Origin of the sequence: Gracilibacillus alcaliphilus, assembly GCF_016909015.1 — a bacterium.
Taxonomy (GTDB): Bacteria; Bacillota; Bacilli; order Bacillales; family Amphibacillaceae; genus Gracilibacillus; species Gracilibacillus alcaliphilus.
In genome coordinates, this window is sequence record NZ_JAFBFA010000040.1 from 1 (window position 1) to 48,968 (window position 48,968).

General features: G+C 39.9%; 45 protein-coding genes. 34 read left to right on the plus strand and 11 right to left on the minus strand.

Going from position 1 to position 48,968, the window contains the following annotated elements:
* The first annotated feature begins 189 nt into the window (after window positions 1–189).
* From JOD18_RS20715 to larC, 12 genes are all read left to right on the plus strand, one after another.
* Window positions 190–1,254 (plus strand): helix-turn-helix domain-containing protein, encoded by a 1,065-nt coding sequence (locus JOD18_RS20715; protein ID WP_204671047.1) that lies wholly within the window; start codon window positions 190–192, stop codon window positions 1,252–1,254.
* Between the two features lie 88 nt (window positions 1,255–1,342).
* Window positions 1,343–2,842 (plus strand): alpha-L-arabinofuranosidase C-terminal domain-containing protein, encoded by a 1,500-nt coding sequence (locus tag JOD18_RS20720; protein ID WP_204671048.1) that lies wholly within the window; start codon window positions 1,343–1,345, stop codon window positions 2,840–2,842.
* Between the two features lie 664 nt (window positions 2,843–3,506).
* Window positions 3,507–4,994: an arabinosylfuranosidase ArfA gene (gene arfA, locus JOD18_RS20725; protein WP_204671106.1), complete on the plus strand. Its 1,488-nt coding sequence runs from the start codon at window positions 3,507–3,509 to the stop codon at window positions 4,992–4,994.
* Window positions 4,995–5,115: 121 nt separating this feature from the next.
* Window positions 5,116–6,045, plus strand: a complete 930-nt coding sequence (locus JOD18_RS20730) for a carbohydrate ABC transporter permease (RefSeq protein WP_204671049.1) — start codon at window positions 5,116–5,118, stop codon at window positions 6,043–6,045.
* Window positions 6,045–6,884, plus strand: a complete 840-nt coding sequence (locus tag JOD18_RS20735; RefSeq protein WP_338029586.1) for a carbohydrate ABC transporter permease — start codon at window positions 6,045–6,047, stop codon at window positions 6,882–6,884. Before JOD18_RS20730 ends, JOD18_RS20735 begins: the two co-directional genes overlap by 1 nt.
* 26 nt (window positions 6,885–6,910) lie before the next feature.
* Complete coding sequence (locus JOD18_RS20740) at window positions 6,911–7,540, plus strand: YesL family protein (protein WP_204671050.1); 630 nt, start codon at window positions 6,911–6,913, stop codon at window positions 7,538–7,540.
* 65 nt (window positions 7,541–7,605) lie between these two features.
* Window positions 7,606–8,940: an ABC transporter substrate-binding protein gene (locus tag JOD18_RS20745; RefSeq protein WP_204671051.1), complete on the plus strand. Its 1,335-nt coding sequence runs from the start codon at window positions 7,606–7,608 to the stop codon at window positions 8,938–8,940.
* A 141-nt stretch (window positions 8,941–9,081) separates the two neighbouring features.
* Complete coding sequence (locus tag JOD18_RS20750; protein ID WP_204671052.1) at window positions 9,082–10,344, plus strand: FAD-binding protein; 1,263 nt, start codon at window positions 9,082–9,084, stop codon at window positions 10,342–10,344.
* Window positions 10,345–10,369: 25 nt separating this feature from the next.
* A complete protein-coding gene (locus tag JOD18_RS20755; protein WP_204671053.1) occupies window positions 10,370–11,848 on the plus strand; it encodes an alpha-N-arabinofuranosidase in 1,479 nt (492 codons plus the stop codon).
* Window positions 11,849–12,223: 375 nt separating this feature from the next.
* Window positions 12,224–13,000 carry an RpnC/YadD family protein gene (locus JOD18_RS20760; RefSeq protein WP_338029587.1) on the plus strand — a complete coding sequence of 259 codons (777 nt, stop codon included), beginning with the start codon at window positions 12,224–12,226 and terminating at the stop codon, window positions 12,998–13,000.
* 153 nt (window positions 13,001–13,153) lie between these two features.
* Window positions 13,154–14,002, plus strand: coding sequence for a sugar phosphate isomerase/epimerase family protein (locus JOD18_RS20765; RefSeq protein WP_204671055.1), 849 nt, complete (start codon window positions 13,154–13,156; stop codon window positions 14,000–14,002).
* Between the two features lie 226 nt (window positions 14,003–14,228).
* Window positions 14,229–15,170, plus strand: a complete 942-nt coding sequence (larC, locus tag JOD18_RS20770) for a nickel pincer cofactor biosynthesis protein LarC (protein ID WP_204671057.1) — start codon at window positions 14,229–14,231, stop codon at window positions 15,168–15,170.
* A 36-nt stretch (window positions 15,171–15,206) separates the two neighbouring features.
* On the opposite strand, the gene JOD18_RS20775 is transcribed toward larC, so the two are convergent.
* Window positions 15,207–17,510, minus strand: coding sequence for an AraC family transcriptional regulator (locus JOD18_RS20775; protein WP_204671059.1), 2,304 nt, complete (start codon window positions 17,508–17,510; stop codon window positions 15,207–15,209).
* A gap of 209 nt (window positions 17,511–17,719) precedes the next feature.
* Window positions 17,720–18,373 (minus strand): YesL family protein, encoded by a 654-nt coding sequence (locus JOD18_RS20780; protein WP_204671061.1) that lies wholly within the window; start codon window positions 18,371–18,373, stop codon window positions 17,720–17,722.
* Between the two features lie 422 nt (window positions 18,374–18,795).
* Between JOD18_RS20780 and JOD18_RS20785 the strand changes: the two genes are divergently transcribed.
* From JOD18_RS20785 to larC2, 16 genes are all read left to right on the plus strand, one after another.
* Window positions 18,796–20,283 carry an extracellular solute-binding protein gene (locus tag JOD18_RS20785; protein ID WP_204671108.1) on the plus strand — a complete coding sequence of 496 codons (1,488 nt, stop codon included), beginning with the start codon at window positions 18,796–18,798 and terminating at the stop codon, window positions 20,281–20,283.
* A 391-nt stretch (window positions 20,284–20,674) separates the two neighbouring features.
* Window positions 20,675–21,634, plus strand: coding sequence for an ABC transporter permease (locus JOD18_RS20790; RefSeq protein WP_204671063.1), 960 nt, complete (start codon window positions 20,675–20,677; stop codon window positions 21,632–21,634).
* A gap of 247 nt (window positions 21,635–21,881) precedes the next feature.
* Complete coding sequence (locus JOD18_RS20795) at window positions 21,882–22,760, plus strand: carbohydrate ABC transporter permease (RefSeq protein WP_204671065.1); 879 nt, start codon at window positions 21,882–21,884, stop codon at window positions 22,758–22,760.
* A 36-nt stretch (window positions 22,761–22,796) separates the two neighbouring features.
* Complete coding sequence (locus JOD18_RS20800; RefSeq protein WP_239588276.1) at window positions 22,797–23,843, plus strand: prenyltransferase/squalene oxidase repeat-containing protein; 1,047 nt, start codon at window positions 22,797–22,799, stop codon at window positions 23,841–23,843.
* Between the two features lie 38 nt (window positions 23,844–23,881).
* The gene (locus tag JOD18_RS20805) at window positions 23,882–25,102 is read left to right on the plus strand and encodes an MFS transporter (protein WP_338029588.1); all 1,221 of its coding nucleotides are present in this window, start codon (window positions 23,882–23,884) and stop codon (window positions 25,100–25,102) included.
* Window positions 25,102–25,419, plus strand: coding sequence for a cupin domain-containing protein (locus tag JOD18_RS20810; RefSeq protein ID WP_204671067.1), 318 nt, complete (start codon window positions 25,102–25,104; stop codon window positions 25,417–25,419). The genes JOD18_RS20805 and JOD18_RS20810 overlap by 1 nt, the downstream gene beginning before the upstream one ends.
* A 5-nt stretch (window positions 25,420–25,424) precedes the next feature.
* A complete protein-coding gene (locus tag JOD18_RS20815; RefSeq protein ID WP_204671069.1) occupies window positions 25,425–26,894 on the plus strand; it encodes a glycoside hydrolase family 28 protein in 1,470 nt (489 codons plus the stop codon).
* The gene (locus tag JOD18_RS20820; RefSeq protein ID WP_204671071.1) at window positions 26,894–28,459 is read left to right on the plus strand and encodes a glycoside hydrolase family 43 protein; all 1,566 of its coding nucleotides are present in this window, start codon (window positions 26,894–26,896) and stop codon (window positions 28,457–28,459) included. Before JOD18_RS20815 ends, JOD18_RS20820 begins: the two co-directional genes overlap by 1 nt.
* A gap of 6 nt (window positions 28,460–28,465) precedes the next feature.
* A complete protein-coding gene (locus tag JOD18_RS20825; protein WP_204671073.1) occupies window positions 28,466–29,560 on the plus strand; it encodes a glycoside hydrolase family 88/105 protein in 1,095 nt (364 codons plus the stop codon).
* Window positions 29,560–30,246, plus strand: coding sequence for a rhamnogalacturonan acetylesterase (locus JOD18_RS20830; protein ID WP_204671075.1), 687 nt, complete (start codon window positions 29,560–29,562; stop codon window positions 30,244–30,246). The genes JOD18_RS20825 and JOD18_RS20830 overlap by 1 nt, the downstream gene beginning before the upstream one ends.
* Before the next feature lie 27 nt (window positions 30,247–30,273).
* Window positions 30,274–31,104 carry a 5-dehydro-4-deoxy-D-glucuronate isomerase gene (gene kduI, locus JOD18_RS20835; protein WP_204671077.1) on the plus strand — a complete coding sequence of 277 codons (831 nt, stop codon included), beginning with the start codon at window positions 30,274–30,276 and terminating at the stop codon, window positions 31,102–31,104.
* 11 nt (window positions 31,105–31,115) lie between these two features.
* Window positions 31,116–31,898, plus strand: a complete 783-nt coding sequence (gene kduD / locus JOD18_RS20840) for a 2-dehydro-3-deoxy-D-gluconate 5-dehydrogenase KduD (RefSeq protein ID WP_204671079.1) — start codon at window positions 31,116–31,118, stop codon at window positions 31,896–31,898.
* A gap of 19 nt (window positions 31,899–31,917) precedes the next feature.
* A complete protein-coding gene (locus tag JOD18_RS20845; protein ID WP_204671081.1) occupies window positions 31,918–32,754 on the plus strand; it encodes a sugar phosphate isomerase/epimerase family protein in 837 nt (278 codons plus the stop codon).
* A gap of 343 nt (window positions 32,755–33,097) precedes the next feature.
* Window positions 33,098–33,499 carry a hypothetical protein gene (locus JOD18_RS24885; protein ID WP_338029589.1) on the plus strand — a complete coding sequence of 134 codons (402 nt, stop codon included), beginning with the start codon at window positions 33,098–33,100 and terminating at the stop codon, window positions 33,497–33,499.
* A gap of 65 nt (window positions 33,500–33,564) precedes the next feature.
* Window positions 33,565–34,605 (plus strand): extracellular solute-binding protein, encoded by a 1,041-nt coding sequence (locus JOD18_RS20850; protein WP_338029590.1) that lies wholly within the window; start codon window positions 33,565–33,567, stop codon window positions 34,603–34,605.
* A gap of 175 nt (window positions 34,606–34,780) precedes the next feature.
* On the plus strand, window positions 34,781–35,203 hold the full coding sequence (gene larC2 / locus JOD18_RS20855; RefSeq protein WP_204671111.1) for a nickel pincer cofactor biosynthesis protein LarC2: 423 nt from the start codon (window positions 34,781–34,783) through the stop codon (window positions 35,201–35,203).
* An 80-nt stretch (window positions 35,204–35,283) separates the two neighbouring features.
* Here larC2 and JOD18_RS20860 read toward each other — a convergent pair whose 3' ends face one another.
* Window positions 35,284–36,255, minus strand: a complete 972-nt coding sequence (locus JOD18_RS20860; protein ID WP_204671083.1) for a LacI family DNA-binding transcriptional regulator — start codon at window positions 36,253–36,255, stop codon at window positions 35,284–35,286.
* Between the two features lie 137 nt (window positions 36,256–36,392).
* On the opposite strand from JOD18_RS20860, the gene JOD18_RS20865 reads away from it, so the two are divergent.
* Both JOD18_RS20865 and uxaC read left to right on the plus strand, forming a co-directional pair.
* Complete coding sequence (locus JOD18_RS20865; protein WP_204671085.1) at window positions 36,393–37,883, plus strand: tagaturonate epimerase family protein; 1,491 nt, start codon at window positions 36,393–36,395, stop codon at window positions 37,881–37,883.
* A gap of 146 nt (window positions 37,884–38,029) precedes the next feature.
* Window positions 38,030–39,430 carry a glucuronate isomerase gene (gene uxaC, locus JOD18_RS20870; RefSeq protein WP_204671087.1) on the plus strand — a complete coding sequence of 467 codons (1,401 nt, stop codon included), beginning with the start codon at window positions 38,030–38,032 and terminating at the stop codon, window positions 39,428–39,430.
* A gap of 66 nt (window positions 39,431–39,496) precedes the next feature.
* Here uxaC and JOD18_RS20875 read toward each other — a convergent pair whose 3' ends face one another.
* The gene (locus JOD18_RS20875) at window positions 39,497–39,898 is read right to left on the minus strand and encodes a secondary thiamine-phosphate synthase enzyme YjbQ (RefSeq protein ID WP_204671089.1); all 402 of its coding nucleotides are present in this window, start codon (window positions 39,896–39,898) and stop codon (window positions 39,497–39,499) included.
* 106 nt (window positions 39,899–40,004) lie between these two features.
* On the opposite strand from JOD18_RS20875, the gene JOD18_RS20880 reads away from it, so the two are divergent.
* The 4 genes from JOD18_RS20880 to JOD18_RS20890 all read left to right on the plus strand — a co-directional run bounded on the left by JOD18_RS20880 (window position 40,005) and on the right by JOD18_RS20890 (window position 42,122).
* A complete protein-coding gene (locus tag JOD18_RS20880; protein WP_204671090.1) occupies window positions 40,005–40,382 on the plus strand; it encodes a RidA family protein in 378 nt (125 codons plus the stop codon).
* A gap of 142 nt (window positions 40,383–40,524) precedes the next feature.
* Complete coding sequence (locus JOD18_RS24705) at window positions 40,525–40,902, plus strand: Uma2 family endonuclease (RefSeq protein WP_275583071.1); 378 nt, start codon at window positions 40,525–40,527, stop codon at window positions 40,900–40,902.
* 20 nt (window positions 40,903–40,922) lie between these two features.
* Window positions 40,923–41,087: a hypothetical protein gene (locus JOD18_RS24710; protein ID WP_338029592.1), complete on the plus strand. Its 165-nt coding sequence runs from the start codon at window positions 40,923–40,925 to the stop codon at window positions 41,085–41,087.
* 126 nt (window positions 41,088–41,213) lie between these two features.
* Window positions 41,214–42,122 carry a DUF1002 domain-containing protein gene (locus JOD18_RS20890; protein WP_204671092.1) on the plus strand — a complete coding sequence of 303 codons (909 nt, stop codon included), beginning with the start codon at window positions 41,214–41,216 and terminating at the stop codon, window positions 42,120–42,122.
* A 385-nt stretch (window positions 42,123–42,507) separates the two neighbouring features.
* On the opposite strand, the gene JOD18_RS20895 is transcribed toward JOD18_RS20890, so the two are convergent.
* From JOD18_RS20895 to JOD18_RS20925, 7 genes are read right to left on the minus strand one after another with little or no spacing between them, the layout of a single operon-like run.
* Window positions 42,508–42,945, minus strand: coding sequence for a Na+/H+ antiporter subunit G (locus JOD18_RS20895; protein WP_204671094.1), 438 nt, complete (start codon window positions 42,943–42,945; stop codon window positions 42,508–42,510).
* Window positions 42,923–43,207, minus strand: a complete 285-nt coding sequence (locus tag JOD18_RS20900) for a Na(+)/H(+) antiporter subunit F1 (RefSeq protein ID WP_204671096.1) — start codon at window positions 43,205–43,207, stop codon at window positions 42,923–42,925. The genes JOD18_RS20895 and JOD18_RS20900 overlap by 23 nt, the downstream gene beginning before the upstream one ends.
* Complete coding sequence (locus JOD18_RS20905; protein ID WP_204671098.1) at window positions 43,207–43,689, minus strand: Na+/H+ antiporter subunit E; 483 nt, start codon at window positions 43,687–43,689, stop codon at window positions 43,207–43,209. The genes JOD18_RS20900 and JOD18_RS20905 overlap by 1 nt, the downstream gene beginning before the upstream one ends.
* A 33-nt stretch (window positions 43,690–43,722) precedes the next feature.
* Window positions 43,723–45,204: a Na+/H+ antiporter subunit D gene (locus JOD18_RS20910; protein WP_204671101.1), complete on the minus strand. Its 1,482-nt coding sequence runs from the start codon at window positions 45,202–45,204 to the stop codon at window positions 43,723–43,725.
* Entirely contained in the window at window positions 45,197–45,535 is a 339-nt protein-coding gene (locus tag JOD18_RS20915; protein ID WP_204671103.1) for a Na(+)/H(+) antiporter subunit C, read from the minus strand. The genes JOD18_RS20910 and JOD18_RS20915 overlap by 8 nt, the downstream gene beginning before the upstream one ends.
* 2 nt (window positions 45,536–45,537) lie before the next feature.
* Window positions 45,538–45,975 carry a Na(+)/H(+) antiporter subunit B gene (locus JOD18_RS20920; protein WP_338029593.1) on the minus strand — a complete coding sequence of 146 codons (438 nt, stop codon included), beginning with the start codon at window positions 45,973–45,975 and terminating at the stop codon, window positions 45,538–45,540.
* Complete coding sequence (locus JOD18_RS20925) at window positions 45,968–48,376, minus strand: Na+/H+ antiporter subunit A (protein ID WP_204671105.1); 2,409 nt, start codon at window positions 48,374–48,376, stop codon at window positions 45,968–45,970. Before JOD18_RS20925 ends, JOD18_RS20920 begins: the two co-directional genes overlap by 8 nt.
* Window positions 48,377–48,968: the final 592 nt, after the last annotated feature.

The window sequence follows — 48,968 nt, forward strand, 5'->3', positions numbered from 1 at the left end:
AAATTAATAAAAAATCAAGTACAGCAATGGGTGGCAGGTTTACCTAACTATATCAAGGGTTACTTGTCTATTTCAGTGTGCGAAAGTTGAGTTATTAATTTAACTCACGCGGAAATTAGAAGAATCAATCTTTTTGGTGAAATAGTAAATAATTATGGTAATTTATCTGCTGATCATGACCCCTTTCAAATGGATCAAGTATTTCTACAAACAACATTAAACAGAAAGACAAAAGCCTTCCCAGATATATTTTGTGAGAATGATTATATTTATTATGGTCTAATTACATTGGAAAATAAAGAAAAAATATTAATCGGTCCTGTACAGATTGTTAATAAACAACATAATGATTTGGCTGAATTTATGATTTGTACTCATCAACTTCGGGATGGGCAAGCTTATAAATTACCTTATTGCGACCTTCATATATTCTTGCAAGGTATTATACTATTAAATCATCTTCTAACTGGACGGGAAGTCTATCTTTATGAATTATATGCTTGCAACGGCATCACAGAAGAAGAAATATATTCAACAAAAAATGAAATTAGTAATATTGTTTTCTATCATCGTGAAGTAGAGATTCCACACAATCCGTATGATCATGAAGCAAGAAAGTTAGAAAGTATTCAAAATGGAAATCTAGATCTACTGATAAAATGCCAAAAGGAAATCTGGATCGGACAACTTGGGAAGGTTGCTTATCATCCAGTAAGACAGGCGAAAAACATAGCAATTATTGTTATTGTTCTCGCATCAAGGGCAGCTATACAAGGTGGTTTATCTCCTGAACTGTCCTTTTCTATGGCAGATGGCTATATTTTAACTATTGAGAAGATGACAAGTGTGCTGCAGATTCAAGCAACCATGAATCAATCAGAAATAGAGTTCACCCATGCTGTCAGGAAGTTAAATAAAACGAGGAAAAAGCATATATTAGTTGAAAAGACGAGAGACTATATATTTAAACATTTACATCATGCTATTCGAGTGCATGAAATTGGGGAAGCCTTATCTGTAAATAAAGATTATCTCTCTACTGTATTCAGTAGAGAAGAAGGAATCACAATTCAGCAATATATTCTTCGAGAAAAGGTAAAGTATAGTGAAGAATTGTTGAAATACTCCGATTATAAGATTTATGAAATTTCTAACTATCTATCTTTTAGCTCCCAAAGTCATTTTAGTTTATCCTTTAAGAAAATAGCAGGTATGACACCGAAACAATATCGAAATAACTATGCAAAAATATAAGATTGGTGATAAAAAAACAATAAATATGATATATTTATTGTTTTTTGCTTGCTATGATTTCTTTATTAGACTAGATGGAGGAGATAGTATGCAAGTTCATATCCAAGTAAATGATAAAAGAAGCTATGGCCAAAGAAATCCAATGATTTACGGGCATTTTATTGAACATTTTCATCGGCAAATCTATGATGGTATCTATGATCCAGACTCAATTTTTGCGGATGAAGATGGATTTCGTACCGATATTATGGAAGCGATGAAAAAGATCAAAATTCCTATACTCAGGTGGCCGGGAGGGTGTTTCGTATCTTCCTATCATTGGAAAGAGGCTGTAGGAAAGGCAAGAACACCTTTTTTTGATAAAGCATGGCGTGTCGAAGATCCAAATACATTTGGTACAGATGAATATCTTGCGTTGTGTAAGAAGTTAGACTGTGAACCTTACATTTGTACAAATGCAGGAACAGGTACACTAGAAGAAATGAGTGATTGGGTGGAATACTGCAATTTGGATTATGAGGGACAGTATGCCAAATGGAGAATAGAAAACGGTCATCGTGAACCATATAATGTGAAATATTGGAGTGTTGGAAATGAAAATTATGGTGCCTGGGAAATAGGAGCAAAATCAGCAGAAGAATGGGGACGTTTAACCCGTGAGGCTGCAAAAATGATAAAACACGTGGATCCGCAGACAGAACTTTCGGCCGCAGCCCTGGCAGATGTAGATTGGAATGTTAACTTACTGCAAGATTGTGGAGAGTTTCTTGACTGGATTTCTATTCATGAATATTGGGACATGGTTCCAGAGAAGAATGATCTAGCAACATATGAGCAATGTATGGCATACACTATTGATATTGATCACACAGTAGATGAAATAAGAGGGCTTTTACAAGCAATGAAACTAGACAAGAAAATAAAGATAGCGTTTGATGAATGGAACCTTAGAAGCTGGTATCATCCTAATGTTCATACCATTAGACAAGGGGTAGACAAGAAAGATTATTTGGACCCTCGAAATGCAAACGATGACAATAGTCAATACACGATGGCAGACGCTGTTTTTACCGCAAGTTTTTTAAGTGCTATGAATAGAAATTGCGATATTGTCGGTATGGCTAACTTTGCTCCTGTTGTAAATACGAGAGGTTGTATATATAGTTATCCAGAAGGAATTGTCTTGCGAAGCACCTACCATGTATTTGACCTATATGTGAATTATCTTGGTGATACGATTATTGATGTATGGGCAGAGGAGCTACCTGTTATGCAGGTGACACATAAGAATGGCGAAGATCTGGAAATGGAGACGATCGATATTCTTGCTACTAAATGGTCAGATAAACCTGGCATTGCATTAGCACTCATCAATAAACATCCGATGGAATCTCAGAAAATAAAGCTTTCGTTTTCAGCCAGCGGTAACAATGTGAAATGGTATGGGATTTGTGGTGAAACACCCAATTCCTATAATGATGTGGATAAAAATGAAGTAACTATTTTTGAAGAAGATCTTGGTGATTTTACAAGTAATATGGAAGTCGAATTACATCCTCATTCTGTGAATATCATTCAGATCGTTTGAATGAGACGGAGCAGTTATCAAAATAGTATAAAAAAAGAAGTCAACTCTTCTTATACAAATCCGCTACTTAAAAATGTACAACATTTAAGTAGCGGATTTTTTCAATGAAAGTATATCCAATGCCAGTTAACTATTGCAGAAATATCCTCCGTAGAAGGTATGGAGAGCAAAGCAGCCGCTGTGGCTTCTCGTAGCGGATATCTATCTTGGTAAAAGATAAAGGACTAAATGATGGCAGTTCGTTTTTAGATATACTAGTAGCTTTAGCTATATTTATTAGTAAATCTCTTTTTAGAAAACAGTTATTAAATTAATTAAATTAAGAATCTTTGGATTGTTTGAAGTTTATATTTGTTAACTTAATTATGTTTAAATTTTAAAGATTAACATCCATATTCAAAAAGGTATTGAAAAAGTAAGTATATTTATATATAATTAATCCATCGAAAGTTATACGTACAATTAGAGGGGTGATAATTAACGTATATGCATATTTGCGTTCGGACAAATAACATGAACCTAATATATTTGCATGCTTGATAAATACAATGATTCACTATATTTTTAGGTCTGTCGAAATTGTAAGCGTTATTTCTGAGCGTATTCTAATTCATTTACTGGAAGGTAGGGGTTATTAGTGGTAAAAGAAACAGTCAAGGCAAGAATGGTAGTAGACAAAGATTTTCAAATTTCAGCAATCGATAAACGTATTTATGGATCCTTTATTGAACATTTAGGCAGGGCAGTTTATGGAGGAATTTATGAACCTGATCATCCAACTGCTGATCAGCTTGGCTTCCGCCAGGATGTACTTGATTTGGTAAAGGAATTGCAAGTGCCAATTGTCAGATACCCAGGTGGGAATATGGTATCGGCGTATAACTGGGAAGATGGAGTAGGACCGAAAGAGGAACGCCCTAAACGTTTAGAGCTTGCTTGGCGAGTGACCGAAACCAATCAAATGGGAACGAATGAGTTTATGGATTGGGCCAAAGCAGCGAATACAGACGTTATGATGGCTGTGAACTTAGGAACAAGAGGAATTGACGCTGCCCGTAATTTACTAGAGTACTGTAACCATCCGGGTGGTACTTATTGGAGCGACCTGCGAAAATCACATGGTTATGCAGAGCCGCATAAGATTAAGACTTGGTGTCTTGGAAATGAAATGGATGGTCCATGGCAAATCGGCCAGAAGACGGCTCAAGAATATGGCCGCCTGGCATATGAAACAGCTAAGGCAATGCGGGCAGTAGATCCAGATATCGAATTGGTCAGCTGTGGCAGCTCTAATTCCAATATGCCGACATTCCCAAGCTGGGAAGCAGAAACATTGGAGCATACGTATGAAGTGGCTGACTATATTTCACTGCACCAGTATTACGGTAACCGCAGTGGCGATACAGCGAACTATTTAGCCAAATCACTGGATATGGAGAATTTTATTGAGACCGTAGTGGCGACATGTGATTATATTAAGGCGAAAAAACGCAGCAAAAAGAATATGTACTTAAGTTTTGATGAATGGAATGTATGGTTCCACTCTAATGAACAAGATAAGGAAATTGAGCCATGGACAGTAGCTCCTCCTCAATTAGAAGATGTCTATACGTTTGAAGATGCATTATTAGTAGGCAGTATGTTAAATACGATGCTGCGCCACTCTGACCGAGTGAAGGTTGCTTGTATGGCGCAGTTAGTAAACGTTATTGCACCAATTATGACAGAGAATGGCGGTGCTGCTTGGAAGCAAACGATCTTCTATCCGTATTACTATACCTCTGTCTATGGACGTGGAGTAGCATTACAGCCGATTGTCAGCTCGCCGAAATATGATAGTAAAGACTTTACAGATGTTCCTTACTTAGATACAGCTGTTGTGCATAATGAGGAAAAAGAAGAGGTTGTTGTATTTGCAACCAATCGTCACTTAAAGCAGCCATTAGAAGTAGATATAGATGTACGTTCATTTGAGGGTTATGAAGTGGTAGAACATGTTGTCTTAGAAAATGAAGATGTCAAAGCGGTGAATCTAGCAGGACAGGAAAATGTCAAGCCACATAGCAACGGTGAGTCAAATGTGGACAATGGAAAGTTAGTTTCTATTTTCCCTAAATGTTCTTGGAATATGGTGCGTTTAAAGAAAAAATAAACCGCCTGTATCTGAAAAAACAAAGTCCGTCACTCTCTCAGCTCTAAATAAGAGGTGAGAGATAACGGACATTAACGCCTCAATGAATATGTACAACTTGTTCCGCAAAGGAGTGATGAAAATGGAGGCAAATCGAGCAATCGGTACAAAAAAGGAATCCAGCTCATTTATGAAATTTCTGAATTCTAAGAAAGTTGTCCCCTATATCTTTGTATCACCATTTATTCTTTCGTTTGTCATATTAACGCTTTATCCAGCTATACGCGGGGTAATAATGAGTTTTCAAAGTATATTGCCTGGACAAGTCAATTTTGTAGGTTTACAAAATTATGAGCGTGTATTTAATCCAGTATTTTATAAAGCGTTATCAAATACTACTATTTATGTGGTGCTTACGGTAACTATTCTGACAATCTTACCAATTATCTTAGCTATTATGTTGGATTCAAAGTTTGTTAGATTAAAAACTTTATTTAGGGCTTCTTTGTTTATGCCGGCTTTAGCTTCAACCATTGTTGCAGGTATGATTTTTCGCCTAATGTTTGGGGAAACGGATACGGCAGCTGCGAATCAAATATTAAATTGGTTAGGGATGGAATCAGTTGATTGGCGTTTTAATGCATGGTCTGGTATGTTCCTGATGGTTATGCTTTGTGTCTGGCGTTGGCTGGGGGTAAATATTCTTTACTTTTTGGCAGCGCTTCAAAATGTGCCGGCAGAATTATATGAGGCTGCCGATATTGATGGTGCCTCTATTTTGCAGAAGTTCTGGTATGTCACATTGCCTTTTCTGAAACCTGTTACGATTTTCGTTGTCACTATCTCGATTATTAACGGCTTTAGGATGTTTGAAGAGAGCTTTGTATTCTGGGAGGCAGGTTCTCCTAATAATATTGGCTTGACCGTAGTAGGTTATATCTATCAACAAGGTATCCAGCAAAATGACATGGGATTCGGTGCAGCGATCGGAGTTATTCTAATGATTATTATCTTTATCATTAGTTTCATTCAATTAATATTAACAGGTGCGTTCAAGCGAGGTGATCAGTAGTGAAAAGATCCAATAATCGCACACTTCTATGGTTTGCCAATATTGGTTTAGCTGTTATTTGTTTAATAGCCTTGTTTCCAGTGATAATGCTGCTTATTTCTTCTTTGAGACCTTCTTCAGAGTTAATGCGGACAGGGATAAGTTTAGCCTTTGACTGGAGCATGCTGAATCTGGACAACTACCTGTATATTTTCACAGAAGCCAATATCTATTGGTCATGGTATATGAATAGTGTTGTCATTTCCGCCATTACGATTGTATTGTCCTTGTTTTTCTCAGCCATGGTTGGATATGCCTTGGCAGTGTATGACTTTAAAGGCAGGAACCTTTTTTTCACGTTTGTGGTGTTTATCCTAATGGTGCCGTTTGAAATCCTGATGTTACCTTTATTTCAAATGATGATCCGTTTTCAATTAGTTGATTCTTACGTTGGTGTTATCTTGCCAATGGTTGTTGCACCCATTGCCGTCTTTTTCTTCAGGCAGTATGCATTGGGGCTCCCGGTACAGCTGATGGATGCAGCTCGAATCGATGGTTCCACAGAATATGGTATTTACTTCAAAATTATGCTGCCTCTGATGGCACCTTCACTGGGAGCGATGGCGATATTGCAAGGGTTAGGCAGCTGGAATAACTTCCTATGGCCGTTAATCGTCTTGCGTTCCAATGACATGTTTACCCTGCCGATCGGGTTAGCTACTTTGTTGACGCCATATGGCAATAACTATGATGTATTAATTGCTGGATCGGTAATGACGGTTATCCCTATTGTTATTTTGTTTATCTTCTTCCAGCGTTATTTTGTAGCTGGTTTAACAGTTGGAGGCGTGAAAGGATAGTAAATCTTAATTGGGGTGTGCACAATATGTTTGGACAACAAATAGTAAGTTCATTAGATCGATTTCTGAGGATTATTTTGAAAATGGCTTGGCTTAATTTCTTGTGGATATGGTTTAGTCTTATGGGGCTGGTTGTAGTTGGTGTTTTTCCAGCTACAACAGCTGCTATCGGTGTAGCTAGAAAATGGATACAGAAAGAAGAGGTATCTGCTTTCCAGATTTTTAAAGAGATCTATAAACGAGAGTTTGTGAAAGCAAACATTATTGGCGGTATACTGACCGGTATCGGAACCCTATTATTCTTGAATTATCATGCCTTGCTACAGTTGGGAAATCAGATTCCAGTTTTTGTGGTGTTTGCTTATTACTTTGTAGTGTTTCTGTACGGCATAGTCGCCATATGGATATTCCCTATTTTAAGTCATTACCAGACGACTATTATGCAATATTTTAAGCATGCCTTCATTATAGGGATTGTTAAAATGCCAACCACTATTATGATTGGTCTATCCATATTTGCCATTCTTTTTATTTCGCTAGAGCTTCCTAGCATGTTGTTGTTCTGTACAGTTAGCTTAATAGCTTGCTTGGTAGCCTTCTTAGCTTTGAGAGTTTTTGAAAATCTAGACGAACAGAATGCAGCGGCAAATTATTAATCGCTATCCCCTTTGTTATTTGTGTTAAATAATTGACATATTAAATGTTATGGAGGTAGAACCAAATGAAAAAGAATCTATTATTGTCTACATTTGTCATGTTTCTTTTGTTACTTGCAGCTTGTGGCGGTGGCGGTGACGAATCTGCGGATGCAGAAGATGTCACTACAGTTGGAGAGGATATTGAAGGTGCAACAGAATTATCACTATGGGTGTTTGCAGCACAGCATGTGGATTTCTACGAGGATGCTGCGGAGAGCTGGAATGAAGAAAACCCTGATCAACCTATCAGTCTAAAGGTGGAAACGTATCCTTATGATCAAATGCATAATAACTTGTTGCTAGCATTGCAATCGGGCAGCGGTGCACCTGATATTGTTGATATTGAAATAGGAAGGTTTCCTAACTTCCTAGAAGGTGAGCCTCAGCTATTGCCAATGAACGACTATGTAGAGCCGGTTATAGATGAATTTGTCGAATCAAGGTTTGAGATTTACTCGAAAGATGGTAATTACTATGGTTTGCCAACTCATGTAGGTGCTTCTGTCATGTATTACAACACGGAAATAATGGATGAGGCAGGGGTAGATATTGATTCTATTGAAACATGGGAGGATTTTAAAAATGCTGGCGAACAAGTAGTAGCTAACACTGATTCAGTTATGTTTAATTCGTTCCCAGGAGACCATTTGACTTTTTTCCAGCTTATTGCTCAGCAGGAATCTGATTATTTGGATGAAAATGGGGCTCCTACTATGAATCGTCAGGAAAATATTGATGCACTTCAACTGCTTGTAGATATGCAGGAAATGGGGATTGCTGAAGTTGCACCAGGTAATGAGCCTCATGCGGAAGAATATTATGCCTATATGAATGATGGAGGAGCTGCAGCTATTAATATGCCTATATGGTATATGGGCCGTTTCATAGATAACATGCCAGATCTAGAGGGGAAAATGGTCGTTCGCCCAATGCCGGCATTTGAAGAAGGCGGTAATCGTTCAGCCGGTATGGGTGGAACAGGTACAGTAGTAACCAATCAAACAGACTCTCCAGAGTTGGCACAGGAATTTTTGGCTTATGCGAAATTATCGGAAGAGGGAAATATCAAGCTATGGACTGTCCTAGGATTTGATCCAATCCGTCATAGTGTATGGGATGATCCAAGAGTGCTAGAGGATAATAGATATTTTGAATATTTTGGTGATGATATATTTGACACACTAAATGAGGTACGTGATGAGATTGCAGCGGTGAATGTTAGAACACTAACACCAGATGTAGCTACCGAAATGAATACTAGTGTATTAAATAATGTATTGCGTGATGGTTCTCAGACTCCTGAAGAAGCTTTGAATGCGGCACAAGAGACATTAGAGCCACAGTATCAGCCAGAATAAACAATAGAGTTACAGCAGGCAGATGGAGGGGGTTTTTTCTTCTTCATCTGCTAAAAAATGATTGTGTTTTTCACGAATAAACGACATGATATAAGTATCTATTGTGAAAAAATACATTCATTTTGAAGGAGAGTAGATACCATGGATCAACAAAAAAACTGGGCAGGCAATCTGATCTATCAAGCCAAACACTGGTATGAACCGGAAAGTGTGGAACAAGTCCAAGCCATTGTACAGCATGCCAGTCATGTACGAGTAGTCGGGTCGCGTCATTCTTTTAATGATATAGCAGACTCTAACGATACAATTATTTCTTTGGCGAAATTAAATCAAATACTTACATTAGATAAAGACAAACGTACCGTCACGATTGAGGGCGGTGTGAGATATGGGGAGCTAAGTTCTTTCCTGCAAGAGCATGGATTTGCCTTGCCGAACTTGGCTTCTCTTCCGCATATCTCAGTGGTGGGTGCATGTGCTACGGCTACACACGGTTCAGGTGACCGGAATCCCTGTTTATCAAGCAGTGTAAGGGCAATGAAAATCGTGACCGCCAATGGTGAAGAAGTACAATTTTCACGGGAAAAGCAAGGTGAAGAATGGAATGGGGCAGCTGTTAGTCTTGGTGCATTAGGTGTGGTAACTGAAATGACACTGGATGTAATTCCTAGCTTTGAAGTGAGTCAATATGTATATGAACATTTACCATTTCAACAGGTAGAGCAGCATTTGGATGATATTTTTTCGAGCGCTTACAGTGTCAGTTTATTTACTGATTGGAAACAGGATGGATTTAATAAAGTATGGTTGAAGCAGCTAGATGCAGAGTTCACTCCAGATCAAGCACGACCGGATATCTATGGTGCTCGTCCTGCGCTAGCCAATTTACATCCACTTCCAGGACTGGAGGCGATTCATTGTACAGAACAAATGGGAGTTCCTGGTCCTTGGTTTGATCGCTTGCCCCATTTTCGCCTTGATTTCACACCAAGCAGTGGCAGCGAGCTGCAATCAGAATACCTTGTACCTCGCCAGTATGCATTAGAGGCGTTGAAGGCGGTACGCAATATGCGGGAAACACTGGCTCCGCTCTTGCATGCTAATGAGATTCGGAGTATTGCTAAAGATACATTATGGCTTAGTCCTTGCTACCAACAGGATGCAATCGGAATTCATCTCACATGGAAAGATAATTGGGAAGCTGTTCAACAAGTATTACCGCAGCTAGAAGCGGCATTGGAACCTTTTCAGGCGCGGCCGCACTGGGGCAAGGTGTTTATGATGCCAAAAGAGCGTGTGCAATCTTTTTATGAAAAGCTGCCAGAATTTAGACAACTGTTGGAGAAGTATGATCCAGAGGGGAAATTCCGTAATAAGTTTATTAATACCTATATTTTTGGCTGAACAATATTAATCAAGGAGTGGAAATATGTCCAATAAAGTGATTATTAATGCAGATGCAACAAAAGGGAAGATTAATAAAAATATTTATGGTCATTTTGCGGAACATTTAGGCAGATGTATTTATGAAGGATTTTGGGTAGGAGAAGATTCAGATATTCCAAATACAAATGGTATCCGTAATGATGTAGTGGAAGCACTGCGGCAATTAAATATTCCGGTTCTGCGCTGGCCGGGTGGTTGTTTTGCTGATGAATATCATTGGAAAGATGGTATTGGCCCCCGTGAAAATAGGAAAAAAATGGTCAATACCCATTGGGGCGGTGTCATAGAGAACAATCACTTTGGTACACACGAGTTTATGATGTTATGTGATATGCTGGGTGCCGAGCCGTATATCAATGGAAATGTGGGCAGTGGTACAGTACAAGAAATGTCTGAATGGGTAGAGTATTTGACGTTTGATGGGGAATCTCCTATGGCCAACTTACGTCGGGAAAACGGCAGGGAAGAACCTTGGCAGGTCAAATATTTTGGCGTTGGTAATGAGAACTGGGGCTGTGGCGGTCATATGCGTCCAGAATATTACGCTGACTTATACCGCCGTTTTCAAACGTATGTGAGAAATTATGGAGATAATCGCATTTTCCGAATTGCAGGTGGGGCGAATGTTGATGATTATAACTGGACTGAGGTGCTGATGCGTGAGGCAGTACATATGATGGACGGACTTAGTTTACATTATTATGTCCATCCAGGCGGTTTCTGGGATAAAGGCCCAGCGACAGGCTTTGACGAAGAAGTTTGGGATATTACGATGCAAAAGGCATTGTTTATGGAAGAATTAATTAACAAACATAGTACGATTATGGATAAATATGATCCGGAGAAGCGTGTTGCTATGATTATTGATGAGTGGGGCGCTTGGTATGATGTCGAACCTGGCACAAACCCTGGTTTCCTCTATCAACAGAATACGATCCGTGATGCACTGGTGGCAGGAGTACATCTGAATATTTTTAACCAGCATAATGATCGTGTACAGATGACTAATATTGCCCAAACTATTAATGTGATTCAGTCGGTGATTTTAACAGATAAGGAGCGACTGATTTTAACACCGACGTATCATGTGTTTGAAATGTATAAAGCACACCAAGATGCGGAGCGGTTGGATCTGCACTTAGAATCTGCGTCAATCAAAACGGGAGATCAAGAGATACCACAGTTATCCGCTTCTGCTTCTAAAGCACAAGATGGCAGAATTACGATCACACTTTGTAACATGGATAAGCGTGAGGCAGCAGATATGGTGATCGATTTACGCGGGGAAGAGGTGTCTGATGTAGCAGGACGGATTATTACAGCGGACAAACTAGACGCACATAATACATTTGATAATCCAGATCAAGTGAAGCCTGTGACATTTGATCAAGTGCAACTGCATGGCAGCGAACTTTCTTTTGCATTACCGGCTAAGTCGGTATTAGCACTTACCATTCGTTAATGATATAAAAATGGAATTCCTGTTGATAATAGGAATTCCGTTTTTTGTATAATGTTCATAAAAATAACTAGAGCTAGTTTATTGAAAAAAGGAAAACCTGGTATTAACACGTGAAATCAGCCGGTTTTTTCTAGGGTGAAAGTTATTTTTCTGCTATATTAACATCTCTTTTTGGAAAAATACCGATTTGTTTTCTTCACAGAAATCCATCATAATAAGGCGGAATTCTTAAAAAGAAAGGGGATAATCAATGGTATATTCCGCTTTGGTACTAGAGAAGACATCGTCATATCTTGACCATGATCGTCTATTCAAAGAATTAATACAAACCTTTTTTGGGAGTTTATCGAAGGTTTTTTTCCAGAGGAATATGCTGTGATTAACTTCTCAACATTACGGTTTTTGGAACAGGAAGTGTATACAGACATTCTCAAGGGAGAGAAACGGAGAATTGATATTCTGGCGGAAGTAACTCTGGCAGGAAAGGAAAAGATTGTCCTTATCCACATAGAGCCTCAAGCATCTTATCAAAAAGAATTTCATGAACGGATGTTTATTTATTGCAGCCGTCTCTATGAAAAACACCGCAAACCTATTTTGCCAATCGCTGTTTTCAGTTATACTAATAAAAAAGAGGTCCCGACTCAATTTAATTTGGATTTTTCTACAAGTAATATAATCAGATTTCAATATTTACAAGTGCATTTCATTCGAGAGGATTGGCGTAAGTATATAAGAAGCGTCAATCCAGCAGCGACCGCATTATTGAGTAAAATGGGCTATACAAGACAAGAACGTGTGCAGGTCAAGTTAGAGTTTTTACGGATGCTAAGCCGACTGGAGTTAGACCCAGCCAAAATGGAATTATTGCAAGGTTTTTTTGAAACTTACTTAAAATTGACTGATGAGGAGGAAGTGCAAATGAAAAAGGAGATCACCAAACTGCCAAAACAAGAAGCGCAAACCTTGTTAAAGTTACCGAATTCTTATTTTGAGAAAGGTATGGAAAAAGGCATTAAACAGGGAAAACAGGATCAGGCAACAAAAATGGCTAAAAAGTTACTAGAAAAAGGAATGTCTTTGGATGATATTGCAGATGTAACTAATTTTAGTAAGAAGGAAATAGAACGTTTGGCAAATGATATGAATTAAGTGATGTGGAACATATTTGATAAGCTATACTTGAGCAAAATAAGCATGATATAATCCGTAAATTAGATGCATTAACGTTTGTTTTGAATTTTGTCTTCGTTATACATTGCTTTGGATAGGGATAGATTAAACAAAAGAAAGGAAGCGATTGCAATGGCGTTGAAAGTAGGGATTCAGTTATATTCTGTACGACAGGCATTACAGGCAAACCCGTTTCAAACGTTAGAAAAGATAGCAGAGGCAGGTTATAAGTATGTCGAGGCTGCTAATCACAATGCCCAGACAGATGATGGGGTAGGCTTTGATTTATCGGCAAAAGAAATGAAGCAGGCTCTTGATCAGCTAGGCTTACAAATTGTTGGCTGTCATGTCAACCCGCTGGATATTGACCGGCTGCCGGCAGTATTGGATTACCATCAAGAACTGGGAAATATGCAAATTGGCTGTGATATCGAATTTTTCCCTTATCAGGACATGGATTACCTGCTGCGTCGCTGTGAGCTGTTTAATCAGGTTGGCGAACTGTGTAAAGAACGAGGCATGCGCTATTATTACCATAATCACTATCAAGAGTTTCAGAAATTCGGCAACCAAACCGTCTATGATATTATTATGGAGAATACCGATCCGGATCTTGTCTTTATTGAAATGGATACATATTGGATCGCGAGAGGTGGGGCAGACCCATTGGCATTAATAAAAAAATATCGAGATCGTTTGGTGCTTCTGCATCAAAAGGATTTCCCTGCGAATGCCTCACAGCCAATTGTGATGTACGACGGACTGGTAAATCCAAATCAGGAAATTACTTACGATTTATTTGATAAGACTAAAGATCCGCAGAGCTTTACAGAGATTGGTACGGGAATACTGCCTATTCAAGAAATTATTGATACAGCCTTGCAAGCACCAAACCTTGATTATATTATCTTGGAGCAGGATCATACCAATCTCGATGAAATAGAATCGATCCAGGAGAGTATGCAGGCTTTCCGGAAATAATTCAGGAGTAGAGTGGAAATAACCTGTATGAGAGTGATCCCTTTTAGATGAAAGGATGATAATCTAAAAAATGAATAAGCCTTCCCATGTATTTGCCTGATATTAAGTTTTTTCTTAGCTTTTCTAATTAACTTGTTTTAGAATAAAAGGGGTGTTTAGCTACACGCTTGGTAAAATAGAAAGCGTTCACAGCTAAAGATAGAAAGTATGTTAACGAGGTGACAAGATGACAGGGAAAAAGCTATTATATTTTGATTGTTTTTCTGGGATCAGCGGCGATATGACAATCGCTGCATTATTAGATACGGGATGGTCTCTAGAGTGGTTAGAAGCGCAGTTACAGGCGCTACCTTTAGACGAGGAATATAAACTATCACTAGACAAAGTAGTGAAAAATGGTATCAGCAGTAATAAGTTTGATGTGCATTACCATAATCATACACACGAACATCATCATGACCATGACCACGCGCATGATCATACACACGAACATCATCACGGGCATGAGCACGCGCATGATCATACACATGAACATCATCATGACCATGACCACGCGCATGATCATACACACGAACACCATCACAGCCATGACCACGCACATGGTCATACACATGAACATCATCACGGACATGACCATGTGCATGGTCATCACCACCGTACATATAAGGATATCGTCCAATTAATTAATGAAAGTGAATTAAATGATGCTGTTAAGGAACTGTCACTGGATATGTTTCGGTTGATTGGCGAAGCAGAAGCAAAAATCCATGGTATGACCTTAGACAATGTCCATTTTCATGAAGTAGGTGCGATTGATTCGATTATCGATATTGTTGGGACAGCCATCATTATCGATGCGCTGGAAGTGGATAAGGTCATTTTTTCACGAATACCGGTTGGTTCAGGCAGTATTCATATTGACCATGGAGTGTACCCTGTGCCGGCACCGGCCACATTAGAGGTATTAAAGGGTGTGCCATTAGTGAATTCTTCGATCAAGGGTGAATTGACTACTCCGACTGGGGCGGCGATTGTGCAAGCTTTGGCAGATGGGTTCTCCACACTGCCTGCGATGAAAGTGGAGAAAGTGGGGTATGGAGCAGGAACGAAAACGTTTAAAGATCATCCGAATGTACTTAGGGTGTTAATTGGTGAGGAAACGAAATAAATCATGACTGAAGCTGACGATTTCGTCAGCTTCTTATTAAGCTTCTTTGTTTTTATACTGTGTCCGGTACTTGCCAGGAGTTGTTTCCTCCATTTTTCGGAAGGAGCGGATAAAGTTCTGTGAGTTATTATATTGCAGCCGTTCGGCAATTTCCTTCACGGATAGATCCGTAGTTACCAGCCATTCCTTAGCCTTATTTAACCGATAGCGCAGCAAGTATTCACTAAATGGGTATCCTGTTTCTTTCTGAAAAATACTGCTTAAATAATTCGGATTATAATGCAGCTCGGCAGCCACGATATCAAGCGAGAGATCTTTATCATAATTTTCATGAATAATTTGAATAATCTTATCTGATATTTTACGGTTTTTAGAATCATCCTTTTCATCAATACTATGAATTAATGGAAGGATGATTTGATTACTTACCCAATCATGAATCGCTTCAATGGAGCGCAGATTTTGATAGTGTGTGATCATATCGGTTGATTGAAACTGTTCTACGGCAGCCCCCAGCGATTCTTTCAGTTCATACAATTCATATAAAAAGCGTGACAAGATAATTTCCAGCTGTTGATGATGAATATCATGGCGGTCTACATACTCAAAGAATTTGGCTAGTTCTTTTAAGGCGACTTCTTGGTCGCTTAGCTTAATGGCATCGAATATTTTATCTTTAATTGCTGTCGGGTATGGAGCCACATTAGAATAACGCCTGTTCAGATTTTCATAGAAAATAATCGAGGCTTCCCCCATTTTGAGGCGGTATTTCAAGGCTTCTTTACTTTCTTTGAAAGCTAAATGAGCTTGATCTAAGTGCTGGTATCTCTTGCTTATCCCGATACTTACCGACAAATGGAGCAATTCCTGAACCTTAGATTGGATCAGCTCGACCTTTTGATTGACTAAACGTGTGTATTCTGCTTCATTATTCGAATTTGTCAGGATAATAGTAGCTTGAGTATCATTAATGACAACAGGTGTCAAGCATTCTTTCTCAGAAAGCAGATCCTCCATTAAATTATTAATTGCAAATAAGATTAGGTCTTGATCATTTTGGCTGAACTTCTGCTGGTCTATTTCATCTATTTTCAGAGAAAAGACAGAAAATAAGTTCCAATCCTGGCTGTAATTAAACGATTTACATTTAAGCGGTATTTCATTCTGGGATACTTTCCCTTGCAATAATCGAATCATAAACAACTGTTTCAGCTGGGACACTTGATTTTGCACCCGTTGTTCTAATAAATGATTTTGATTTAGCAGCCGTTCAATATGGGATTCAATCATGTCAAATTCATTAATAGACCGGTTAGCTGTAGATTTACCCTGGCCACTGCTGTCAATGATTTGCTGCAGTTTCTTCACTGGCTTATACAAGACCTTACTGCCTATAAAGGCAAAATATAAAGAAATAACTAAAAGAATAATAACAATCGATAAGGTGAGCCAGCCAATCGAGCTTGATCGCTTATGGAGATCGCTCAATTTAACCAAGGATAGATATGTCCAATTATTATAATCTGAGGTTTGATAGGAAATCTTATAATCAGTGTTATTAAGGCGATATTCGAATTCACCTTCAGAAGCGTCCCAATCAATTTGGTCAAACAGTTCATTGGGAATCTGATTAACCTCACTGGTATATTCGGTATTACTCTGGGCAATGGTATGGTTCTCTTTGTCTAAAATCAAGAAAGATTCGCTGTCATTACTTTTTAGCATGATCTCGCTTAATTCACAGGTTGGTATAATCACAGAAATTAAACCTGTATAATTAGTAGACAGGACGGGCAGTTTCTTCACTAGGTTAATATACTGTGAACAGCTCTTTTTGGTGGCATTAGGTATACCCAGTTGATCGGCCTCCTCGGTAATCCACATGGACTTGCCTGGCAGCTGAAGATAATTTTGATTAATTTGCTGGTAAGTTTGGTTATCTAAACGAACCAGACCATCATTATTTACCAGCCAGTGTTTCTCCAAATTTACTAACACGATATCTTCTATTCCTGTCTCAATGGTTTGCAGATGATTGAGATCCTTGCGCAGCTTATGGAAGTCACTAAAGGCATTGGCATGCATGTCTTCCCTAAGATAGGCTTGTGTTTGTGCAGAACGTACAAAGTAGGTCGTAGATAAGTCGATATATCGCAAGACTTGTTCCACATTAGTTTGGATTTGATAAATATTTTGCCTTTTTTCATCATTAGAGTAGTCAACGATAGCCTTAGAGGATTGCCAGTAAGACAGCCCACCTGTAATAATAACAGGTACAGTGCTTAAAATGACCAGAAAAGCAATGAGCTTGAAATAATGCTGAGAAGATATTTTTTTCATTGACCCTACTTCCTTTGTCTTGAATTATCGTTAACAACTTTAATTTTACCATGGACATTTATATTATGGTAAACGGCAGTGGAGATAAAAAACGACAGCTCTTTTTATCACGGTGTAAACGTCCGTAACTCCCCCATCTCAAGGGTTTGTGGATTTAAAAGAAGTCGAAGTGGGGTAAAGAAAGCCCCAGTGATGGCAATTTCACTTTATCATACAGTCATCTCCACTTTTTTTAACTGTTCTTGCTGTTTTTTGAATAGCTGGGTGAAACCTATGTGCGTAATGAACATCGTTGCATATGCACTCACACTAAAGCTGAAAAAGAGAGTCAGGCCGGGAAAGCGGAATGAAATAAAATAAATCCCCACCAGGATGGTCAATGCACAGATGGAATAATGTAAATTAACTGCTCCAATCGAGACAGCATAACGAATGTACTGCCAAAAGGTAAGCTGATAGTGTACATAAACCGGAGCAATATATAGAAGCAGCAACAGATAAAGGAATGCCGCTATCACAAAGAGACCAAATAGAATGACATAGATATTGGAGTTTGCCATAAACCCGGTATAGTTTAGAAATACCGATAAGAAATAACCAATCATATACAAAACAATACCAAACAAGTTCGCTTTAAGAAAAGACTGTTTATATTCGGAGAAGAAGGTTTCAAAAACGGGAATATCGTACTCCTTTACCACCCATTTACGCACAACCGCAAACATGGCAAAGGTAGCGGGGAATATCCCGAATAGAAGAAGTCCCACTAATGTGAAGGCAATCCATAACAGGTTAAGCCATGCCAGGCGTGTGACCCACACACTAATCCGATAAAATCCACCCCATATTCCTGATAGTTCCATATATCATCACCTAACTTTATATAATGTTGTATTTCTAACTTTATATAATGTTGTATTTATAGATAGCATACCGTGTCACCTAGTATTCGTAAACCTCTTCGTAAAACGTTTTCATTGGTATAATCATCATATAAGGCGAGGGGAACTATTGATGTGTAAGGGTTTACAATGTTGAGAGACAGCAGAATAATCATTATATCATTTCTTTTTCTTGGAAAATAACGAGATGATTATTTTAGCAGAAGAAGCGAAAATAACCTAAGTAATGATTGTGTTTCTCATTCCTGTGAAGAAGTGATTATATACAATATGAAGCGTTTTCACTATTATGAGAAGTGTACTCAGCGGGAACGCCAAAGTGCAAAAAAAGCTAAATATTTTGGAGGGTGGTTAATTTGAAAGATTGGAAAAAACTATTTGGAATGGCTTTATTACTACTACTTTTTGTTTTAACAGCATGTAGCAGCGACAGCAGTTCGAATGACAGCGGTAGCCAAGCTTCCGACGATTCCGGAGACGACGGGGAGCCCTATTCGTTTACGATTATGGCAAACCTGCATACCCCGGAAGTTCCTAATGATAAGGTGCTGGAGCAAATTGAAGAAGCAACGAATTACGATGTTGAAATTCAATGGGTGCCAGATAACAATTATGATGATCGCTTAAACACAGCCTTTGCAACGAATTCATTACCTGAAGCGGTCTTTTTAAAGAATCAATCTTCCTTTATTCAATTTAGAGAGGCAATTGAGGACGAGCAGTTTTGGGAAGTAGGTCAATACCTGGATGAGTTTGAGAACTTATCTAAATTAAGAGATGACGTGTTAGCAAATACACGTATCAATGGCAATTTATACACATTGTATCAAGGCCGTCCCTTGTCCAGACAAGGTATTATCTATCGAAAAGATTGGGCAGATAACTTAGGTTTGGAGGCACCAACAACCACTGATGAATTTATGGAAATGGCCAGAGCCTTTACAGAAGATGATCCAGATGGAAATGGTGAAGACGATACATTTGGTATCACTGACCGAAATGATTTGATCTATGGTGCGTTTAAAACAGTAGGCTCTTGGTTCGGTACGCCTAACAATTGGGGTGAACAAGACGGAGAACTATTACCGGAGTTTATGTTTGATGAATATAAACAAACAATGGATTTCTTTAGAGAAATGCATGAAAACGGCTATATCAATCAGGATTTCCCTGTTACAAGTAAAACAGATCAACAAGAATTCTTCAAGAATGGTACAGCAGGTATTTATGTAGGTGCTATGTCGGATGTGGTCAGCTTGTATCATGATGCGACAGCAATTAATCCAGATGTTGAATTGGATGTACACAACTATGTAGAAGGACCTCATGGTGAATACGGTATCTGGTCTATTCCTGGTTATGGAAGTTTAGTGATGTTCCCTAAGAGTTCTGTCGAAACAGAAGACGATTTAAAGAAAATCTTAGGTTTCTTTGATCAATTAATGGATCCGGAAGTAATGAATTATGCTTACTGGGGTATTGAGGACGAACACTATGAAGTAATTGACGGAGCCGCCTTACCTACAGATGATCAATCGCTGTTTGACCGTGAAGTCAAACCATATCAAGCATTAGAAATCGGTGAACCGGAAACAAACGGGCGTTATGAAGGATATTTTGATTATGAGCCTAAAGAAAAATCAGAACAATTATTTAAAGACAATGAAGAATATCTGATTGAGGATCCAACTGCTGCCTTATACTCTGAAACATATGTCAATGATGGAGCAAGGTTGCAGGAAATCATTACAGACGCAACCTACAATTATATCATTGGTCAGCTGGATGAAGCAGGCTTTGACGCTGCTGTAGAGAAATGGCAGTCAGAAGGCGGCGATGATATTATCGCAGAATTTAACGCTGCTCAATAACTAAACAGAACACAAAAGGGCTCTTAAAAAAATTTTAAGAGCCCGATCTATAGCTAAGGGAAAAGACAGAAGTGGTAATCATTTTCTTATATGGTGAGAAAGCTGCTATAAGAATTCTCCACCCTTTAATCTACAAGAGGCAGAGGTTTTGATAATCATGCACTTATATTAGCTTTCTCATCATTGTGGAGGGCGAAAAGCATGAATGTATACAAGAACAGCGATGAACGGCAGCTCAATATCAATATTCGCTGAGAAAATACGTGATGAGGTCTGATATCACGCTGTATAAGCAGTTGATAAGATAATGATTATTTACGTTATATCTCCTTTAGCATACGATTTTTATAAGCTATTCCAAAATAGAAACTTAAAAGAAAGGGTATTGCTTATGGAAACTACTACAGTAACAGTAAAAGAACAGAAACGAATCAAGAAATTAAAACGTTCCGAGACATGGCGCAATATTAAGAAAAATAAACTGATTTACCTGATGATTCTGCCTGGTTTTATCTATTTTCTTATTTATAAGTATTTGCCGATGTATGGATTAATCATTTCTTTTCAAGATTATAAACCGTATAAGGGTGTGATGGGCAGTGAATGGGTAGGGCTGGAACATTTTCAGCGATTATTTGCCAGTTCGGAATTTTGGATGATTTTCAAGAATACATTAATGCTCTTTGGGTTACAAATTTTCATCTTTTTCCCAATCCCGATTATTATTTCTTTAATGTTGAATGAAGTGCGTCATCAATTCTTTAAACGCAGTGTGCAGACATTAATTTATATTCCTCACTTTATGTCATGGGTAGTTATTGTGTCGATCAGTTATGTATTGTTAACCCTTGATGGCGGAATTGTAAACGCTATCCTGGAGACACTTGGTTTTTCTAAGGTTAATTTTCTCTTAAATGAGGAATGGTTTAGGCCTATGTATATCTTACAGGTTATCTGGCGTGAAGCAGGTTGGGGGACGATTATCTTTCTTGCTGCCATTACAGCAGTTGATCCGCAGCTATATGAGGCTGCCAGAATGGATGGGGCGAATCGTTTTCGTCAGATGTGGCATATTACGATCCCTGCCATCCGCAATGTAATTATTGTACTGTTAATCTTGAAAATTGGTGATGTGCTGGAGTTAGGCTTCGAACATGTTTACCTATTATTAAACTCTTCTAACCGAAATGTGGCAGAGATTTTTGACACATATGTTTATGTAGCTGGTCTGCAGCAAGGTCAGTTTAGTTATAGTACAGCTGTGGGTTTCTTTAAAGGCGGCGTAGGCTTGATTATGGTTGTATTCGCGAACTGGCTGGCGAAGAAATTTAATGAAGAAGGTATCTATTAAGGATGTTCAAAAAGTCCAATAAAAATGACACGGCGAATTTCTGCGTTGGCTTGCTTTTCCGCTACTCACGTATTAAAAGCATACGTTCCGTGGCTCAAAGCAGCGCCGCCTTGAACTTTCGACGTACAGGACGTACTAGTATCGGTGTTGCAACACGATGTTGCGAACTTAGCCGATGATGGTCCTTTTCCCGGACTTTTTGAACACGCACTATTAAGAGAGATAACAATAGACGAGGTGAAAAATAATGGCGAAACAACAAATTTCTGCGGGAAGTCGTGTGTTTGACTTCTTTAACTATTTTCTATTAGCGTTGCTGGCATTGATTACGATACTGCCATTTATCCATGTAGTAGGCAGTTCCTTTGCAACAAGTGCAGAGATTGCAAGAACGAAATTTCTGTTATTTCCAACGGAATTTTCCCTACAGGCGTATAAGTACATCTTTTCTACCGGTACGATTTTTCGTGCTTTAGGTGTATCTGTGATGGTGACGATCGGGGGAACAATATGGAGTATGTTCTTCTCCGTCTTGACAGCTTACGGTCTGTCAAGAAGGGATCTTGTAGGAAGACGTACACTGAATTTCCTGATTGTCTTCACCCTATTATTTAATGGTGGGATGATTCCGACATTCTTAGTGGTACAGCAAACAGGGTTATTAGATTCATTATGGGCATTAGTTATTCCAGTAACGATTAATGCATTTAATATGATTATCTTACGGAGTTTCTTTATGAATCTGCCTCAAGGTTTGGAAGAATCTGCCAAGATTGATGGTGCCAATGATTTTAGTATTTTATTCCGGATTGTATTGCCGATCTCCTTACCGGCTATCGCAACAATTTCTTTATTCTATGCGGTTACTTATTGGAACACCTATATGCACGCAATCCTTTACTTGGCAGACGCTGATAAATGGCCGGTGCAAGTACTATTAAGACAAATTGTCGTATTAGCAAGCGGGATGAATTATGATGCGGAATCATATACAGACGCACCACCTCCAGAGGTAACGGTCAAGATGGCAACCATTGTCGTGGCAACCGTTCCTGTGTTATTAGTATATCCATTCTTACAGAAATACTTTGCTAAGGGGGCTTTGCTGGGGTCTGTTAAAGGTTAATAAATAGAACAGCTTATGAAAAGGAGACGCGACGTTATGAAGAATTGGCGTGACCGGGAAACACTTCGTTTAGATACTTTGCTGGCAGATATAGAGCGTTGGGTATTGGAACAGTTTGATCAAGAAACGGGCGGATTTTATTTCTCCCGAAGTGCCATGATTGTCAAGGCTTATCCTCCTGATATTGAGTCGACAGCTCAGGCATTAAATATTTTGTTAAGGTGTAATCGTTTGGAAGTATTACCGAAAGAAAAGCTGATTGCTTTTTTTCAAGCTAAGCAAGACCCGGAATCAGGCTATTTCTATGATGAGCATCCATTGATGAAACAGGATGAGGTCATGGTACACAGGGCTTTAAACTACGCTGTCAACAGCTTGAAAAGGCTGGGTGCAAAGCCGTTGTATCCATTACCGATTGAACAGCAGCAGGCACCTGCCTATACGAATTCATTGGAGACGTATCGAAAAAAGTGGGCAAGTATCTCTTTGTCTAATAGCTGGAGAGGCTGCGATTTGCTGGCCTCCTCCACTATATATTTTGCGGAAATGGAGACGGAGAAGCGACAGGCATATGTCAAAGCTTTTGCTTCTTTTCTCGAGGAAAAGCAAGACAAGGAAACAGGTTTGTGGGGAGAAGGTTCACTGTATGTAAGAATCTCTGGCACTTTTAAACTGCACACCTTTTACCGTAAACATCAGCTTGCCATGCCGCGTCAGCAACAGATATACCAATCGATTTGGGAATGTCTGCATACCGAAGAGGCCGTGGATATGTGTTATATCCGTAACCCGATTGATTTGCTAGCCTATTTAGCAGTAGACATTTCAGATCAGGCGTTAGAAAAAATATCGCGATTGACGATTGATCATCTGAGCAGGTTGAAGCAACAGGATGGTGTTTTTTCCAGAGAGTTAGGACATTCAGTCAAGGCTCCTAATGTAGCCCAAGTGAAAGAGGGAGAATACTATCCTGATATGCCTGCCGCGGTAGAGCTAGGGCTTGGTTTGCCGGAAGGAGATATGAATGCTACGACGCAAGCAACATTGATTCGGAAACAGCTGCACCAATTATGGCAACAGTAATGAGATAGCTTAGCAAAACAAAATGGGAGCAGAAAGAAGTGGCTAGCTTGGGGAAGTTATTTCAATTAGATCAACGGAAAAAGTTATCAGCAGATGCTGTCAATGTTTTGATCAATCATGCTATTTTTCAATTTGGCGGCGCCTTATCGATTATCTTTGTCAATTTATATTTGTGGCGGTTAACCAATAGCTTATGGGTCAATGGTGCCTATAACTTTATTGCGATCTTATCACAGGCGATCACCACCTATATGATTGGGCGTACCTCTAAGAAAAAAGGAAGAACAATCATCTATCGTTATGGAATATGGATGACGGCTTTGTTCTATTTGTTGATTGTACTGGTACAAGAAGCAATTGTGGAACACTTCTACTGGTTTGCTCTATTGCGGGGGATCGCGCAAGGTCTCTATTGGGTTGCTTATTTTACGATTGTGCATGAGGTATCATCGAATCAGAATCGCCATCGATATTTAGGCTGGAATCAGATGGTGATGGGGGTAGCTAATTTGCTGGCGCCTGCCTTGGCAGGGTTTATGATCAGTCTCTTTGACGGGCTAATCGGTTATATTATGGTGTTTGCTATCGCCTTTTGCTTATTTTTCCTAGCCACGATAAGAAGTTTTCGCTTGAAAAAGGAAACAGCGCGGCACCGCAGTTATTACATGAAATATCTCGGGCAAATGATCCAGCGGCAGCCAGCATTTCGGTCGGCTTTGTGGGGCTGGTTTATCATTGGCTTCCCGCAAGGAATCCTGATGTATATTCCGCCTATCCTGATTTATAGTATTTTCGAGAACGAAGGCGTGGTTGGTTATCTGAATGCCGGTTTTTTAACGATCTCCATTATAGCCAGCTATCTTATTTCCCGTTTTGCCCAGATCGAGGATACCGTCAAATACTTATGGGTTGCTGCGATCGGCTTTTTCCTATCAGGCACGTTTTTGACATGGGAAATAACGGTGTGGAGCGTGGTGTTGTTTATGGTGACGCAGAATCTGTTTAAACCGTTACAGGCTAATGCTTATGCGGCTTACTATTTTCAATGGATTGACAGGCTGCCGTTAAAATCGGCATTCCGTGTCGAGTCCATTGTGCTTAGGGAAACGATTATTAATATCGGCAGGGCTTTAGGGATTGTGATCTTTATGCTGTTTTCTCACGAGATAGATGCCATGACAGCTGGTTATGTCATTTTAGGGGTAATGGCCTTGCAATGTATATTACCAATGTTAATTACTTTAATGGAGGATACATAATGACACGGAATCAATGGGAACAAGCAGAAGCAGGGGTAACAAGAAAAATTCATCCGCCAGGACAAAACATGATGATGATGGAGGTGGTTTTTGAACCAGAGGCTGAGGGGGCAAGTCACAGCCATCCCCATGAACAGCTAACTTATTGTTTGGAAGGGGAACTGATTTTCACAATTGATGGAAAAGAACAGAAGATTGTCCAAGGGGACTCTCTGCATATTCCATCACAAGCTGTACATGGTGTCAAGGCGGTAACCAAAAGTAGACTGCTAGATATATTTAACCCGTTACGGGAAGATCTGTTAAACAGGGAGTGAACAGTATGCTAGTTTTTAATATCAAAGATTATGGGGCAGCACCGGAGATGGACTGCACAGCTGCTATTCAGCAAGCAATACAGGCATGTGAACAAGCAGGTGGAGGAACGGTATACATTCCGCCGGGTATATACCAAACGGGACCAATCGCTTTAACTAGTTATATGACATTATACTTGGAAAGTGGTGCTGTTTTATCCTTCTCGGATGACTTTGAACAATATCCGGTTGTAAAAACACGCTGGTCAGGTTATGTGTGTAATGGTTTTATGCCGCTTATTTATGGGGCAGACATTCACCATGTTTCAATTAAAGGAGAAGGGATTTTAGAAGGTAATGGCCAAAAATGGTGGGATGTTAATCGGAAATTAAGAAAAAAACAAGTTTATCGATCTAATAAAACAAAAGAAATTGCCGAGGCAAATCAGACGTTTACAGAACCGGCAGATACGAATCTCGTAGAATGGCCGTCACAGTTTCTCCGGCCGCCTTTAATTCAATTCTATCGAGCGGCACATATTTCAATCACTGGTGTGACCTGTCGCAATTCTCCATTTTGGAATACACATCTGGTATTTTGTGAGGATGTCTCGATTCATCAAGTGACTTTTGAGAATCCATCGGACACACCTAATGGGGATGGGCTGGACGTTGATTCCTGCCAAAATGTTAGGATTACGGATTGCCATTTTGATGTGGGGGATGACTGTATTGCCTTAAAGTCAGGAATTAATCAAGATGGCAGAAATTACGGCGTACCAACGAAGAATGTCACAATTGCTAATTGCACGATGCACCATGGTCACGGGGGTGTTGTTTTTGGCAGTGAGAACTCTGGCGGATTAGAGAATGTGACGATTACTAACTGTGTCTTTGATGGAACGGATCGAGGGATTCGGATTAAGACCAATCGGGAAAGAGGCAGTTACATACGCAATATTTTAGTCCAGAATATCATGATGGATCGCGTGCTGTGTCCGATTGCGATTAATTCCTTTTATCGTCATGGTGTCAGCAGGAGTAATCAACATTTGCTGGACAGTGAAGCCATTGAGATTAGTGAGAAAACACCTATCATAGAAAATATCCGAATTAGTCATGTAACGGCAACAGAGAGTAGAGCGGCGGCTGCATTTCTGTATGGACTGCCGGAAATGCCCATTCGCCATGTGAAGTTAGAGCATATTAGTTTGGAGATGACAATGGATGAACACATGCCAGGCGGGGAACCGGATATGGTACGAGAGGTGATCGACATGGCAGGGGAAGGAATTTTCGCAAAATATGTAGAAGACTTACATCTCCATCATGTGACGGTAAGGCAGCGCAAAGGCCCTGCGGTATACCTGAGTCATGCGCAGCAAGTGACAATTGATCAGCTGGATACCGATTCTTCAGAGGGGCAAATCGAACTTGATCATACCGAACATATTTTTGTTAAAGATCCAAGGTTTGAGGAGGCAGGCAGAAGCTAATGAAAACTTTTAAAAACCCAATTATTCCAGGTTTTTACCCAGATCCATCTATTTGCCGGGTGGAGGATGACTATTACTTGGTAACATCTAGTTTTGAATATTTTCCAGGTGTGCCGATTTTCCATAGTAAAGATTTGGTTCATTGGCGGCAAATTGGCCATGTACTAGACCGGCCAGAGCAATTAAATTTGGATCAAACGCCTTATTCCAGAGGGATATATGCACCAACGATTCGATATCATGAGGGAATTTTCTATATGATTACGACCTTTGTCGTTAGTCCCACTGGTGCGCGAAGGAATTTTTATGTGACGGCAACTGATCCGGCTGGTCCTTGGTCCAATCCAATTTGGCTGCCAGATGCACCAGGTATTGATCCGTCACTGCTATTTGATGACGATGGCAAAGTATATTACACCGGTAATCGTAAGCCGCCTGCTGGTCAGTTGTATAAAAAGCATAATGAAATCTGGCTTCAGGAATTAGATACTGAAACAGGCAAGCTGATTGGCGAGAAATACAGCTTATGGGATGGGGCCTTGAAGAATGCCCATGCGCAAGAAGCGCCTCATTTATATAAAATAAACGGCTGGTATTATCTCATCATCGCGGAAGGCGGAACCGGCCATACCCATGCGGTTACGATTGCCCGGAGCAAGAGTGTGACAGGGCCTTATGAGATGACGGAAACGAATCCGATTTTAACCCATCGTCACTTAGGAAAGCAGCATCCAATTGTTAATGTAGGGCATGCCGATATCGTTCAAACCCAATTTGGTGATTGGTGGATGGTATGTCTGGCTTCCAGACCGTATGGCGGTTATTACCGCAATCTTGGCCGGGAAACTTTTTTAGTTCCATTTGTCTGGGAAGATGGCTGGCCGATTGTCAATCCTGGCAAAGGAGTGATTGAGCCAGAGATGGAATTTCCTCATTTACCAGAGCATAAATGGCCGGCACAGCCGTTGCATGATTCCTTTGAATCTACAAAACTTGCCGATCAATGGAATTTTATCCGTACGCCGCGTGGTGATTTTTGGTCGTTATCCGAGCGGAAGGGGCATCTGCGTCTAAAGGCTAAGCCAGAAAACATTATGGAGGAAGAGAATCCATCCTTTGTTGGCAGAAGACAGCAGCATATTAACTTTTATGCCGAACTCGTTGTTGAATTCAAACCAGAAAAAGCCACAGACAGTGCAGGATTGGTATTGTTACAGAATCATAACTATCAAATACGGGTGGAGATGGTGTCAGAAAATGATCAACTGGCGGTAAAGTTAACTAGAAGAGAGGCTGGAGAGGATCAACAGATTGCCCGGCAGCCTCTATCCATCAACAAGATTTATTTAGGAGTAGAAGCAGTTGGGCAAGACTATACTTTTACTTATGCAACAGAACTTAGTGAGTGGCGTGTGTTAGCTGAAAAGGTAGACGGCCGCATCTTAAGTACAGATATGGCTGGTGGTTTTGTTGGTGCCTATCTAGGCATGTATTGTTCAGGGAATGGTGAAGCAAGCACGGCTTATGCCGATTTTGATTGGTTTGAATATCAGGGAAGGGAATGAGTACAGTTGACCGTACAACAAATAACAGCACTTGGCTGGGCAAAGAAGGCCTGTGACACGCTGATGGATACATATCAGCCAGTTCAATTACCTCCTGCTAATCGCTGGCATTATCACCAAGGGGTATTCCTTTGCGGGGTGCAGGATCTTTATCAGTTAACAGGGGAAGAGAGATATTATCAGTATTATAAAGAATATGTTGATCAACTGATCGATGAGGAAGGCAATTTCTATTTTGCCAGAAGCGAACTGGACGCCATCCAGCCTGGTTTGTTATTATTACCATTATATGAGAAGACGAAAGCACGTAAATACCGTGCAGCAGCGAGTAAGCTCAGATATTTATTAAATACCTTAAATAAAACGAAGGAAGGAGGGTTTTGGCATAAAGATAAATATCCTTATCAAATGTGGTTAGATGGCTTATATATGGCAGGCCCGTTTGCTATTCGCTATGGTCAGATGTTTGATGAACCAGAGTTAATAGAACTAGTAATAAAACAAGAATCGTTAATGCGCAAACACACACAGAAAGAGAATGGTCTGTATTATCACGGCTATGACGAGAGTAAACAAACTCCATGGTCCACAGAAAAAGGGCATGCTCCTGAAGTATGGGGCAGGGCGCTTGGCTGGTACGCGATGGTGACGGTGAATTTTATTGAAATGCTGCCATCTGATCATCCCAAGGTCGAAGAATGGAAAGAAGTCGTTCAGCAATTAATCGAGGCATTGATCACCTTCCAAGATGAAGAGACGGGACTGTGGTATCAAGTCGTCGATAAGCCGAATGAACCGAATAATTATCTGGAAAGTTCTTGTTCCTGCTTATTTATCTATGCGATTGCCAAAGCAGTTCATAAAGGTTATGTAAACACTGCATTTTTACAAAAGGCAGAAAAAGGTTACCGAGGTCTATTAGAGCATAAGGTAGCAGTTGATCAGGCTGGCCAGTTTAAATTGCATGATATTTGTATTGGTACCTCAATCGGCACGTATGATTATTATGTGGAGCGTGAGACAAGTACGAATGATTTACATGGAGTAGGTGCCTTTGTCTTAGCTAGTGTGCAGTTAGCGATTGGAAAAGGAGAAGTATAATGACAGCGTTTCAGCTATTCTTAGCGGGAGATTCGACGATGTCTGATTATCCCGCAGATGACTACCCGCGAATGGGGTGGGGGCAGGTCTTATCTGATTACTTCGATGATAAGGTGTCAATTTGTAATCATGCGGCTTCAGGCAGGAGTACAAAATCTTTTATTGATGAAGGGCGGTGGGAACAGATAACAGCAGTTTGGCAGCCGGGAGATTATGTTTTTATTCAGTTTGGTCATAATGATCAAAAACCGGATGTGGAAAGAGCTACCGATCCCTTTACCAGCTATGCCGCCAACTTGCGTTTTTTTATCGAACAGGCAAGGGCTGCGGAAGTGACACCTGTGCTGCTAACTTCTATTGCCCGCAGACACTTTGATGATCAAGGAATATTACAAGACACACATGGGCTATACCCGGAAGCAATGAGGCAAGTAGCCAAGCTGCAGCAAGTCATGTGCCTCGATATGCTAAAACGGTCGAGTCAATTGTTGATGAAGCTAGGGGAACAGGGTTCTAAATCGCTGTTTATGCAGCTTGCACCTGGCGTGTATCCTAATTACCCATTAGGAGAACAAGATGATACACATCTGACAGAAAAGGGAGCACAGGCACACAGTAAGCTTTGTATCGAGGAATTAAGGCTGATTCATCATCCCTTAGCCCAATATGTGAAGGGAAATAAATAAACAACATACTCAAAGGAGGACATAAAGATGGACGTACGTTATGCAAATCATCCGGAAGAAATAAAAAGGTATAATACAGATGAATTGAGAGAGAAATTTTTAGTAGAGAAACTATTTGAACCTGGTCATGTACACTTAACTTACACCCATGTGGATCGAATGATTTTTGGCGGTGCCACACCGACAACACAAGAATTAACGATCAAACTGGATAAGCAATTAGGTGTGGACTATTTTCTCGAGAGAAGAGAGCTGGGTATTATTAATATTGGTGCGGCAGGTTATGTGGTACTGGATGGTGAGAAATACGAGATGAATCAGTATGACGGTCTGTATGTAGGCCGTGGAACAAAAGAAGTTTGGTTTGGATCTGAACACCCAGCACAGCCTGCCAAATTTTATTTGTTATCTTCACCTGCACATCACACCTATCCAACGGTTAAGATAGCTAAAAAGGATATTAAGCCTTTGGAATTGGGCGAAACTGCCACATTAAATGAGCGTAAAATTCATCAATATATTCATCCTAATGTCTGTGAAAGCTGTCAGCTGCAAATGGGCCTGACCATGTTGCAGCCGGGCAGTGTCTGGAACACGATGCCTGCTCATACCCATGATCGTCGCAGTGAGGTATATCTCTATTTTGATATGGAAGAAGATACGAGAGCTTTTCATTTTATGGGGGAACCTCAGGAAACAAGACATCTTATCTTAAAAAATGAACAGGCAGTCATCTCGCCAAGCTGGTCAATTCATTGTGGCACAGCGACGAGTAATTATACTTTTATTTGGGGAATGTGTGGAGAGAACATTACGTATACAGATATGGATCACATTCCAATGGATCAATTACGCTAGGAGGTTATCACATGGGAAAAGGACTGCAGGATTTTTCATTAGACTATTTCTCTTTAACAGGAAAAACAGCAATTATTACGGGAGGAAATACGGGGCTGGGTCAAGCTTATACTGTAGCATTGGCCAAGGCTGGTGCCAATGTATTTATCGTCACTCATGGCACTAATTGGGAGGATACTAAGCATGAATTAGCAGGAAGCGAAGGGGAGGCAGTATTCCATCAAGCTGATTTAGCAGATCGTGATCAGTTGAAACAAGTGATTCCAGCGTGTAAAAAGGCTTTTGGTACAGTGGATATCTTGATAAACAATGCAGGAACGATTCGCCGTAATCCATTGCTGGACTATAGGGAAGAAGATTGGGACGATGTATTGGCGTTGAATTTGGATGCGGTTTATTTATTAAGTCAAGCGGCAGCTAAGGAAATGGTCCAGCAAGGCAGCGGCAAAATTATTAATATTGCTTCGATGCTCTCCTTTCAAGGCGGCAAATTTATTCCGCCATACACCGCTAGTAAACATGCGGTGGCAGGTCTGACCAAATCATTTGCTAATGAACTAGCCTCGGCAGGTATTCAAGTCAATGCGATTGCCCCAGGTTATTTTTCAACGAAGAACACAGCCCCGATCAGGACTGACGAACAGCGGAATGCCGAGATATTATCGCGTATACCTGCTGGTGAATGGGGCGACCCGAGTGAATTAATGGGAACGGTTGTATATTTAGCCAGTAAAGCCTCTGATTATATGAACGGACATGTGATAGTCGTGGATGGAGGCTGGTTAGCCAGATAGTTTCATAGGAGGGGTATAGATGCAATTAGGGATTAGAGCCCATGATTTGGCCTTTGACCAACTGGACCAAATAGCAGAAACGGTAGCAGCCAAAGGCGTCCAGTGTGTCCAGCTGGCATTGGCGAAATCAATTCAATATATGTCGACAGCTACCGGTTCTTTAAGTCCAGGTTATGCGAAACATATCAAACAAACATTTGATAAATATGGTGTAAATATTGCTATTTTAGGCTGTTATATTAATATGATCCATCCAGAAAAGCAGCAACGAGATCATTTATTGGAGCGATTTAAAGAACATCTTCGTTTTGCGCGGGATTTTGGCTGCAGTATCGTAGCTTCGGAGACGGGAAATGTGTATGAAAAAATGGGCTATACCGAGGACAATTTTACCGAGGCGGCCTTTCAACAAGTCGTCAAGAGTGTCCGTGTCTTAACAGATGAGGCGGAGAAATGGGGGGTGATCGTAGGGATTGAGGGTGGTGTGAACCATCCGATTCATACCCCTGAGAAAATGAAAAGATTACTCGATGAGATTGACTCCTCTCAGCTGCAAGTAATATTTGATCCTGCCAATTTTATGTCTCCTGGTAACTGTCAGGATCAGGCTGCTGTTTTTCAAGAATCATTTGCTTTATTTGGAGATAGAATCGTTGCTGTGCATGCTAAAGATTTTATTTTGGAAGATCATAAGGTAAAGATGGTTCCAGTCGGGCAAGGGCAGTTGCGTTATGATCTTCTGTTTGCATGGATCAAAAAACATAAACCGTTTATCGAGGTACTAATGGAAAATACGAAAGAGCCTTACATAGATGAGGGGAGGCGTTATTTACAGCAGATGTATCGAGAAGCTTAAGTTAGATAGGTAAAAGGATAGGAAAAGACTAGGGAAGCTAAGGTCTCTAATTACGAAAGAGGCCTTCTCATAGAAACGATAAATAAAGCATTAGTTTATGTATTTTTCCGGAAGCCAGATTTTCCGTGAATCAAAAAGAGTGCTTGTTTCCTTATAAAAGGAAGCGGAACGTACGGATACCCTGGTGGGCAATATATGCTTTTTAAATCCCGTTAAATTGAATTTTTATCTAATTTTCCTATAGGGGGGTGGTTAAATATATAACGTTATAATCTTATCAAGTATGTATAGACTTCTCTAACGGATTGGTGATCACATTTCTTACAAAAGGGGCGATTTGATAATGAAGAAATGGTCGATAGTACTTCTTTTTTGCTGCGTTGTCTTAGCCGGGGGATTGCTTGTGGGCTGCAACAGTCAGGAAAGCAATACAGAAAATAAGCAAAGAACTAGTGACACTGAATCACAGGAAATTTCCATTATGCTGAACTTACATGTTCCTGAAGTTCCGGACAAACGTTTAGAAGAATTAATCGAGGAAGAAACGAATACCGAACTGGACATTAAATGGGTACCAGATAACAATTATGCAGAAAGTTTAAATACCTCCATTGCTACAAATAACCTTCCAGATGTCTTTCTCTTAAAAGATGTTACCTTAGAGCAACAAAAAGATGCGATTAGGGATGATCAATACTGGGAAATCGGCCCCTATTTGATGATTATCCAAACTTATCTAAACTAAATAAAGATATACTAAAAAACACTGCTGTTGATGGCAAGATATATACCTTGTACGCTGGCAGGCCGTTGTCTCGTCAAGGACTTATCTATCGAAAGGATTGGGCGGATAACCTTGGTCTTGAGGCACCTGAAAATTTGGATGAATTATATGAAATGCTGAGAGCTTTTACAGAAGATGATCCAGACGGCAATGGCGAGGATGATACGATTGGTTTAACAGACCGTGAAATCTTAGGAACCTTTGAAAATATTGCTACATGGCATGGCGCCCCTAATAATTGGGGGGAGAAAGATGGTCAACTGTTACCACAATTTATGTTTCCTGAGTATCGAGAAGCGATGGACTACTTTAAACGTTTATTTGATAACGGATATATTAATAAAGATGCGCCAGTGACGAGCAAAATAGATCAACAGGAATTATTTAAAAATGGTACGGCGGGAGTATATATCGGAACGATGGGCGATGTGGAAAGTATGTATCAAGATGCACTGGCAATCAATCCAGAGGTTGTCTTTGATGTACACAATTATATCGAAGGACCAGATGGGGAATATCGTACAAGAGCGATCCCTGGTTATGGAAGTATGCTGATTTTTCCAAAAGCAGCTGTGGAAACAGAAGAAGAATTACAAGGTATTCTATCATTTTTCGATTATTTGATGACACCTGAAGGGGCAAATCTTCTATTATGGGGTGTGGAAGGTGAACATTATGAAGTGGTTGACGGGAAAGGAAAAGTAATCGAAGAGAATAGAGATGCCTTTAACCGTGAAATATTACCTTATACTTCGTTAGAAATTGGCGAGCCTGAGACAAATGGCCGTTACACGGGCTTTTTTGATTATGAACCAAGGACAAAGGCTGATGAATTATATATCGATAATAATGATTATTTAGTTCATGATCCAACAGCCTCACTAGAATCAGAAACCTGGGCTTCTCAATCGGAAACATTGACACAAATTATGACAGACGCAACCTATCAATATTTCCTTGGACAAATAGATGATGATGGATTTGATCAAGCGATTGATAAATGGAAAGGAGCTGGAGGGACACAGGTTATCGAAGAATATAATCAACAATTACAAGAACAGAAGTAAAAATAGAATCCTTTGTGAGTTGAAATCTATCGCTTACAAGGGGTTCTATTTTTTTGAACACGCACTGAAAAGGCAATATTAATTAACTAATGATGAATTCTATGTTAATAATAGTAGAAAAGACAATGAGGTGATCTAGGTGCATCCACCAGATTATGAACATACTGATATCAATATGGTTAAAATGGAAGTGAATTTAGACGATACACCAGGTGAATGGCTGGGGTATGTCATGGATAAGTTATTTGAAGCCGGAGCAAATGATGTCTATTACACGCCTATTTATATGAAAAAAAACCGGCCAGCGGTTCAATTACAATTACTTTGTGACGCAAATTTATTGGAAGCAATGAAGAAAATCTTATTGGAAGAGACGACGACTTTTGGAGTCCGTTATTATCCATTGAGTGTATTTCGGATGGAAAGAGAGTCAAGACAAGTAGAGACAGAGTGGGGAACAGTTCGTGTAAAACAAGGGTGGTATAATGGACAATTGTTAAAAGAAGCTCCCGAATATGAGGATTGTCGGTCGATCGCAGAGACAAATCAGATTCCGTTAAAAGCAGTGTATGAGGCTGTTTGGAAACAGCTCAACTGAGGCAGCGGGTAGGTACGTCAGCTGAACTGTATAGTTTACATGATTGCCTAACATTTTGAATCACCAATGGAATACTCCCCTTATTTGAGAGCAGCTGTACTCTGTCGTTCCACTAAAAGAGGTTGCAGAATCAGGCTCTGTGATGGCTGGTCTGATTCAATTCGGTGAATGACTGCCTGAACGATTTCTTCTGCCAAAACTTCGACAGGGACACCAATACATGTCATTGGTACCTCCATTGTTTCCATTTTGGGGATGTTATCATAGCTGATCAGAGAGATATCCTCTGGAACACGGATATTTCTTTCCTGCAAGGCGCGTAATATACCAGCGCTGATATCATAACTCCCGCCAATAATCGCAGTAGGCTGTGTTGATAAGGAGGCTAGACCGTCAATGGCAGTGTAGCCGTCCACCCAGTCTAATCCATTAGTATCCATACAGACAGGGGACAGTTCTAAGGTTTCCATTCCTTTTTGATAGCCTTCTGATTTCTCTAACTGAAGTGTATCTGCAGTGTCTATATGTCCGACATATGCAATCTGGCGATGCCCTAAATCATATAGATACTGAACAGCTTGTTTCATTGCTTGTCCATGATTGGCATCAATAATTGGGTAACTAGCGTTGCCTTTTTTCTCTACACCATAGGCAACAAGCGGAATATCATCCTCTGGAATGATATGGCCGGATTCTGCAAAGACAATCATGCCATCTACTTGAAATTTCTTAAAGGTCTCTTTGGCAATATCGATCGGATCGACAGAGAGGATCATGGAGTAGCGGGTTGCTTCAAAGGCTTTGCTGATATTAGTGACTAAGGTAGCTAAAACAATCCGATCAATGGTAGGCCAAATTAAACCAACTACTTCTGTCTTTTTATTGACAAGCTGTTTAGCCGCTAAATTGGGGCGATAGCCCATTTGATTGGCTACTTTTAATATTTTTTGTTTGGTTCCTTCTTTTACTAATGGACTATTATTGAGTGCTTTCGATACAGTAGAATAGCTTACATTTGCTTCTTTGGCAATATCTTTTATGGTTACATTCATCAAACATCACCCCTGACTTTCAATATTATATCATTTAATGGTTGAGTTCTATTTTTAAATAGTATATCATAAAAATAACAACGTTGTTATGTGAAAAAATAAAATTGGAAACGTTCACAAAAAAGGAGAGGAATGTCGTGCAGCAATATCAACCAATTTTGGAATCATTACAAGCTGGTAAGCTTCCTGAGTCAACGGCGCAAGTACATGTATATGAAAGTTCATTGGAAAAGGCAGGTAAGACGGTTGCTGTCATGGTGAAAAAAGGGACAGAGAAGTATCTAGTGGCAGCAGGAGAGGGCGATTTAATGGATGCCTTAGAAGGCGAAAACACTGCGGAAGGAAAGGTCTGTCCACTTACACATGATAATGCCATTGTCCTAAATCAGTTTTTTGATTATACGAAACCGCAGGCATTTGGCACAGAGATCGCTACTATGGGACTGGGTGACCGTTTAGGGGTAGCCTCACCAGGTCATATTGAAACAGTAAAAGGTCATCAGGTCAAACCGATTTTGGCGCAGCAAAGCATTAGAGAATTGACATTATTGAACCGGACGATGGCAGACATTTTGGATGCAGCCACATTTGCTGTTTTCCAAGAAGGGTATAAGGATGGTTATGGTGCGGATGCAGATCATATCAAAGTAGAGAAGGATATTGCTTATGCCTTGGATCTAGGGTTTTCCTTTATTACGCTGGATTGTTCCGAACAGATTCGCAATGATGTAGAAGAATTAACAACAGAGGCCGTTCATAAAGAATTTGCTGATCTGCCTGTCGATCGTAAAGAGTACTTTGTCAGCCATTACTTAAATAAGTCGTTTGCTGTACAAGAGCTGAATATTTCCTTTGATGAGGACAGTCTGTACAAGAATATTCTCGTATACGGGGAAGCGATTGATTTTATGGAGCATGTCTTTAATCGATACATATCAACGGCAGATCGTGCCATTGATTTTGAAATTTCTATTGATGAGACAGAAACCGTTACTTCACCAGAGGCACATTTCTTTGTCGCCGAGGAATTACGCAGGCGTGGTGTAACCGTTCAAAGCTTGGCACCTAGATTCTGTGGTGAATTCCAGAAAGGTATTGACTATATAGGTGATATCCAACAATTTGAGAAAGAACTGCAAGAACATGCCGCTATTGCCAAGTACTTTGGTTACAAGCTGAGTATTCACTCTGGAAGTGATAAATTCAGCGTATTTCCGATCATTGGGAAGTACACCGAAGGATTGCTGCATATTAAGACAGCAGGAACGAATTGGCTAGAGGCAATTAGAGTTATTGCCAAAGTAAATCCAGACTTGTATCGTCGTATGCATCGCTATGCCGAAGAACATTTTGAAGAGACGCTTCAATACTATCATGTGACACCAGACTTAAGCAGTATAGCCGTATTGGATGAAACAGCAGATGAAGATTTACCAGCTTATATGGATCATGATGCAGCCCGTCAGTTATTCCATGTAACGTATGGTATTCTGCTAACAGCTAAGAGTGATTCAGGGGCGGATCTTTTCCAGACGGAGTTCTTTACAACATTAATGACACATGAAGACGAATACCGTCAAGGACTAGTAAATCATATAGGCCGTCACCTTGATTTGTTAGGAATATAATGGGGTTTGTTCACACGCACGGCGAATTGCTGCGTAGGCGGTAAAGGGACACTTGCTAAAACCGCTCCTGAGAAAGGCAGATTACTTTTCCGGGGCGACAAAACATTTCCTTTTACACAAATATTAAAAAAGAAAGCAGGGATAATGTGAAAGCTTTTATGGATGACAATTTTGTATTAAACAATCAAACGGCAGAGCGTTTGTATCATGAATATGCGAAGGATTTACCTATTATTGATTACCACTGTCATTTAAGTCCGCAAGAGATTTATGAGAATGTACAATTTGAAAATATTACAAAGGTTTGGTTGTACGGTGATCATTACAAATGGCGTGCTATGCGGGCCAATGGTATCGAGGAGAAATATGTTACAGGCGATGCCAGCGATTATGATAAGTTTCTGGCTTGGGCCCAAACCGTTCCTCAATTAATTGGAAATCCGCTCTATCATTGGACACACCTGGAGTTAAAGCGTTATTTCGGTGTGGAGGAGCCTCTTAATGAAAGTACAGCACCCATGATTTGGGAAAAGGTCAATAAACTGCTGACAAGCGGAGAATGGAATGTCCGTGATTTTATCGTTAAATCTAAGGTAGAGGTAGTCTGTACAACAGATGATCCGACAGATTCACTGGAATATCACCAGAAGATTGCAGACGATCCAACATTCGATGTAAAAGTACTACCAAGCTATCGCCCGGATAAAGGCTTAGAAATTAACCAGGATGGTTTTCAAGCCTGGGTGAAAAAACTTGCAGAAGCAGCGGAAGTCTCGATCACACAATTCCAGGATTTCCTGCAGGCTTTACAGAAGCGAATCGATTTCTTTCATGAAAATGGAGGACGTGTTTCCGATCATGCATTAAATACGGTTGTATATGAAGGAGCAACTGAGGAAGACGTAGCGGCGATCTTTGCTAAAGCTTTGAAGGGAGAGAAGGTATCTTCTCAAGAGGAGAAACAATATAAATCTTATCTATTAACCTTCTTAGGTAAAGCTTATCATGAGAAGGGCTGGGTTATGCAGTATCATATGAATGCTCACCGTAATAATAATACGCGGATGTTTAAGGAGCTTGGTCCAGATACAGGCTATGATTCAATGAATGATGATCTGTTAGCTCAGCCATTAGTGAGATTATTAGATTCGCTCGAACAGTCTAATGCTTTGCCAAAAACAATCCTGTATTCGTTAAACCCGCGGGATAATGTGACGATTGCCACCATTACTGGAAGTTTCCAAGGCGGGGGTACACCTGGCAAGATTCAATTTGGTACAGCTTGGTGGTTTAATGATACAAGACTTGGCATGATTGACCAAATGGAAACCTTAGCTGATATCGGTGTATTCAGCCGTTTTGTAGGTATGCTGACAGATTCGAGAAGTTTCTTATCTTACACACGCCACGAATATTTCCGGCGAATTATGTGTAATTTAGTTGGGGAATGGGTAGAAAATGGCGAGTATCCAAATGATGAGGCAACCTTAGCCGAGATTGTGAAGAATATCTCCTATTATAATGCAAAAGAATACTTTGATTTTTAAAAAACTTGGCTTGTATCCAATCGGGTACAAGCCAAGTTTTGTAACAGTGCAGAATCTTAACTATGTTCACCCTTCGATCACTTTAACATGAAATTTACGATAGCGTGGTCCGTCAAATTCGCAGAAATAAATCCCTTGCCATGTGCCCAGAACCAGTCGTTGATTGGATACAACCAATGTCTGGTTGTGCCCAACTGTACTCACTTTGAGGTGAGCAGCTGTATTGCCTTCCATATGTAAGTCTTCTGGGTGTTCCCAAGGGAAGACTTCACGCAGGCGTCTTAAGAAGTCTGTTTTGACGTCTGGATCGGCATTTTCATTTACCGTAATGCCGGCGGTCGTGTGCAGCGAGGAAACGATAACAATTCCATCTGTTACGTTTTGTTCCGTCAGAAATGATTGCACTTGTGAGGTAATATCAATCATTTCATCATGGTGATCGGTACGCAAATTAAATGTCTTTTCCATAAGGTAATCATCCTTTTTAAAAAAAGTATTGTATAATTATTCTACTAAAAATCAAAGTTATGTTAAAATTTTAAATAGTATATGATAGAGAAAGGATGCGATACACATGGTAAAAGCAATACATACAAACAAAGCTCCACAGGCGATAGGCCCATATTCTCAAGCGATTGATGCGGGTGATTTTTTATTTGTATCAGGACAAATCCCGTTAGATCCTGAAACAATGGAAGTCGTAGCAGGCGATATTGCTGCTCAGACAGAACAAGTAATGAACAACTTAGCTGCGATTTTAGAAGAGGCCAATGTATCTTTCGCTGATGTGGTGAAATTTACGATTTATATTACCAATATGGATGATTTCGCTACTATTAACGAAACATATGCGAAATTCTTACAAGAGCCCTATCCAGCTCGTGCGACGGTGGAAGTGAGTCAGCTGCCAAAAGGTGTCGGCGTAGAAATGGATGTTATAGTGAAAAAATAATATAGCGGTACAGCTCATGGATGGTGATAAGCTTGCAAAGGTTTATCACCATTTATTTAGCTGGACAATGATAATCACGTGTAAAAAGAGTTTCATTTGTCTGTAATAGGTAATAATATATACTAAAGAGGAGGAGATAGAGATGAGTATACCTGCCAAGAAAAAAGTATCTCGACAAGAATTTGACCAAATGGTGGCAGATACTGACGAACGTTTGGAATGGATCGAGGGGGTTGTGTTTATGTCTCCGTCTCCACCTGCTAGGCATCATAGGATTTCCGGCCGGATTCACGCAAACCTATTCTCCGTATTAGAGGGGCAAGCCTGTGAAGTTTTCCACGCACCGTTCGATGTAGAATTATCTAATGAGGAAGTGGAAGAGACACAGGTGGTGATACCAGATTTGTCTGTTATTTGTGATAAAGATGGCTTAGGAGAACAAAAATATGTTGGAGTACCTTCTGTGATTGTTGAAATTCTCAGTCCTTCCAATCAATCACATGACTTAGTTACCAACTAAATCTATACATGAAATACGGGGTGGAAGAGTACTGGATTGTCAATCCGCTTCTAAACACGATTCAATTGTATGTATTAAATAGTGATGGACAGTATATCTTGCAAGATGTGGCAAAGGAAAAAGGTCAAATCAGATCCGTGGTTATTCCAGCATTTCACCTGGATGCAGCAACTGTATTTGTTTAAAATTTTGTTGTAGAAAACGCTTTAATATGTGGAAAAAATATAGAAAGTACACAAATATTCTTCCCATATCTTTTTAAATCAAGCATAATATATAGAGTAAGTATCAAGATGTAAAGGAGTAAATCTATGAAGAAAATAACATGGATGCTTATTGCACTACTGTTAGCAGGCCTTGTCTTCACTCCCGCTTTATTAGCAAGCACAGGGAATAACGACGTCGTTATTGATGAGAAGAATGGCAAACCAAAGTTAGTCCTTGGTGAGGCATTATCAGATGAAGATAAAGATAAAGTAAGGACCATATTAAATGCGACAGATCCACAACAAGTTGACGAATATACAGTTACGGCGGAGGACTTAGTAACCTTTATTAATGGTGACCCAAGTTCTAATATGTACTCATCTGCTAAAATCACTCGGAAAAATGAAGGACATGGCGTGGTTGTCAATATCGTAACACCAGATAATATTACACAAGTTACGAATGAGATGTATGCGAATGCGCTGTTAACTGCCGGGGTGGAGAATGCGTTGATCGAAGTTGCTTCTCCAATGAAGGTAACCGGTCATTCTGCTTTGACTGGTATTTATAAAGCTTTTAATGTCGAAGGTGAATCATTAGACCAAGATCGAATGGAAGTAGCTAATGAGGAATTAGACGTGGCAACGGATTTAGCAGAAGAGGCAGGTATTGATCAAGAACAAGTGAGTCAGCTGCTAAGTGAAATTAAGCAGGCGATTTCAGAACAAAATCCAGCCACAAAAGAGGATGTGGAACGGATTGTCAGCGAGCAGTTAGACAAGCTGAATATTGAATTAAGCCCTGAAGATCGTGCCATGCTGACCAATCTCTTTGAAAAAATGCGTGACTTGGATATTGATTTTGGAAAAGTAACCGATCAATTAGAGGGGATTGTAGGCGATATTAAAGGAAAGCTAGATGAAGTAGCAGGAACTGATTCAGAAGGCTTCTGGCAAGCTGTAAAGAACTTCTTTGAGAATCTTCTAGAATCTATCCGCGGTCTGTTTAATTAAAGAGGATGTTCAAAAAGTCCAACAAAAATGACGCAGCGAATGTCGGAGTTGGCGGTCGAAGAACTTCTACTAAGATCGTCCACATCGTGTGGACACGCAGAAGTCAATACTTCCTGTGCAAGTCCATTACTAAAAACTGCGCCGCCTTGAACTTTCGACGTACAGGATGTGCTAGTATCGGTGTTGCAGCACGATGTTGCGAACTTAACCGATGACGGTCCTTTTTCTCGGCCTTTTTGAACGCACTTAAAGAAGCAATGGAAAAACCCTTCAAGGTAAATTACCTTGAAGGGTTTTAAACTTGCGGCTAGAGCAGTAATCCAGCCAATCTGTCACCGAATAAAAATACATCGCTGATACTAGGGGAAGGAGAGGCAAGTGTTTTTTATTCTTCTTGATGTTTAAGTTCTTCCTTTTTGTCTTCACTCATAATTTCTCCTGTTTCTGTACGATCTGCTTCCGCGTCTTGCTTCACTTGCTGCAATACTCCTTTTAGTTCATCTTCAATCGTTGTATCAGACATTTTCACGTTGGCCCGATAAGCCGCTCGAATAATGACATGACCAGCCACAGGGGCAGTTAAGAAAACAAAGACAATCCCTAACAAGAGTCTGACACTGTAGAAGCCTTGGTCAGAAGCAAAATGGATAAAAGCTCCCAATAAGGTAAGCAATACCGCCAGTGTTGAGCTTTTTGTCCCTGCATGAGAACGGGTATATACATCGGGGAAACGCATTATACCAATAGCACTAAGAAGAGCCATGACGGCACCAGAAAGCATTAATAATGCTGCTATAAACTCAATCGTCCCGTCTACTGTCAATGATAGTCCCCCTCTCAATATATTTTGAGAAGGCAATTGTACTGATAAAGGCTAAGATAGCCAGGATCAATATTACTTCAAGAAATGCCTTTGTCCCATAAGATACGGAAATAATAGCAATACAGGAGACCAACATAACGCCAATCATGTCTAATGCTACGATCCGATCGGGTAAGCTAGGACCGATAATGGTACGAATTACACTGATAGCAATGGCTATCCCATACAATGTCAGGGCTAGTGTTAACATTATTTCAATCATTATCTAGTCACCTCCATGATTGCTTTTTCAAACCTTTTCAGAGAACGCAGTAACGCATTTTTTGACTGATCTACATCCATTGCATGAATGTAGAAGGCATCCCCCTTCTGTGTTACTTCGACGACTACAGAACCAGGGGTAAGCATGACCAGTAACGCCAGTGCTGTAGTCTCCCAGTCCCCGCGTAGTGCGGTCTCATATTTAAACAAGCCAGGCTTGAATTTGATCTTCGGTCTAATGATGTGTCCCAAAACTACCTTAGCAGATAAGATTAATTCACGGTTAAAAATAAGTAACAGCTTAATTAAGGAAAAGAATCTGGATAAATAGAAACGTTCACCGAAAAATCGATGCATCAGAAAGACAATTACAATACCGACCAAATAACCTGCGACAAATGTAGTAAAGCTTAATTCATCTTCGTCACTGATTAATGTCCATAATAAAGCAATAAATACATTAATTAAAAATTGGGCAGGCATACTACATTCACCTCCTTCTGCATATGTTGAGTGTTAATCACTTGATAAGACAGCATCGATATATAGTTGAGGATCCACTAGTACTTGAGCTGCATCTTGAATATAAACCGATAAGCTTTCTGCACCTAAGCCAAGAGCGATTGACCCAATTGTTAATAGTGCACAAGGGATTAGCAATCCTTTTTTCATTGGAATTTCTTCGTCTTTACTAATAATAGTCTCTCCCCAAAAGCTTGATAAGAACACGCGTAATAGGGAATAAAGCACAAAGATACTGGAGATAAAGGCAAGGGCTAATAAGATATAAGAACCGTTTTCTAAGGTTCCTCCGCCAATTAAGACTTTACCGATAAATCCGCTTAGAGGCGGGATACCTGCCAAAGATAGTGTCACAATAAAGAACATCCAACCCAAGAGTGGATAATTTCGAATCAACCCGCTCATTTGATCGAGTTTCGTTTCTTTTGTCAGTGCAATCATCGTACCTACAAGTAAAAACAACAGTGCCTTCACGATCATATCATGTACTAAGTAATAAACAGCACCTTCGAGAGAGGATTGGGTGGAAACAGCTAATCCTACTAGAATAAAGCCAACCGCAATCACGACATTGTAGGAGGCAACCAAACGAATATCTTTATAGGCAACTGCTCCAATACTCCCGCCAACTAAGGTCAGACCCGCCAGTACACCTATGATGGTGTGGGTAATTGCAGGTTCATGATAGAAGAGCAAGGAGAAGAAGCGGAACATCGCGTAGATACCGACCTTCGTTAACAATGCGCCAAATAGAGCACCTACTACTGTAGATGGTACAGAGTAAGAACCTGGCAGCCAGAAATAAAGGAATAATCCGGCCTTTAAGGCAAAAACAGTTAGGAATACAATACTAATAACTGTAATAATTGGTGTTTGTCCATGTTCAGCAATACGCTCCGATAAGTGGGCGAGATTTAGAGACCCTATGACGGCATATAAGTAGCCAATGGCAACTAAGAAAATCCATGAAGAAATAACGTTAATAATCACATATTTAATCGATTCTCGTAATTGCCCTTTTTTCCCACCGAAAGCAATAAGGATATATGAAGCTAACAACATGATTTCAAAACAGACAAACAAGTTAAATAAATCTCCTGTTAGAAAAGAACCATTTACTCCAGCGACCAGAAGATTAATAAATGAATAAAAAAACATATGCTCATACGACTTCTCCACTGAAGAGAAAGCGTAAAGCAGACAGATGGCAGTAACGATACTAGATGTTAAGACTAATATGACGGAGAAGGAGTCGGCAACAAATAGTATCCCAAAAGGAGGCTCCCAACCTCCAAAGTCAAGGCGTAATATGCCATTTGATTGGATGAGCTGCAGCAAATAAATACTGATTCCAATATTAGCAATCATTACGATTAAACTAATTGTTCGCTGTATTTTGATATAGGGGCGTAGGAATATAAGTATGATTGCCGTTAAGACTGGGAGCATCATAGGCATGGCAATTAAGTTATTCATCTTGATCCCCCCGTAATTGATCTAATTTATCTGTTCCAATCTCTTGATAGGTTCGATAGGTTAATACGAGAGAGACCGCAGTTACGGCAAAGCCAATAACGATTGAGGTAAGGATTAATGCTTGTGGCAAGGCATCAACAGGCCCTGCATCTCCTTCTCCCAGGATAGGGACACTTCCTATTTTTAAACCGGGCACCGTAATAATTAACAGGTGGGCAGCATGCGTCAGCATCGCTGTACCAATAACAACTCTTATTAAACTTTTGGAAAGTAATAGATACGTAGCTACGGTAACTAATACTCCTGCTAGGATGGTCACTAACGTTTCCATATTTACTCATCCTCACTAATACTTAATATGATGGTAACAACAACCCCTACTACAACCAAAGCTACTCCAGCCTCAAAAATCATAACGGTGGTGAGCTCTGTTTTTCCAAAGAAGGGTAAGTTGAAGTAATCAAAGGCCTGGCTGAGGAAATTTTCCCCAAATATAAGAGCGCCAAAGCCAGTTCCGACCGAAAGTAGAGCTCCAAAAGCAGCTACCTTTTTAAAGTCTACAGGAATGCCTTTTCGGACGGTTTCAATATCAAACACAATCAATAATAAAACTAAGGCAGAGGCCAGTACCAGCCCGCCAACAAATCCTCCTCCAGGACTATGATGTCCGGCAAGGAATAAATAGACAGCAAGAGTAAGGATGATTAAAGAAACCAATTTAGCTACCGTTCGAAGGATGACGTTATTAATTCGATATCTGTGTTTAATCACTTTCCTCACTCTCCTTCTTGTTTTTTAAACGGATAAATACATACACACCAAGACCAGCAATCAGCAATACGATAACTTCCAACATGGTATCGAGCGCACGGAAGTCTCCCAAGATGGCATTAACAATATTATTTCCACCAGCTAGTTCATAGGCATTTTCGAAATAAGTGGAGATAGAATCAAAAGCTTTGTTTCCTTGAGCGGCAAGCGCCACAAAGGTAAAAACAGCCCCGACACCAATGGAAATAATCCAATTGGTAATACTTGCTCGACGTCTATTGCCCTCTTTTTCCCATTCTGGTAGGAAATAATACGCTACTAAAAATAATACGGTTGTCACAGTTTCAACTACCAATTGTGTCAGTGCAAGGTCTGGTGCACTGAACAGGACAAACAACATCGCAATGCCAAAACCAAGGATACTATTTAGGACAATGGCAGTCAGCCTGGATTTAGCAAATAAAATAGATATTGCTGCTACAGCCATCGAAAGAACAATAATGAACTCCAAGGAAGTAATGTTGGCATTTTCCGGGAGGCTAAAGGAATAGGCTCCGGTAAAAACAATAGTACCGCCGATTAAAAGAATGAAAAATAAGAAAATGTAAACCAAGTAATCCCGCAAGTAACGGGTCATATAAAAGTTCGTAACTGTAGTCGATTTACTTTCTATTTGATCCAGCAATCCACCGTACAGTTCATTTAATGCCAGATCTTCAGGGAATAGATTATAAACACCCTGCCAGTATTTTTTGGTTAGGAATAAGACGATCCCTAATAGGACGACACCTATGGTCATATACAGTTCAGGCACAAAACCGTGCCAAGCATAAATTCTCTGTCCTAATTCTTCCCCTTGTGCGATTAATTGTGGGAATAAGCCATTCATAGCAGGTGTTACTAAGTTCTTTCCAATTACATTCGGGAAGAAGAAAATCGCTATTACTAGAACAACTAAGATAATTGGAGAAACAAGCATGCCCCATTTTGGTTCGTGAGCAGGGTGCTCCAATCTTTCTTCTTGATAAGGCCCTAAGAATGTTTTAACAATAAAAATGGTGGAATATACAAATGTAAATACGCTGGCGATCCAAGCAATAACTGGCAAGATGATACCCCATGTTTCCAGCGCAAAGAAATTCGCCTCATTAATTTCTAACACAGCTGTAAAGAACATTTCCTTGCTTAGGAAACCATTAAAAGGAGGTAATCCCGCCATGGACATGCTGCCAATCAAGGCAATCGTAAAGGTGATCGGCATTAAGGAAATGAGTCCGCCTAATCTTCTAGTATCACGTGTACCTACACTATGGTCGACAATACCAACGACCATAAATAATGCCCCTTTAAAGGTTGAATGGTTTACTAAGTGGAATAAAGCAGCAAAGGATGCACCGGTATACACAACTGATTCTGTAGAATATCCTAAATGTAGGGCTGCTGAACCGATCCCAAACATACTCATGATCATTCCGAGCTGGCTGATAGTTGAATAGGCAAGTAATGCCTTTAAATCGGTTTGTTTTACCGCGTTGAAGGAACCCCAGAATAAAGTGAATAAACCAACGCTGGTAACTACCCAAAACCAAACCGCTTCTCCGCCAAAGACAGGTGTAAACCGAGCAACAAGGTAAATCCCAGCCTTGACCATGGTTGCCGAGTGAAGATAAGCACTGACAGGAGTTGGAGCCTCCATTGCATCCGGAAGCCAGATATGGAATGGGAATTGGGCTGATTTTGTAAATGCCCCTAATAAAATCAATATCATAGCGGGGATGAATAGATAATGATCATTGATCATAGACACGGAACCAATAATTTCTCGTATGCTCCATGACTCTGCGATAAATCCAATCATTAGAAAGCCAACCAGCATCGAGATACCGCCAGTGACAGTAATAAGCAGTGATTTTTTGGCACCATCTCTAGAACGTTTCCTTTGATACCAGAAGGCAATCAATAAGAAAGAAGAGATACTGGTAAGCTCCCAAAATACATAGAGACCAAGCAGGTTATCCGACATTACAACCCCGAGCATAGCACCCATGAAAAGCATAAGATAAGTGTAGAAGTGACTTAATGATTCCTTAGGAGATAAGTAGTAAATGGAATACAGAATAACTAATGTACCGACTCCAGATATAAGCAAGGCCAAGGTAAGGCTTAATCCATCTACATACGCAGAGAAATTGATTCCATAACTTGGAATCCATGAAAGGGTGGATTGTATCACATCTCCATTCGCAATGATAGGGGTGAGCTGAATGAAGTAGATAAACAAACTAAGTGGCACAAGCATTGCAAACCAGCCTACATGGATGCGCCTTATATATCGATGAGCAAACGGTAAGATAACAGCTGAAATAAAAGGAATAAGTATTGCAAGTATCAGTATTGACAAGCTCGTAAGACCTCCAATCAAAAAAATATATAAATGATAAACATTGATTTTGATAAGTTGAATATAAAACTGTCACAACTTGCGTTTTTTTGCAAGTTAGTCCATACCTCTATTATTTCTCTTCTTCGCTGGATTTAGTCCATTCGTTTTTCCGTTTTGCTGAAAGACAGCAGGTATTTTAGATAACCTAGAAATAAATTCGTTGATTTTATCTAAAAATACGTTGCAAATGGATCCAGATAGATGAGATTAGAGGTGAATAATTTAGTTCAACTTACTTAAGTATAGAAAAAAATGCATGTTCATATCGAATATTCAGTCCGGAGAACATGTGCATGTCGGATAGGGCTGCAAAAAAACATAGCCTTAAAAGGTAAAAAAGTGGAATTAACGCATAGAATGGTTAGGATGGTTAATAACCAAAGTGAATAGATATCCACAAAATCCATAACTTATTATACAAGAAAAAAATATTTTATGCATTTTTAAAGCATTGATTGTATGTGTCAAGTTTTTCTCGACATAGTTTTCCCACCAATATTTCAGGTCTTATCAAAATGTACACTTGCCTAGACTAACGCGCTATCGCTTG

What these genes read in the sequence shown, in the direction of transcription:
- JOD18_RS20765 (WP_204671055.1), top strand. Translation starts at nt 13,154, where the DNA reads ATGGCGTTGAAAGTAGGGATTCAGTTATATTCTGTACGACAGGCATTA.
- JOD18_RS20715 (WP_204671047.1), top strand. Translation starts at nt 190, where the DNA reads ATGGATCAAGTATTTCTACAAACAACATTAAACAGAAAGACAAAAGCC.
- JOD18_RS20750 (WP_204671052.1), top strand. Translation starts at nt 9,082, where the DNA reads ATGGATCAACAAAAAAACTGGGCAGGCAATCTGATCTATCAAGCCAAA.
- JOD18_RS20845 (WP_204671081.1), top strand. Translation starts at nt 31,918, where the DNA reads ATGCAATTAGGGATTAGAGCCCATGATTTGGCCTTTGACCAACTGGAC.
- JOD18_RS24705 (WP_275583071.1), top strand. Translation starts at nt 40,525, where the DNA reads ATGAGTATACCTGCCAAGAAAAAAGTATCTCGACAAGAATTTGACCAA.
- kduD (WP_204671079.1), top strand. Translation starts at nt 31,116, where the DNA reads ATGGGAAAAGGACTGCAGGATTTTTCATTAGACTATTTCTCTTTAACA.
- JOD18_RS20915 (WP_204671103.1), bottom strand. Translation starts at nt 45,535, where the DNA reads ATGGAAACGTTAGTGACCATCCTAGCAGGAGTATTAGTTACCGTAGCT.
- JOD18_RS20740 (WP_204671050.1), top strand. Translation starts at nt 6,911, where the DNA reads ATGTTTGGACAACAAATAGTAAGTTCATTAGATCGATTTCTGAGGATT.
- JOD18_RS20860 (WP_204671083.1), bottom strand. Translation starts at nt 36,255, where the DNA reads ATGAATGTAACCATAAAAGATATTGCCAAAGAAGCAAATGTAAGCTAT.
- JOD18_RS20910 (WP_204671101.1), bottom strand. Translation starts at nt 45,204, where the DNA reads ATGAATAACTTAATTGCCATGCCTATGATGCTCCCAGTCTTAACGGCA.
- JOD18_RS20785 (WP_204671108.1), top strand. Translation starts at nt 18,796, where the DNA reads ATGGCTTTATTACTACTACTTTTTGTTTTAACAGCATGTAGCAGCGAC.
- JOD18_RS20810 (WP_204671067.1), top strand. Translation starts at nt 25,102, where the DNA reads ATGACACGGAATCAATGGGAACAAGCAGAAGCAGGGGTAACAAGAAAA.
- JOD18_RS20730 (WP_204671049.1), top strand. Translation starts at nt 5,116, where the DNA reads ATGGAGGCAAATCGAGCAATCGGTACAAAAAAGGAATCCAGCTCATTT.
- JOD18_RS24885 (WP_338029589.1), top strand. Translation starts at nt 33,098, where the DNA reads ATGAAGAAATGGTCGATAGTACTTCTTTTTTGCTGCGTTGTCTTAGCC.
- JOD18_RS20755 (WP_204671053.1), top strand. Translation starts at nt 10,370, where the DNA reads ATGTCCAATAAAGTGATTATTAATGCAGATGCAACAAAAGGGAAGATT.
- JOD18_RS20815 (WP_204671069.1), top strand. Translation starts at nt 25,425, where the DNA reads ATGCTAGTTTTTAATATCAAAGATTATGGGGCAGCACCGGAGATGGAC.
- JOD18_RS20795 (WP_204671065.1), top strand. Translation starts at nt 21,882, where the DNA reads ATGGCGAAACAACAAATTTCTGCGGGAAGTCGTGTGTTTGACTTCTTT.
- JOD18_RS20780 (WP_204671061.1), bottom strand. Translation starts at nt 18,373, where the DNA reads ATGGAACTATCAGGAATATGGGGTGGATTTTATCGGATTAGTGTGTGG.
- JOD18_RS20875 (WP_204671089.1), bottom strand. Translation starts at nt 39,898, where the DNA reads ATGGAAAAGACATTTAATTTGCGTACCGATCACCATGATGAAATGATT.
- arfA (WP_204671106.1), top strand. Translation starts at nt 3,507, where the DNA reads ATGGTAGTAGACAAAGATTTTCAAATTTCAGCAATCGATAAACGTATT.
- JOD18_RS20720 (WP_204671048.1), top strand. Translation starts at nt 1,343, where the DNA reads ATGCAAGTTCATATCCAAGTAAATGATAAAAGAAGCTATGGCCAAAGA.
- JOD18_RS20745 (WP_204671051.1), top strand. Translation starts at nt 7,606, where the DNA reads ATGAAAAAGAATCTATTATTGTCTACATTTGTCATGTTTCTTTTGTTA.
- JOD18_RS20775 (WP_204671059.1), bottom strand. Translation starts at nt 17,510, where the DNA reads ATGAAAAAAATATCTTCTCAGCATTATTTCAAGCTCATTGCTTTTCTG.
- JOD18_RS20880 (WP_204671090.1), top strand. Translation starts at nt 40,005, where the DNA reads ATGGTAAAAGCAATACATACAAACAAAGCTCCACAGGCGATAGGCCCA.
- larC2 (WP_204671111.1), top strand. Translation starts at nt 34,781, where the DNA reads ATGGTTAAAATGGAAGTGAATTTAGACGATACACCAGGTGAATGGCTG.
- larC (WP_204671057.1), top strand. Translation starts at nt 14,229, where the DNA reads ATGACAGGGAAAAAGCTATTATATTTTGATTGTTTTTCTGGGATCAGC.
- JOD18_RS20905 (WP_204671098.1), bottom strand. Translation starts at nt 43,689, where the DNA reads ATGCCTGCCCAATTTTTAATTAATGTATTTATTGCTTTATTATGGACA.
- JOD18_RS20800 (WP_239588276.1), top strand. Translation starts at nt 22,797, where the DNA reads ATGAAGAATTGGCGTGACCGGGAAACACTTCGTTTAGATACTTTGCTG.
- JOD18_RS20790 (WP_204671063.1), top strand. Translation starts at nt 20,675, where the DNA reads ATGGAAACTACTACAGTAACAGTAAAAGAACAGAAACGAATCAAGAAA.
- JOD18_RS20900 (WP_204671096.1), bottom strand. Translation starts at nt 43,207, where the DNA reads ATGATTGAAATAATGTTAACACTAGCCCTGACATTGTATGGGATAGCC.
- kduI (WP_204671077.1), top strand. Translation starts at nt 30,274, where the DNA reads ATGGACGTACGTTATGCAAATCATCCGGAAGAAATAAAAAGGTATAAT.
- JOD18_RS20890 (WP_204671092.1), top strand. Translation starts at nt 41,214, where the DNA reads ATGAAGAAAATAACATGGATGCTTATTGCACTACTGTTAGCAGGCCTT.
- JOD18_RS20830 (WP_204671075.1), top strand. Translation starts at nt 29,560, where the DNA reads ATGACAGCGTTTCAGCTATTCTTAGCGGGAGATTCGACGATGTCTGAT.
- JOD18_RS20820 (WP_204671071.1), top strand. Translation starts at nt 26,894, where the DNA reads ATGAAAACTTTTAAAAACCCAATTATTCCAGGTTTTTACCCAGATCCA.